Origin of the sequence: Ferrithrix thermotolerans DSM 19514 (assembly GCF_900128965.1) — a bacterium.
Lineage (GTDB): Bacteria > Actinomycetota > Acidimicrobiia > Acidimicrobiales > Acidimicrobiaceae > Ferrithrix > Ferrithrix thermotolerans.
Window position 1 is genome coordinate 25,099 of sequence record NZ_FQUL01000005.1, and the last position, 57,671, is coordinate 82,769.

The window sequence follows — 57,671 nt, forward strand, 5'->3', positions numbered from 1 at the left end:
TTTAGCTTTGGTGACGCCAACTTCTACGGATCGATGGGTGGTCAGCACCTAAACGCCCCGGTAGTTGGTATCGCGTCCACCCCAGACGGCATGGGGTATACGTTGGTTGGAGCAGATGGTGGTACCTTCAACTTTGGTGACGCCAACTTCTACGGCTCTCTGGCAGGCGAGCACCTAAACGCCCCTGTAGTTGGGATAAGCCTCACGTACTAAAAACTTCTCTCTTCCTACGCTAGTAGCGGTGGAGGTGCGCAAATTCGCACTTCTACCGCTACTTATTTTTGTCCAAAGGCTGCAGGGTACATCAAAACCCTATGTGCACTATCTGCTCTAGTTAGACCTCACTCTTATCTGCCTAAGCAGTAATGTTTGTTAAGATGTACTTTGTCGGGTATCAGTGTCGTCATCCGTATCGGTTTCCGCCAAAGGAACCGGTGATCCAATGACTTCAAAGACTCTACGTTGTAGAGAGGTTGGCACCGAGAGTTGCTCGATCCTAGCTCCTTGGGTAGAGGTAGTCGTGTTTCTGGTAAGGGTTCCGCAGTAGGCATGTGCAGTATCAAAACTGTGGATCGTTTTGCCACCGGTCCTTCTTTGGTGCTGTCTTTGCCATGGAGGGCAATTGGGTGAGAGTCGGGGGCGACGGGATCGTCACGCTTTGGAATCTGCCCGTCCTCAAAGAGAAGTCGGACAGGTGTCTCTCTCGTATCCAGACGACATAGTGGGAGATCGTGGTAAGAGAGACATTTACTCTCACTTTGTTGTCGCTCTTGATAGGGGGTGTGTAGATCGAGGTCGATGACCTCTAAGGGATGGAAGTTTTGCTCCACAACGCTCAAACCCTTGTATGCCCCAACGGCGTTGGCATCGTCAAAGTCTTCTTTCGCTATTTAGAAAAAAATGACATAGATCCCAACGAGAGTAGCATATGTCTCGATGGAGTCGGTATCTTGGGGAAAAATAAACCCTTTCTTTTGAAAATCCAAGGTGAAGTGCCTGTCCATCTTGTGTCGATCAATAACCTGTCGTATCTCGAGAGCAGCCTTGGTCTTTGCCTGATGCGCACTTCCTTCGGAGACGTTCGAGGTCTCTGGCTCGCTACTTAGAACATCTATTGCTTATGGGCTCGATGTTGTGCAAGATCTGACTCTCTAGATGAGTCGCTCATCTGGATATTCAGGATGGGTGATAAAAGAGAGGTTCGTCTCCAAGCTTTAGAGCTCCCTTGCGCATGAGGGTTTGGATCTGTGGAGCTCTGGCTGGATTGATCGACATTGTGCTTTGGCTTCCTTGCATCGCCTCGATAAAGACACGGGCTATCGTACCATGATCTCCTACCACGGTTATCTCCTTCAGTCCAAAGCGGTTCCTGGTCATGTCGCCGACACTTACGAATGCGCTAGGGTCTCTAATTGACAAGATATCAAATCGCCTTTGATCTGTCGACCTCCGACATCGGTCATTAGACCGCAGTTGATCTGGATCTTTCCCGGTTTGCGGTCTCTTAGGCAACCATAGCTAGCAAGTCGACAGAGGGTCCCCTCCATCTGAGAACAAGATAGGTCATAGATCACCCATACACCATTGTGCAGGTGGCGTCTGGCGAGTTGGGCCTCGATGGTTCCTTTGCGCTCGTAGAGCCAGTCCATTGCTCCGTAGATCCCATCGGTTGAGATATCGACAACTGAGTGGTCGACCCAAGGTGGTGTCACCCAAGCACCGAGAGATTGCAAGCTTTCAGCTTAGGCGAATGACTCTTGAAAAGATGAGGGTTATAGTGATATCACGCTCAGAACAGTAGGGACCAGCAAGGCTAAGAAGCTTTAGCTTGCTCGCCACCTTTGCTATAAAGTTTATGTGGCTATTGGGAAGACTTCGCTTGATTTTGGAAGGCGTCCTCTGCCACTACATGGTGCTTACTAGCCAAGGACTTTCGGATCAGCTCGAGATGGTCTTAGCCGGGAGATAGGAGAGATTGGCGAGGGTCTCGTTCTTTATTATGCCATCCTGGCACTAGCAGCTTCACAGGAGATGGGTCTTTTACACCTCCTTGTTGTGCCGGCGACCTCTAGTGGCAATATGGATGGCACTGCTAGAGCGTTTCAGCTCATCTGGGCGTCACACCAAATCAACACCGTCAAGTAACTCATGTCCACATTTGCAGCCAGTTCTTAGCTATCTGCCCAGTTTGTTACGGGTATTGGGATCAGAAGTCGTCGTAAGTTCAGATAAAAGTTTCGGATGATTTGAACTATGTTCTCTAAGCCGTAAAGGCGTCTTCATAGCATTTACACCAGTCGACCGGGAAGTCTTTTAGGAGGAATATGCTTCAAGTTGTCGCCGTGGTCGAAGGAGCTTTTTCAGGCCAGGTCGTCACTGATCTTCGGTCTTCAGGCAACTTTGAAGATGTCCTGGGGGGTGGAGGTTTCTCGGTTGTCAGCTCTGGTTCGGTCCGAGGAAGAGAGACTGCAAAAGCAATTGCCAAGGCGCTTGGAGGGGTGGACGTCTTTGTCTTTTCTCAACTTGCACTTTTTTCAGTCAACATGTTTAGTGCTACAAACTCCTTATTGTTCAGCCAAGGTTCCCAGACCTTAGCACTGTCTGGGGGCGGGGGTTCTTTCGGTGACTGTGCGTTATCAACTAGAAAGTGCGAAGGTGTGGAAGCAGTCTCTGAGCAAGTACAGGAGCTTTTTACTGTATTTGAAAACCTCGGTTTCAGTCGTGTGGTGCTTGTGCTTCCCGGTTCCACCTAGATGACCTCTTTAGGTATAAGTAAATCCATCGAGTTGCAAGAGTGGTGCCCAATGCTGTCAGTACCTACACTTCGACGGAGCTAGCCTTTACACTAAATTATCGACTACCCAGAGGCAGGAGGACGAGTGGTTACTCCAAAGAGCGCGTCGACCGTGGTGTTGCTAAAGCAAGGGCCTAGAGACTCTCTTTATGTGCTTATGTTAAAAAGAAATGTAGCGTTAGAGTTTGTCGGTGGTGCGTACGTCTTCCCTGGTGGCAAGGTTGATGTAGCTGACTCAAACCCTGATCTTTATGCTCGTTGCAATGGCCTAGACGACAGTAAAGCATCTGAGTTGCTGGGAGTCTGTAAAGATGGGCTCAGCTATTACGTCTGCGCGGTGAGGGAGTCGTTCGAAGAGGCGGGAGTACTTCTTGGCTCAGTCAGAGCCGAAAATTTGGGCGATAGTGACCTTTCGGTTCTAAGGTCCGAGCTAAACAGTGGCAAAGTCACCTTCGCCGACATGGCTCGCAAGCTCGACCTTGTGTTGGACTGTACACAACTCACCTACTTCTCTCACTGGATAACGCCTGAAGGGTCACCGCGCAGGTACGACACGAGGTTTTTCGTCGCCGAGATGCCCTCTGCCCAAGACCCAGGGGCTGACAGCGGAGAGACAACGTCTCACATCTGGGTTACCCCCTCACAGGCGCTAGAGAGCCATCAAGAAGGTAGGTTCGAGATGATACTTCCTACCGTCAAGACACTCGAGCTTTTCTTGGAATTTTCGTCCGTGAAAGATGCATTAGCTTGGGCTCGCTCCCAAAGAGATGTTCCAACGATACTCCCAAAGCTCGTTAGCAGTGGAGACTCCGTGGAAGCGATCTTGCCGGATAATCCAGCGTACGCCTCATCTGAGGAGGTTTATCTACAAAGTGCTAGAGACATACCGTTATAGGCTCGTTGTTTACTGGAGAGAGACCTACATGTCTAAAGTGGTTATTCAGCTATGACCACCCTTCGGCCGTCTCGGATAGTGAAGTCTTTCAAGAACGCCGGATCGGGATACTCGGTGTTGTTCGCCAATGGGGATCTGTACAGATTCAACCAGCAGGGGTTCTGGCGCGTCAAAGGCTTCCGAAGTCGATCGGTTCCAGTATCCATGACTTTACTAAGAGACGATGAGATGGGACACTCCTCTCGCCTTTGCGTATTATTTGCTGATGGTACCGTAGCGTCGCTGACTGGGGATCGATGGGTCGTTGAGGCGGAACTGATGCCGAGGGACGGGAATCCATTCGTTTCCATGACTGGAGTTCGACGAAGCGACTTAGCGGTAGTTTGCAAAGACGGCGTTATCTTAGATCTCGCTGACCGCGTCTTGGCGGAGACCTTAGAACCTCATTCCACACCGGCGGCAGTACTTATGACGCACCCAGACTCATCAGGGTTTTACGTCGTGGGTACCTCCGGATGGGTAGAAGCCATAAACGATGATCTTCCCTACTTTGGTTCCTTAGCCAGGGAACGCCTAAACGCGCCGATCGTAGATGGCGCTGTAACTGCTGGCGGTGATGGTTACTGGTTATTGGGAGCCGACGGCGGTGTCTTTACCTTTGGCGCGGCGAGGTTTCATGGCTCACTTTCTGGTAGGATCTCAGTCCACGACGCCAGATCGATCTTGCCACTCAAGGACGGGTCAGGATACTGGATTTTGGCCAGGAACGGGAAGGTTTATGCGATGGGTAACTGCGCTTATCTTGGCTCGTGCTTGCATCACCCATGCGGAGCCTTGGCCGTTTCTTTGGTCTAGAGGCTATCTTCTAAGTCTTCAAAGAGTCTCAGCATCTTTGAGGTGCAGCTAGCGGTTTCAAGTTCCTTTCTTGCAAACCAATCCAGCAGGTACTCAAAGATATCATCAAGCGCTTTGCGGAAGGACTGGTTGTCACTTGTGCCAACTGAAGTGACCGATGCCTCAGCGGAGCTGGCCAGAAGTGGAACCTTGGCAACTAGATGTGCATCAGCTCTTTCCGCCAAGAAGGCACCACCACCCTCTCCAAATAGTGAATAGGGCGAGCCGTGTTCGCATATGAAGTAAGACATATTCTCGACTACGCCGGCTATCTCGAGTCCCGTCTTTTTGCACATATCGGCCACTCTCGTTGCGACGGTTGCAACCTCAATGGAGGGCGTCGTGACGACGATGACCTTTGACTGTGGCAGTAGCCTGGAGAGACCGAGCTGAATATCTCCTGTGCCAGGCGGCATATCGATGAAAAGATAATCGATGTCACCCCACTCTACATCGTCCACGAAGTGCTGAAGTGCTCTTGAGAGCATGGGACCCCGCCACATTATCGCCTCGTCCTCGGAGTCTGCTAGTAGACCCATCGAGACTAAAGAGATCTCCGTGCCTTCAATGCTTGCCTTGAGAGGCTGTATTTTGAAGTTTGTAGAGTCCCCTTTTGCATCCAGCCGTTTCTTTTTGTCGCCTAGTAGCATCCTCACCGTGGAGTAGCCCCAAATATCAGCGTCCAGGAGTCCGACGCGATATCCTGCACGGGCAAATCTCATAGCCACTTGAACGCTAAGCGTTGACTTCCCAACGCCACCTTTCCCAGATGCCAGCGCAACTACCTTGACCTTGCGTTTGAGCGAAGAAGACCGCATTGCCTTTGCGGCGTTTGCGCGAGCTTGTTTCATAGCAGCTGCTTTTTCTGCCTTATTCATCTCGACGACCCTAAACACAACGGAAGTGATCCCGAATCCACGTGCGACGGTCTCGATGTCGTGCTGAATCTTGGCTCTAAGAGGGCAACGAATGGTTGTCAAGGCTAAATTCACAAGAATCGAGTCAGCTGAGGCTTGCTCGATTCCCTGCACCATGCCGAGCGTCACTATGTCAGTCCCTAGTTCTGGGTCTATGACGTCTCTCAATCTCTCTCTCATTGACTCTGGGTCAAAGGAAACTATGGACACAGGACAATCCTAGGCATCTCCGTCAAAGAGCCGATGATTTAGAGAGGGTGTTTTATTAGCTGATCTTTGCTATAGTGAATCAAAAGTCTTGAATTTATCGTATGTAGTTTCGATGCTTAGGCATGGAAGGGAGAGTCAAGTGGCCATTAGCCAGATCTCAATCGGCAAGAAACCTTCGGTGGTAGCTCTTACTCCTCCAGCTGTAAAGAAGGTAAGTGAGCTTCTGGCTGAGGAAGAAGATGGAGAACAGCTTGTCCTTAGAGTGGCTGTAAAAGCGGGTGGTTGTTCTGGATATAGCTATGACATGTTCTTTGACAGCGAGGTCGAGGAAGACGATATCGTGTCAGAGTTCGACTCCGTGAGAGTTGTTGTCGATCCAGACTCCGCCTCACTACTTAGGGGATCCACTTTGGACTATAAAGATGGTCTTAGCGGTGCAGGGTTTCACATAACCAATCCGAATGCAACAAAGACCTGTGGATGTGGGTCATCTTTCTCCTAAGTAGGAGGCCAAGCGTCTTAGGTTCGATCCACTTGTAAACTCCAAAGAGCTACAGCGCTTACGTGCCGTGATTCTTTGGAGTTTTGAAAGAGTCTAGTTCTACTGGCCTAGCTTCCCCTGGTGGTACTTTACGATCGCCGAGGCGGCCCTCATGCCCTGTGCCATCGCCTCCACCACAGTTGAGGGTCCAACAAGAGCATCTCCTACCACCCAAACGTTCTCCGAGTAGGGAACTTCAGCTTTTTGTAGCCCCACCTCACGTGCTAGTGCCAATTCACCGACTCGTGTTGCAGCAGTTTTAGCTAGGATTCCGCTGGCCATCCAGGTTCGATCGGGAATTCCTTCAAAGTCTTTTCTGATAGGGCGGTAATCTCTATCTCCAAGCAGGTCCCCGACCACCTGAAATCCGAGGGCTGCAACGACGATGTCGAAGTCCTGAACGGTCTCTGAGTGTTTGATGATCTTTGGTAGGCGGTCTTTGTGGGGCTGCGAGGTCTTAGCAATGACCGCTCTAACTCTTCCGACCTGCGTTGACTCCAAAGACAACACAGTGTGTTCGAAGAGAACCCTAACTCCTTCGAGCTCAGCTTCGCTCAGCTCGTCGCTCCTTACCGGTGAGTACTTGCGATTTAGCCATTCAACCACGAAAGGTCGAGCTCCGTTTCTTATAGCCATCCTGCCTACGTCCATGGCGGTATTTCCGCCACCGACTACAAGGACGTCCCTGTCGATCCATCCTGGATGGGCATATCCAGTCTCAAGCGATTCTCCTAGGGTCTCTAGTACCTCCTCGGCGTTTTGAACTGCGACGTCAGCGGATACCTTTGCTGGTGGAGCGATGGCTCGGGAAGCTCCATGTGCGACGATAACTGCATCGTAGGTTGACTTTAGTTCCTCTAGTGCGGCCCGATCGATCTCGGTATTTAGGTAGAGATTGGCGCCATCTCTAACAAGTTCTTCCCAGGGTCTTTTTGCTACCTGATCGGGTAAAGAGAAAGCGGGTATGCTGTATCTAAGGAGACCTCCCGCAATTGGTGCTCTTTCAAAGACATCCACTGAGCCCCCTTTTCGCAAGATCTCGCCTGCTGCTCCGATCGCCGCTGGTCCGGAGCCGACAATTGCTACCTTTGGTCCACCAGGGCTTTTCGCAGTTACAGCTGGGGTTTCTGTCTTTGCATGATCTGCTACGAAACGTTCAAGAGCTCCGATTCCTACTGGTTCATCACCTGCTAGTGCCAAAGAGCAGGCTCCTTCGCACTGTGCGCTCTGATTACACACTCTGGAGCATACGTCTGACAGAAATGAGGTTCGAGAAAGAATGTCCTTTGCCTCATCTATGGCACTTCTACGTATGGCGTCTATGAAGCCTGGTATATCGTTGTGAGCAGGACAACCGCGAACACAGGTTGGATCAGGGCACCCTAGGCATCTTTGTGCTTCTAATTTGGCAGCACTTAGGGATTCATATCCCCGCCTGGTCTCTAAAGTGCTCACAAAGAGAGGTGTAGGTGTTACGTGAGCAGTTGGCAGATGCGGAGGTACCAGTGGAGCGCCGTGGATCTCGATGGCTCCAAATGGGCATAGTCTTTCGCACTGATGGCATCCAACGCAGAGTCCTTCGTCGACGGTTACGACCCAATCAACGTCGTCGATGCTGATAGCTCCTACTGGGCAACGTACCAGGCAGTCCTCACAGCCGGCGCAACGGTCGAAGTAAACCGTAGCGGTGACTTTTGTCTTGGGTTGGTTATTGTCTTTTGTAAAGGTTGAGATTGTCATCTTGAACTCTCCTTTAGGAAGCTGCGTGCATAGGTATGTATAGACCGGCCATGATCACGGTAAGGAGGATCGTTACCGTGATCAGGTAAGCGCTTGCGAGCGTCTTTTTGGTGCTGTCGACCGGTTCAAAGTCTCGATTGGCGATCTTGTAAGCCGAGTAAAGCGAGCCGATTCCCCCAACTATTACAACAGCGATCTGAACCATCACGATCTCAGGGTTAGTGAGGAGATGGAGGTTGTACAGCGAGTTTGCGCGTCCACCAAAGGGATAGATAATGGAAGGTATCAGTCGAGGTGAGTGTTTGAAGAACTTTGGTAGTTGTCTCGCGAAGTAATCGGTTGCGACGACGGGAATCAAGGCATACACTCCTGGTACGAACCAGTTTCTAAACGATGAGGCTTTGGTCAAAAAGGTTCTTTTGCTAAAGGGGGATTGATGAACCTTGAGCGGAACGAGCTTGGAACCCAAGCCAAGGAGACCGGCGATCCCAAGAGCGAAGATGCCGATAAACCCAAAGTAGTCGACTGGATTTGGGTAGTGCGGAAAATATGTGTGAGCGTTTAGCCAGTTGTCGAGCGTGTTATACCAACTTAAGGCGTTGATCTGCTGGTAAAGTACCAATCCCATAAGTATTGCGACAACCCAGGAGATGTCGGCTCGTCTGCGAGAAGGAGCGACGACGCTAGTAAGGGGCTTTTGTGCAAACAGTCCTACATTGTCGCTAGGACATGCCTTGTAACACTCTGAACAGAGTCCGCAGTACAGGTTCGAGTCAGCACTGCCTGGCCAGGTATACCAAGGACAACCGTACCCCGCCTCTCCGCCTCTCATGCAGTCCTTGGTGTTGCAGGATAGGCACTTATCGCGGTCTTTAGTTCGAAAACCGGCTGCCGATCCAACGGCTCCCAAGGTTCCTATCACTGAGCTGAGCGGACAAAGGTAGCGACAGAAGGTGCGACGCTCGAATACTAAGAAGCTAAGGAGAGCCGCAGTTACGATCCCAATTACCATAAATGACGTGTCACGTGGCGTTCCAGGACCGGCTATGTTGAAGAACTCTTCGATGTAGGTGAGGAGCACGAACGTGGCTGCTGAGGATAGAAGTCCGTAGGTGGCTAGCTTTTGTGGATAGTGAAGCTGCAGCCCCATTGAACCCTGAAGCCTTTTCCATAGAGTGCGCCTTTGGATCCACTCTGCGAAACCTCCAAATGGGCACATCGCACACCAAGCTCGACCGATGACTGCGATTAGAACAAAGACTATGCAAAACCATACGTACCAGGTGATCGCAGTTGCGAAGTTCAATCCGGGTACAACCGTGCCAGCGATACCGGAGACTATTACAAGCCAAAATATGATCTGATTTGGCAGGATCAACAAGAACTGATACTTTCTGTCATGCAGTATCTTCGACGCAAGTGCGTTCTTGGAGACCTCCTTCTTTGGATCTGTGGCACTGAAATGCTCCTTGACGCCGCTTTTTTGCGGAGCTCTCAGTCTTATCGCCGCTGATACAGGGTCATCTAAGGTAAAGTTGCTTTGATCGCCTTGGGTGGTTGTCATGACCCCTCCTTTCATCTGTCACTTCGGGTACCTTCGGTACGTTAACCAAACTACTAAAGGTGTAGTATGACGCTTAACGTTTAGAACTTCAACCTATTTAGATGCTGAATTGACTTATAGTGGTAAAAAGGGTCTAAAGTCCTTATCAGGAAGGATTGGTCGGTGAACGTATCTCTATCGAAGCGTGGTGACTACGTACTAAGAGCCGCGATAGCTCTCGCCAAGGCGCACAGTAAAGGTCAAGCGAGAAAACTGCGTGAGATCGTAGATGAGATGGGCGTCCCAGCGACCTTTGCCCCACAGGTGCTATCGGATCTTGTACGTGTCAATCTGGTAACTTCAAAGGCGGGAAAAAACGGAGGTTTTCGCCTTGTACGCTCTCCCGATTCGATTAGCTTGTTACAGGTTATCGAGGCGGGCGAGGGACCCTTGCACTCAGACTACTGTGCATTGGGGGAAGGGCCGTGTCACTGGAGTTCCCTGTGTCCTTTGCACGACTACTGGTCCAAGGCGATTAGCCAGATGAAGCTTGAGCTCAACAAGGTATCTTTGGCTCAGGTCTCTTCATGTGACGTTGCTCTAGAGGAGGGCAGGGTGGTTGTGCCGAAGGACTCTCATCGGCTGCGCAATAAAGGGGATTTTGCTCACGGCATTACGTTAGATGTCGACGGTGGACGGTGATAGTTAGGGTCGGTTTGATGCTACGACTTTAGCCAGCGAGACTGACCAAAACGATAACCGACGGAGCGTACCGTCTCAATCAACTGCTCATGCCTCTCACCCATCTTTGCTCGAAGTCTCCTGACGTGAACATCTACGGTTCGGGCGCCTCCGTAGTACTCATACCCCCAAACCCTAGATAGCAGGGTCTCTCGTGAGAACACCTTGCCAGGATGGCAAGCAAGGAATTTGAGCAACTCGTACTCCATGAACGTCAGGTCCAGAGGGCGACCATCTAGTGCAGCTTGGTAGGTCTCAAGGTTGAGAGCCAGTGGCCCGTACTCGACGATCTTGGGAGAAAGTCCGCGTCCGGTTCTGAATAAAAGTCGTCGAATTCTTGCGTCGAACTCAGCTGTATCTATGGGGGATAGACAGAAATCATCAAAGACGTCCTCCCTGAGATCGAGTTTGGACAGCTCCTTTTGATCAAGAACCAAGAGAACTGGACGCACCGGTATATCCCGTTTTCTAAGAGAGCGAGCAAAGTTAAATGTGTCGTCTACGCCTTGATTCGTGCAAAGAATTGCACCGGCCCAACCGTCATCTGGCTCTAGCTTTAGGGCTGCAGAGGGATTTCCGACCGTCTTGATGCTGTATCCGAGGGAGTCGAGGAGACGTATGACCTCTTCCGGTGGAGACTCTGGGAAGAGAAGTAACGTGTTCATCTAAAGGGCTCTCAGATAGCGATCCAGTTCAAACTTAGAGACGTGGGTCTTGTATCTTCCCCACTCATCTCTTTTATTCCTAATGAACCACTCAAAGACGTGTTCACCTAATACCTGCGCTACTAGTTCAGAGCGTTCCATCTCCTGTATGGCCTCGTCTAGATTCCCTGGGAGTGACCTGATCCCAAGTTTTGCTAGTTCTCTTGGCGTAAGCTCGAACAGATTCTCGTTGGTTTCAGGTGGAAGCGAGTAACCCTCCTCAATTCCTTTCAGTCCGGCCCCGAGTACGACAGCAAAGGCTAGATAGGGGTTACAGGCCGGGTCGGGAGATCTGTACTCAAAGCGAGCGGAGTCCGGGTTGTGCCGTTTTGAGACCGGCACCCTGACGAGTGCGGATCGGTTGTTGCGTGCCCACGATACGTATACTGGGGCCTCGTACCCTACGACGAGCCGCTTGTAGGAGTTTACCCACTGGTTTGTGATTGCGGTTATTTCACATGCGTGGTGCAGTACTCCGGCGATGAATTTAGAAGCTGTATCAGATAGCTCCTCGGGAGCCTCTGGGTTGAAAAAGGCGTTTGTCTCCCCTTTGAAGAGTGAGAAGTGTGTATGCATTCCTGAACCTTGTACCCCTTCGAGAGGCTTTGGCATAAAGCTTGCAAAGACCCTGCGTTGTGCAGCGATCTGCTTGATGATAAGGCGAGCGGTGAGAATATTGTCTGCCATGGTGAGTGCGTCTGTGTAGCGAAGATCTATCTCATGTTGAGAGGGAGAGTCTTCGTGTTGCGCATACTCGACTGGAATTCCCATCTCCTCAAGAGCAAGAACCGTATCCCTGCGTATCGAGGTTGGAAAGTCAGAGAGGGTAAGTTCAAAGTAGGAGCCTTGATCGAGTGGGGTTGGCCTATCCTTTAGATCTTCTTGGGAGAAGTAGAAGTACTCAAGTTCGGGAGCTGCGAAGAAGGAGTAGCCAACGGCTTTTGCACTTTCTAGCGATCTCCGCAGTACGTTCCTAGGACAGCCTTCAAATGCGGTTCCGTCAAGGTTGGAGATGTCACAGAGCATACGTGCGACACCCTCCTCGTTTGGGATGGTGGTGAAGGTTGTAGGGTCGGGTCTTGCAATTACGTCACTCTCTTGAACCCTTGAGAAACCATCTATGGCAGAACCGTCGAAGGTCATGCCGTCGTGAAGAGCGTCTTCTAGCTCAGCGGGTGTGATCTGAAACGACTTTGGGATGCCTAACACATCGGAGAACCAAAGCTGTATGAACTTAACTCCTCGCTCCTCTACGGATCGTAGTACGTAGTCGAATTGGGAGTCACGACTCTCAGTCACCTTGGGTCACACCTCTCATCACTGCGCATCCAATTGCGGTTCTCTAAACACTACCGTCCTGTTTTGTGGTTTTAGTGACAGTTAACGGAGCGTTTACAGAAGCGTGCCCAGCGTCATTACGAGTCTTTGTAGCCTTGATCTTATGTAAATCGGAGTGATCGTGCATTAGGTTGAAATTTTCTAAGGGAGGACCATGAAGCCTAGAACTACAACTGAAGTACTTCGTTTGGCAAAGGACGAAGGTGTTGAGATAGTTGACCTGCGTTTTTGTGATATGCCAGGAATGATGCAGCACTTCTCGGTTCCGGTATCTCAACTTACCGAAAAGTCCTTTAGCGAGGGCTTCGGATTTGATGGCTCTTCGATTAGGGGGTTCAAGGCCATCAATGAGTCCGACATGTTGCTTGTGCCTGACCCTTCTACTGCAGTTATCGACCCATTTCGAAGGCATAAGACCTTGAATCTTAACTGCTTCATATACGACCCTCTGACTCTTGAACCCTATGGAAGGGATCCAAGATACATAGCCAAAAAGGCTGAGGAGTACCTTCGAACTACCGGTGTCGCCGACACCGCCTATTTCGGTCCGGAGGCGGAGTTCTTCATATTCGACGATGTGAAGTACCATCAGGACATGCATTCGGCCAGCTACTTTGTCGACTCCATCGAAGGTATATGGAACTCTAACAAAGCCTCAGAACCCAACTTAGGGTATAAGCCCAGGGTCAAAGAGGGATACTTCCCAGTGCCACCTTCAGATAAGTTCCAGGATCTGAGGTCGGAGATGATCCTTGTTATGCAGTCGTTAGGAATCGAGATAGAGGTTCAGCATCACGAGGTCGCCACGGCGGGTCAGGCCGAGATCGATATGCGTTTTGACACTCTCTTGCGCATGGCAGACAAGGTGATGTTATACAAATACGTTGTCAAGTCCGTTGCTTATGCGGCTGGACACACAGCGACTTTTATGCCCAAACCGCTATTTGAAGATAATGGTTCTGGAATGCATACCCATATGTCACTCTGGAACGGCTCGAATCCGCTGTTTTACGAGAGTGGCAAGTACGCAAACCTCTCGGACGTTGCGCGCTGGTACATAGGCGGTATCTTGAAACACGGTCCGTCTATTTTGGCCTTTGGAGCGCCAACCACAAACTCCTACAAACGACTTGTTCCCGGTTATGAGGCTCCCGTAAACTTAGTCTATTCGCAGAGAAATCGCTCAGCGGCTTGTCGGATACCCACGTACTCCTCTGCGCCTTCTGCGACCAGAGTGGAGTTCAGGTGTCCAGACGCGTCTTCTAATCCGTACTTGGCTTTTTCTGCTATGTTGATGGCTGGCATAGACGGAATCAAGAACCGTATTGAGCCTCCTGACCCCGTTGACGTGGATCTTTTCAGCCTGTCTCCAGCTGAGCTGGCAAAGATTCCTCAGGTCCCATCGTCTTTAGAGGAGGCACTAAACGCTTTGGAGGAGGATACCGACTATCTGCTTGAGGGTCAGGTGTTTACACAGGATCTAATAGAGGAGTGGATTAGCTACAAGCGGGAGCATGAAGTGGATGCTATACGACTTAGGCCACATCCATATGAGTTCCATCTTTACTACGATATCTAGTAAAGACCAGTGAATTAGAAGGTTTTCTTCTTTAGGGAGTGTCTTTGCAATGAAGGCACTCCCTAAATTATTGTTAGGTAGATACTGCTTAGCGTTTCGATTTTGCTCAGGAAGGTTAATTTTCTATGCGCGTGCTCAGGTTAGGTATGGCACAACTCAACTTCGAAGTGGGCGCAATCGATGCCAACCTGTCCAAGATCGAACGCGCTTTGGCTGAGGCGAAGAGGCTCAACTCTGAGCTAGTTATATTTCCAGAGCTTTCTCTTACGGGTTATCCTCCCGAAGACCTGGTGCTAAAGCCCAGATTCGTTCAGGCAAACTTGGACGCACTGGCTGCGGTCACCGCCATGACGAAAGATATTGCAGTAGTAGTTGGGTTTGTAGATCGCTCCGATGACCTCTACAACGCAGCGGCGTTTATCAGTGACGCAAAGATCCAGGGTGTGTTCCACAAACAGATCCTTCCTAACTACGGAGTCTTCGACGAACTTCGATACTTTAGGCCAGGTCGGAAGGAGCCTGAGGTCATTCTCTATGGGGATGTGAGAATCGGTGTAACTATCTGTGAAGATATCTGGTCTCCTTACGGTCCTATGGCTGCATACAGTTCCGGCCAGGTAGATGTTGTCGTAAACATCAACGCATCTCCCTTTGCCCAAGGAAAGCAGTTGCAACGAGAAAAGATGCTATCCACCAGGGCAGCGGACGGATCACTCTCGATAGCCTACGTCAACATGGTAGGAGGACAGGACGAACTTGTCTTTGACGGATCGTCTGTTGTGTACAACCACTTTGGAGAACTCATAGGCTCCTGCGGCAGGTTCTCTGAGGAGGTGACGAGCTTCGACCTTTTTCTTCCGGAAAGATTTAGAAAAAGGCTGGTAGATCCGCGCGGAAACTACCGATTTGAACAGTGCAGACTAAATGAGATCAGAGTGCGTCGAACGGTATCACCGGTCAGCGATCCTCATTTAGATTCATACCATCTGTACGACCAAAAACGACATGTCATTAGACCACTCATATACCATGGACAGGTAAGTCAGGACTCTGAGAGAGGGTACCTTGCGTCGTTGCCATCCAAAGTTGATCTGGGCTATTTTGATGCCTCTGAGTCCTATCCGGCGATAGTGCTTGGGACTCGTGATTATGTAGAGAAAAACGGTTTTGAATCGGTGATGGTAGGTTTATCCGGCGGTGTTGACTCTGCATTGGTGCTAACAGTGGCCGTCGATGCCCTTGGAGCAAGCCGTGTCAAGGCTATCGGTATGCCTACTAGGTACTCCAGTACAGCTTCCGTAAGTGATGCGGTGGAGATATGCAAGAACCTTGGTACGGACTTTGAACTCGTATCGATCGACGATGTTTTTCAGAGCTATCTCGATCTATTGGCAAGCCATCTCGGGGAAAGTCCGGGAGGCATTACCGAAGAGAACCTGCAGTCACGGGTTCGAGGTACCCTGCTTATGGCCCTGTCCAACTATCAAGGAGCGCTGGTGTTGACGACCGGCAACAAGTCTGAACTTGCGACGGGCTACTCCACTTTATACGGGGATACCGCAGGAGGATTCGCTGTAATCAAGGACGTTCCTAAGACGCACGTGTACGAACTTTGCAACTATCGAAATCAGCTGGCCGGGTACGACCTGATTCCTAAATCGATCTTGAATAAGCCCCCTTCTGCAGAACTTAGGCCAAACCAGCGAGACGATGATACGCTGCCGAGTTACGACATTTTGGATCCAATACTATTTAGGCTTATCGATCTCGATATGGCCAGGTCAGAGGTGATTGAGTTGGGGTATGATCCCGAGACAGTTGAGAAGGTGGCTTCTTTGATCGATCGTTCAGAGTACAAACGTCGACAGGCTCCCCCTGGCGTCCGCCTAACAAACAAGGGATTTGGAAAAGACAGACGGTTCCCAATCACGAATGGCTTTCGTTAGCTGTGTTATTTATAAGAGAGTCCTGTGAATTTATAAGCTCCGCTAACGAGGGTAAAGCTGACTATACAAAGATTTTTGATCTCCTTAGCGGTGAAGTATTTTTCTCGAAGGTACTCTGAAGGTATACCCGTAGTAAACATTCATATAACGAACAGTCGGTTAAAGAGGCACTCAATAGAGACTTGGCAACGTTGGTGGTTACTCAAGGAGAGGAAGACCCTTGGCCAAAGAGAGGCTTGATAGGGACGAAGAGGATCTTGTCCGTATCTATCTAAGTAATATAGGTGCGTATCCACTTCTTACAAAAGAGGATGAGGTACATCTAGCGCAAGACATCGAAGAAGGGCGTCGAGCAAAAAGGGAGTTACGCTCAAAGGACAAGTCGCTTGATCCAGCGACTGAGAAAGAGCTAAAGAGGCGTGTAAAGGCGGGTATTCGGGCCGAAGAGGCGTTTGTGCAGTCGAATCTGAGACTTGTGGTATCGATAGCCAAGAAATACCAGGCCTCTGGACTGCCTTTGTTGGATCTTATACAAGAAGGGAACCTAGGCCTGATACATGCGGTCGAGAAGTTTGACTGGCGAAAGGGATTTAAGTTCTCGACCTATGCAACTTGGTGGATTAGACAGGCAATCACACGTGGAATAGCGAATACTGGTCGAACGATCAGGTTGCCTGTGCACGCGGGAGACACCTTGTCTCGTGTGCAAAAGGCGCAAGCGAGGCTCGAGTTCAAACTTGGCAGACCAGCGACGTTGGCTGAGTTAGGTAAAGAGGTTGAACTTCCTTACGACAAACTCATTGAGGCACTCAGGTTTCGGGGTGACCCTCTGTCGTTGTCTGAGCCCCTCAGGGAAGACGGAGACGCAGAACTGGGTGATGTAGTTGAAGATCGTTCAGCGTCGTCCCCCTTTGACCATGCTGCAACGCAGCTTCTGCCAAATGAGATCGCTAAGCTACTAGCGCCGTTGGACGAGCGAGAGCGTGAGATCTTGAAGCTAAGGTTTGGGCTGGATCGTGGAGAGCCAAGAACCCTAGAAGAGGTCGGGGAGTACTTCAACCTTACGAGGGAGCGTATCCGTCAGATTGAAGCTCGTGCCATGTCAAAGCTGAGGCATCCTTCCTCCGACACAGGCGCACGTGACCTTCTTACGGTCTGATGCTTGTTATTTTGGTCCTCAGCATCGGTTCAATAGGTGAGCGGACCGGTTGAGTGGAGATCTCTTTAGGATTCAACCCAAAGATAAGAAATGTCAAATGACCGCTCATCAAAAGACTTTCTAACGTGATTTAGCAAGGAGATTGTGCGCAAAGGGCAAGAGTCTAAGGTAGGAAGCTAGGACATCGGGTATTATAAATCGGTCGCCCAAGTTATGTTACTTAGATAGGCACGAGGACCCAAGCTCTATGTCGGGGTGCTGTAGAGGGGAACCCTTAATGCTCTTGAGAGTGAAGAGGTCTCTCGGGGCTAACGGAGCGGTCCTCGCTCTCTCTCATAGCAAGCTCCCCCCAGAGACACTCTTCAACTGTGATACGAGAGGTACCCGCAAACAGTGGAAGGAAGCTGTTACCGGATCTTCCTAGCTCACCTAAGAGCAAGGAAAGGCCCATCTGTCCCAAGGTCTCAAAGCTTGTGAACCTGGCTCTTGCATTTGAGGTCAGTACACGGTCGAAAGAGCCGTGGCAAGTAGAAGAGATTGCCGATCAACTCCGCGGAGCGTTTCGAGCTAACGAGGTGATGAGGGTGAGTCACGAGACCATCTATAGGGCACTTTAAGTGCAGAGACGTGGTGAACTCAGTCGAGAGCTTACATGTTGTTTGAGGAATAACGAACCAACGGGAAATTGCGGGGGTCGCTAAAGTCAGGTGGACCGATCGCTGACATGGTGATGATCTCTGAGCGTCCACCAGAGGTATAAGACCGAGTTGTGCTGGGACGTCGGGAGGGTGATCTCATAACTGGCAAGGGGGGAAAGAGTGCTGTTGGCACCCTTTGGGCGCATCAGCCAGTTCTTCTTGCTGCTCTATCTTCCAAATGGTCACAGTGCCAGGGGGTTGAGGCTAAAGTGGGACAAGCCACAAGGCCCATGCCCTGAAAGCTCATGAGATCCATCACCTGGGATTAGGGATAAGGCTTTGCCCGCCACAAGCAGTTATCCTTCGCAACAAGGACCCAAGTGTACTTCTGCGACCGACGCTCCCCTTGGCAGTGGAGAATATAAAGGAGAACACCAATGGTCTCCTACACAGGTATCACCCCAAAGGAGCTGACCCGAACCTGTACTGGGCCAACGACTTGAGAGAGGTCCAAAGGAACCTGAACGAGAGGCCGAGAAAGACCCTTGACTATAAGATGTCAAGGGAGAAACCCGCTGAGTTCCTTGCCCTGTCCAGTTGGATCCGCACAGCTGCTCCATAAAGTGGCCGAAACTCTCATTAGCGACCGGTTGTAATGTATGTAACCAAGGACACTGAGGCGTTTGTAGACACATGTTGGGACTTAGTCGTGGTGACTCTCAAGGAGAGATCGGTGGGCTGTGACGTAGTGCTTGCGAGTAATTGTCGTGCGCGATGCTTGAATGCCTATCTTGGTAGAAGTGGAAGTCGATGGAGGTTAGGGAGTTCAAACTCTTCCATGCAGTCCAGGACAACGCTAGTGTGACGCAGGTGCCAGGTTCTGGGGAGATTTCGGTCTTGCTTGCGATTTACCTATGAGCGTCTTTCAAAGTTTGATGGTGACTTGGTCGATCGATCGAAGCGGTAACTATGTCGTAGGCACCTAGGAATAAACCGCCAACAAGTTATATTTGAGATAACAGCTGTGACTAAAGGCGTGGACGAGGCTGGGGCAGACATGGAGCAGCGGTCCCAAAGATTCATGCGCGGTATGTTTGTGGTTCTTTAAATTAGCGTTGGCATCCCTACGCTCTGAGCGCACGTTGTCCGACCCGTTTTCCCTGGAAGGTAGATTGAGCAGCTAAAGCTCAAAGTTGTCTGATCGCTCGATTCGGTTAGAAGGTCTAATTGGTTGTTCTAACCTAAAGACCGGACACCAAGTAATACGATCGATCCGTTTTGCGACAACTATTAGTCTGCTGCCCCAAGCCTGATCTAAGTTCTCTCACAAATGGTTATTACTTTCTGCTCGCTCAGGGTTTACTTGGTAAGGTGACGACGGGATGGGTTCTGGAGATCTATGCGGCTGCGTCAACTTTCTTTTGATCAAAAGCGCTACCGATCTAGGGTGAAAAAGGGAAGATGGGCTTGTAAGGGCCTAGAAGAAGAAGCCTTACAGACGATGTTGGCTCCCTGCGAAGGTCGCCAGCATACCTCTTCTTTGTTTGAGACAGTGAATGACGACTTTAAGAGCTAAATACCACTAAGAGTAAAAAAGCCGCATTATCGGTAGAAAAAAACGTTTTCTTTAGTAATTTCTTGAATTTTCCTTGCACCTAGAGTGAATTAGCCGTATTATTGAGTGGTCGAGTATTTGTGGTTTCTCATTACCAGTGGTTCACGTTCAGCTTTTTAGTTCATGGACCACTGGTTGAGATGGCGAGAGAGGTAAAAAAATGTGGTCAAAGCTGACCAAGTTCGGTCGTGTGAGGGTTGGCGCAGCTGCGTTGACCGCAGCGATCGGCAGCACGTTGCCATTTACGCTCCCAGCTTTCCAGCAAGGGGCTTCGGCACAAAGTAGTCCTAGCTACTCAGGTATGGGCTGCGTATCAAGCAACGCGGACTTTGGAGATGCAACTCCCTTTACAGATTACGTGGCCGGGAGTGCAACCCTTTATACGTCTAGCTCCTCCTATATTCAAGATACTGAAGGTGCGATAGCCGTTGGAGGTGCGGTGAACTTTACCGTGGCTCCCGGAAAGTACTTCTCAGTCGGCATCAGGCTTCCAGGTAGCTACAGCTCCAATCCAGGGCTAGCGGGAGACTCACTTATTGCGCCGAATGGAAGCGGAAGCCCAATTGTCACGGCAGGAAACGTATGGGTGGGATCGGGCGTCGGAAAGGTGCAAAACGGTGGACACCTCGGAAGTGTAAATAGAAGCGCAACTGAGAGCACGCCCTTGAACTTTGCTCAGACGACTCAACTGCTTCAGAACGAGAGCAACGGTATCTACGGTGACTCTCCGAGCCAAGCAAGTTACGGCTTTGATAACGCTAGCGATACGCTAACGATTATGTCAGCGGCCCCGCCAGGGGCTGGCAGTGTCGTGGACATACCAGACTCTGTATTTTCACACAAGAATATGACGGTAGACGTAAAGGCGGCATCTGGGGCATCTGTGATTATAAACGTCACGGGTGGTTCTGACATGAGCGATGTTGCAACCGTCAATGCCAGCCCTCAATATACTCTGTGGAACTTTGGGCAAGCCTCATCTGTCAAACTAGCCCCCACCGTTCAATGGAGGGGTACTATCTTGGCACCATATGCACTCCTTACTGGCGGTGCTCAAATCGAGGGAAGTGTCTATGTCCAGAGTCTAAAAAGTATTGCAGAGACGCACCTTGATCTTTATCAGGGCTGTGTTCCCACCAACCTCTTCATCTCAAAGACCTCGAATCCAAGTTCCATAACTAGTGGCCAGAGTTCTTCATACACCATAAACTCTTCAGCGTCCGGTACAGTCATAGGCGTTACGTTGACCGATCCCCTAATGTATGCGCCCGGGGTTACCTACCAACTTCTGAGTTTCGCAACGACGGCCTCGAACCAGACTGCATGGACTAACTGTAGTTTTGTGCCGCCGACGTCTTCGACCCCTGGAGAGGTTACATGTAAGTACCTTGGAGGAGAGGGTGGAGTAACTAATCCGGAGTTTGCTCCGGTGGTGATCGGCGTTACAACCGCACCCTCAACTCCAACCACGTTGCTCACTAACACTGCAACGTTGTCTAGCCCTATTCAAAGCGTCTCCTCAACGGCAAAGATAACTATTACCCCTCCTCCTCCGTCTCTGTCTATTGGTAAGACCGTTGACGGTGTAACGCAGATCACCCTACCAGCACCGTCTTTAAGCAATAACTACAGGTTGACTGTGCAAGGTTCAGGGGTTTTCCAAGGTCCCATAACCGTGAACGATCAACTCCCAAGCTACGTCGGTCTTAGTTACGGGACCCCGGCAGTCAGTGTTATAAGCGGACTTGCAACATCAGGTTGTTCGATATCTGCTTCAAACCTCCTGGCCTGCTCGTTTTCGCCTAGCCAGTCTTACCTGTACGTACCACCGACTCAGAGCCTGGCGAGTATCACGGTCCCCTTTTCACTTAGTTCGAGTGCGACCTTGGCTGGATCCTTCACGAACGAGGCGAGCGTAGGGTATGGGAACTCGACGATGACCTCGAACGTGGTGAAGGTAAATGTCAACGATCCGTCTTTGTCTATAACCAAGTCGGTGGATGGGTCTCAGTCGGTGACGGTGACATCGCCATCGGCCAATCATACCTTCACCCTTACGCCGTCGGGTTCGGGTACGTTCAATACAGCTCTGGTGGTGTCCGACTTTCTGCCTAACTATCAAGGCCTCAGTTTCGGTACACCTGGTATCAGTGGACTCTACAGCGGATTTACGGAGTCGGCAAACTCCTGCACAACGCCAACACCGGGTCAGGTGATGACCTGTACGTTCCCACTAGCTAGTGGCGTATCGTTCATTCAGGTACCAGCCACGACACCTCTTGTAACCATAACGGTTCCCTTCTCCCTTAGTAGCTCTGCTCCCCCAGGATCTTTTACTAACGGTGGAGCTGGGACGACTGGGACCTCTGTATCAAGCACGGGTTCAACCGCAAGCTCAAACGTCGTAACGGTAAATGTGAACGGTACAACTCCGGTAGCACCGTCTCAGCAGCTAACCGCAACGCTAAGCAAGGTTGCCCAAGTTGCCTCGGTGCAGCCAGGGGGGTCTGACTCTTTCTCGATAACAGGGACTTTTAGCGGAACCGTCTCGTCTCCGGTCACTCTGTCTGACCCACTGCCTAACTAAATGACACTAGATGGTACGCCCTCGGTTACAGGTTCGAGTTTTGCTAGCTCCTCATGCAGCGGTAACAACAACGTAGTGACCTGTATATTTACTCCAAATAGCGGAGGCTCAGCTAATCCCTCGATCGGAACGGTAGTAGTGCCGGTCTTGGTGTCGAGTTCTGCTCCGGCTGGACAGATAACTAACACAGCGACGTTGTCTGATAGTGGGGACGGGCTTACTCCCATATCGGCTTCAGCAACGATAACGGTTACCTCAGCATCGGTAGCGCCTCCGGTGACCGCAGCTTCAAGCAGTGGCTCGTCGACCACGACGCCTCAGGCGACAGCGACCTCATCGCTTACAGTACCAGCGGTTCATACCGGTGAACCCTGGTCGTCGAGGTACTGGTACGTGCTGGTAGTTCTATCTGCAGTACTAGGAGGTTCTCTGTTAGTACCTTGGTCGAGGATTCGTCTGCGCAAACGTTAGTTTGAAGCGATCTGAAAAGGATCTCTGAACCATCATAGAGGTGCTGGTTTGAGCAAGGTGGGAGGTGCTTGGCGCCCCCCACCTTCATTTTTTGTGGTAGTTTTTGCTGCGAAATGTAACAAGTTGATGCGATGTTGCGACTCTATCTATGCACAGGATGTGGTCCTTCGAGGCAGGGAAGGTTATTGAACTGCTCCAGGGCTGTTATAGATATAGGAGGATTTGTAAGTGATACTTAGGTTCTTGTCGACCAAGGCTTTGATTGCTACTGTGACAACGGTTGCTTTTAGCGGAACTGCAGCTGCCGCTGCAACCGGTGCGTTGCCGAGTCCGATACAAAATGCGGTGGCGAGTGCGGCATCGGTGGTTGGGGTTCAGGTTCCAAGTGACACGCAAAGTACGGATGCGCCAACAACGACGGTAGCGCCAACAACGACGGTAGCGCCTACTACGACGGTAGCGCCTACTACGACGGTAGCGCCTACTACGACGGTAGCGCCAGTAGTTACGACTCAAGGTACAAGCTCAGTGCATCAAACGCCCAGCGGGGAACACGGGGACTTCTGTGCGGGTACGCCTCAGAGCTCGACCGGCTCCGGCGTGGCTACTAATCCACTGTGTTCCAGCGTTCCAAATGAAAATGGAGTCTTGAACTCAGATGGTGAGGCGTCTCACGGTTCTGACCACTCATCCGAAGGTGATAATAACTCTTCAACTACGGTCAGCTCGTCGGCAGACAACCAGACGACCTCGACTACGCAGCAAGATCAGCAGTCGTCTGACTCTGAAGATGGGGGTTCTTCTACCTCCACTACGCAGTCTGCCTCAGGTTCAGATAACTAAGGTGAGCTAAGCTGTGTCCATCGGTGCTCTAAATGTACGGGCAATTCCTACTGATCGAACGTAGTTGTTCCGATGTAGAAAAAAGACCTAGTTGTCTGTGTCCTAAGATCGGCACTGAGTCTGCAGAGGAGAATGTGAAAAGCACTACCTGGACAGATCAGGAGTTTGAAGAGCTAGTAGAGGGTCTCCGACAGGGTGACCCTTCTGCTATGTCTTCGATATGGAGAGAGTTCAACCCCTCGCTGATTAGGTTTCTTCGTTCTTTGGGCACTTCGGAGCCTGATGACGTGGCCCAGGAGACTTGGGTTTCTTTTGCTAAAGCTGCGAAAGACTTCAAAGGTAGCCAGAATAACCTAAAGGCTCTCCTTTTCCATATCGCAAGGCGGAGATTAGCGGATCATCTGAGGTCGAGGTACCGTAGGGTGCAGACAGTGGGGATCGATGACAAGGCGCACCTCTTTAGCTCGGAGGATCACGACCGAGTAGATGAGGCTGATGACCTCGAGAAGGCTCTGAGGCTGCTGGCGCTGTTGCCGGAGGCGCAGTCTGAGGTTGTGGCTCTACGTGTCATCGGTGGGTTCGATACCAAGATAGTCGCTGAGCTGGTTGGCCGCAGCGAGGGTTCCGTCAGAGTGTTGACGCACAGAGGTCTATCTAAGTTAGCTGAGGTGCTAGTTGCCAGTAAAAAAAACTCTAGATCCATCGATTCAGCTTCAGTAGTCAAAGAGGGGAGGTGACAAACATGTCGGACGAGGACGATCGTAGTCGTAGTGGGGAAGGTGGAGAGAGTGGTTTCCCAGATATCTGTGACGGTTTAGATGGGGAAGAGATTCTGTCTCTAACCGCTGACACGTCGGGAGAGTTGCCGAAGGAGCTAGGGGAGACATCGAGTCAACTCGTGTCCTTGCTGAAATCCCTGAGAGAGACCCCTCCAACCGAGGCGGAGTTAGGACGGGAACTCGTTGTGATCGGTGCTATGAAAGAGGCGGTCGCTGCTGCTGGTGGTGTATCTAGCGTCACCCCCACGCCAGGAGTTCACTCCAATAGCTCTATTCTTGTTCATCTAAAGAAGGTTTCATCTCGTTCATTGGCCGCTGCGGTAGCGACGGTCTTTCTGATGGGAGGTGCGGCTGCTGCTGCCACGGGATCGCTTCCGAGGGGAGTTCAAAATGTAGTTGCTAAAGCAGTGAAGGCGGTCTCGGGGGTCCAGATACCAGACCCAGTGATTAACCCTGTGAAAGATAAAAAGGAACACACTCCTGCCGAGGCCTCTAACTCCATGGGAGTTCCTGCTATCCCCTCGACGGCCACAACTTATCAAACGACGACGACTAGCACAACGCTAGCAAGCACTACTAGACCCACTGTTGCTCACCCGGCAGGAACAACGAGTGAGACTGAGGTAAATAGGGGCGACTCCGGTTCTAGTGACAACGGTTCTCCGGTACCGGCTCTTCCGGAAAGTCCGGCATCGAGTGATGGTCAGGACAACTCGACTTCTCCTTCTGCTCCAACTACGGTATCGACCCAGGATTCGACTTCGACCACAGCACCTGGAGAAGGTTCAGGTGATGGAGGCTCCTCTGCGACCACGTCAACCGTTACAATTAGCGGTGACTCAGGGGGGAGCGGAAGCTCTGATCACTAGTTAGTTGATATGGTGTTTTCAAAGAAGAGCGATGGAAAATACAGCCTCTCGCACCGCTAGTGCAACTGATACGTTGAGTTGTAACGAACGAGCTGCACGACTAAGTGCATCAAGGGCTTCTTGACGGTCAAAGGTGGTTCGGAGGTTAGCTTTGCTCAGCTGTCTTGCAAGATAGTTGATCCCCATGAGAACTAAGTCTAGTTCGTCTCTTTTTTTGCGTCCTTGCGACTTGGTCTCTGACTCCGAAGATAACGGTGGTGCTTCGGTAAGTATAGAGGCGAGCTCGGAAAGCGCAGTTGGGGTGTGTGGTGTGGACTCTACAACGGCTAACCACTGATTTAGGTAATCCACCATCGCTGGGTTTTGGCTTAGGGACTTAGCGAAGTCTAGGCGGCCTATTGAGGCCTCAACGATAGTCTCTGTCTGATCATCTAGTGTCCCAAGTGTCATCAGATAGCTCTTGATGGCGGCGTCACTTAAGCGAGGAACCTCGATCTGTATGCATCGAGAGGCTATCGGCAGGATCTCACCCTCGATAGCCTCGGCCGTAAAGATAAAGATGGTCTTTGACGGTGGCTCCTCAATGGTCTTTAGAAGTGTTGGTCCAGATCGCTGCGCTAGATGGATCTCGGGTATGATCACTAAACGATTGCCTCCATAGTTTGGAGTCTGGACGGCGTCCCTTAGAACAGATCGGACATCGTCGATCTCAATAAAGTTCCCGGATCTCCGAAGTATGGTGAGATCGAGATGTTCACCTCGTGATATGGAAATGCAGGTGCCACATCTCCCGCAACCGCCGTAGGGGCAAAGAACCATGGTTGCTAGATGTAGCGCAAGCTCAAGTTTCCCAGATCCGGGGGGTCCAAAGAACATGTAGGTATTTGAGAGTGTTTCAGCAAAGCGGTGCAAGCGATCCCGTAGGTAGGATCGCCCTACGAAAAGGTAGTGATCAGGGTCTTTTCCCTGATTGCTCTCAAAGTCAGTGGACTGCGGATTCATGTGCACTTAAAGATCTGAAGTTTAGGCGGTCCGCAATTAACTTTACGAGGTTTTCGGTAACGAGGTCTTTGGGTCGATCGGCTGTAACAACCGTCCAGCCAAAGCGTGTCGCTAACTCGAGATAGGCCTGCCGAACTGTCCTCCAAATGGGCATTCCCTGGTGTTCAAAGCTGTCGCCGCTTGAGAACTCAAATCCAGTCTGTGGAGTTTGTGCATCCAAGATAAATATGACATCCGGTTCTATATTGGGAGATGAACGATGAATTATGGAAGCTACCTCATCTACTCCAATACCTCTAACGACGCCCTGATAGACAAGTGTCGAGGGTGTGAAGCGATCTAGTAGTACGATCTCGTTTCGTTGAAGGGCGGGAATGATGAGGGCGTTTATGTGGTCGATCCGAGCTCCTTGGATCAGGTGCAGTTCGCACCATGGAGGAAGGTTCTTGTTGTCTTTTACCAGTCTTCGAACGGTCTCTCCTATCGATGTTCCGCCTGGTTCCCGAGAGGCGGTTACATGGTACCCGAGTCCTTGAAGCTGCCTTTTGACATTCTCTATCTGTGTGGACTTGCCAACGCCGTCTGGTCCATCGATTACTACAAAGAGGCCGCCGAGCGTTTTTGCGCTGTGGTTGTTTGTCACTTGGAACCCTTGCTCTTCCCCTTTGCCGTTACGCGTTTTTTGGGAGCGACCTTAGGCGTAGAGTTTAGTTCTTGAGCTTCAGCTATCAGCTTTGACCGTCTCTCTGACAACAGATCGCTCGCTTCTTCGAGGGTAAGGGTCTCAGGCGAGCGAGATCTACCCAAGGATGCGTTGACCTCACCGTCGGTAACGTACGGGCCAAAGCGTCCAGACTTCAGCTGTATTACCTTATTCGTCAGAGGATCGATTCCTATCTCTTTCGAGGAGGAGCTAGATGAGGACCGAGCCCTTCTGGTCTTTGGCTGCGACAGGAGGGTCAGTGCCTCCTCGAGGGTTACCGTCAGAATGTCCTCATCGCTTTGCAAGGACCTTGAGTCCTTGCCTCTTTGTATGTAAGGACCATATGGACCCTTTTGAGCAAGTATGCTCTCTCCACTTTGCGGATCAACTCCGACAACCCTAGGGAGCGATAGACACAGTAGAGCATCTTCAAGATCCACAGTCTCAGGATTCATAAAACTTAGCAACGATGCTCTCCTTGGCTTTTCCTTACCCTCGGACTCTCCAACTTGAAAATACGGTCCAAAGCGGCCGATCTTTATACTTATATTTTCACCGCTCTGTGGGTCACGCCCAAGTACCCGGTCGGTGTTCTTAGCGTCCTTTATAAGACCCAAAGCGTAGTCGATCGTTATCTCATCTGGTGGAGTCTCCTCTGGGATCGAAGCCGTCTCTTCTCCGACTTGAATAAAGGGTCCGTATCGACCAACCCTTACTGCGACTTCAAGTCCATCCTGTGTCTTACCGATCACAAGCGTGGAGATAGAGCGAGCGTCGATCTCTTCAAGTTTCGCCTCGATCATGGGTTTAAGTCCTGGCTTGCCATTGCCGTAGTAAAACTCCTTCAGATACGGCACAGCCTCTTTTGTTCCCTCGGCGATCTCGTCCAGAGAGTCTTCCATCTCTGCGGTGAAAGAAAAGTCCACTAGTGGACCAAAGTGCTGTTCCAGGAGGTTTACAACTGCAAAGGCCAGGAACGTCGGAACCAGAGCCTGCCCCTTTTTCCATGCGTATCTGCGTTCCAGGATCGTTGAGATTATTGATGCGTAGGTAGATGGTCTCCCAACTCCTAACTCTTCGAGAGTCTTTACCAGGGAAGCCTCGGTATATCTGGGCGGGGGTTGTGTGTTATGGCCGACCTTTTGGATCTCAGATACTAAGTAGCGCTCTCCTACTGCCATCTTGGGAAGCGGACTGTCTTCAGTGTCTAAGGTGTCGTCTGCACTCTCCTCATAGACCATCTGGTAACCTGGCGATGTAACGACACGCCCAGAGATGGAGAACTCAGCTACGGTCCTAGGTGGATATCTATCTGATCCTACGTGGATCTCATCAAGTGTCTCGGTGGCTAAACGCACGGTAGCAGTTGTTCCAACTGCGTCGTTCATCTGCGAGGCTACCGTGCGCTTCCAGATGAGTTCGTATAACCTAGCGTCGTCGGGTCCCAGCTCTTGCGCAACCTGCTCTGGAGACTTCCAGATGTCTCCAGCTGGTCGAATGGCCTCGTGCGCTTCCTGGGCGTTTTTTACCTTGTTCTTATAACGCCTTGGTGAACTTGGAACGCTGCTTGTTCCGTATTTTGTACGAGCGATATCTCTTGCAGCTTCGATGGCTGAATCAGACAGCTGCGTCGAGTCGGTCCTCATATAGGTGATGTAACCGTTCTCGTACAGGCGCTGTGCGACGGACATGGTCCGCTGCGAGGAGAATCTGAGCTTTCGCCCCGCCTCTTGCTGCAAGGTGGAGGTCATAAACGGTGCCGCAGGTGATTTTCGATAAGGTTTCTCTTCGATCTCCGTCACCTGTAACTCTGAGCCTGTAAGAGCCTCAACTAATGACTGTGCTGATGGGTCATCTAGTAGCGCTACGTTTTGCTGTTGAGCCTTGGAGCTGAGTTGACCCGTCTCATCGAACTCCTTTGACCCAGCGATACGACGTCCTGCTATTGAGACAAGCCGAGCTCTAAAGGAAGAGGTACCTCTGTCAATGCCCGCTTCGATGTCAAAGTACTCCGCAGATCTAAATCGTATGCGTGCCCGTTCGCGTTCTACAATAACCCTGCATGCGACGCTTTGAACCCTTCCGGCAGAGAGTCTTGGGAGGATCTTTCTCCAAAGAACCGGCGAGACTTCGTATCCATAGAGACGATCAAGGATTCTCCGGGTCTCCTGCGCGTCGACGAGGCGCCTATCTAGGTCGCGTGTGTGCTCGATAGCTTCTGTGATGGCTCTCTCGGTTATCTCATGAAAGACCATGCGTTTGACAGGTACTTTAGGTTGTAGGACCTCAAGAAGGTGCCAAGCTATCGACTCCCCTTCGCGATCTTCGTCGGTGGCCAGATACAGTTCAGAGGAATCTTTCAGGAGTGCCTTTAGTGCCTTCACTCTATCGGCTTTCTCCTTAGAGACTATATAAAGAGGCTTAAAGCCGTGTTCGATGTCGACACCGAGTCTTGACCAGGGTTCCTTCTTCACCTTTGCAGGGATCTCTGCGGCATTTTTTGGGAGATCTCGTATGTGTCCAATGGAGGACTCCACGCTGTAGTTTCCACCGAGGAATCTTGCTATGGTACGCGCCTTGGCCGGCGACTCGACGATAACTAATGGTTTTGCCACTTACACCCGATCCTAAAGTTAGGAGATCTCACCTCTGAGAAAAAGTTGTTCACTTCGATACTCTAGCCTTTGGACGGATTGTTTTTACTAATCGTCCGCAGCGTCGTCCAGAAACTCGTAGGTTGGATTTATAATGCCCAGGTGCCCGCCGATCTCGCCCACCGTTCCTTCAGCGACCAGCCTCCTGCCCGTCGTAAGCCCAGGGATCTCGGATCTGCCCAAAAAGACTAGTTGTATTCCGCCGGTGGAGTCTTCCAGTCTGACGGTGACCGAGGGAGAGTCCGACACCGAACTTATTATCGTTCTCACTACCCTTCCGGCAACCTTTGCCCTTTTGCGATAAGCCGCCTCTTGGATGGGGGTGACTCCCGGAACCTCTTTGGTCAGCTCCTTGATACTTTCGCCCAAGATGGTCTCCTCTGCTGCGTTGAGCCGTTGAGTCTCCTGCCTTTGTAGTACCGTGACCTTCCGTCTAGATAGCTTTGGCAGGATGTAAGGGACCGTAGTCGCCGTGGCGTGGGGTATCTGGCCTATAGCGTCAGCGATGGTCTCTGCCGTGTGATCGTGCAGAATGCGGGATAAAGCCGAACGATAGATTCTCCTCGGAAGAACGACCGAGACCTCTGACTCATCGTTGTCTTGGGCTTCAAGGACGAGTTCGATCGACTTCTTAGCAAGTCGGCGATCCTCGCACTCGACGATCTCAAGTTCTATCTGAGCCAGTCCGCGCTCTTGCCACTCGTTAGCGAGTTGCTTAGCTTGCTGGCTGTCGATGAGCATATGCACCGCTTTTAATTGATCCGGAAGCAGGTTTCGGGCGTAGTTGAGAGCCTTGACGGTAGCTAGGTCGACCTTGTCTACAAATACCAACACCTTGTGTCTCTTGAGTACAGGCTCTTTTATAGCTGCTGAGAGATCCTTTTCAAGAAGCCTCGACTCTGTCTCGTACTCCTTGTGTAGGTGTAAGAAGGTGAATATGAGTATGGGCATTATCACTGCGATAGTCCAAGCACCCTCTTTGAACTTGGTTACGATAAAGATAATATCGACGAGGAATGACAGTACGGCTGAGCTTCCATTTACAGCTGCTCTCCAGCGCCAACCTTGCTCTTTTGCACCGAGGTGATGCTTTACCATGCCCGCACCGGCGAGGGTAAAGCCTGTGAAGACGCCGATAGCGTACAGTGCGATCAGTGCTGTAACCTGGGCTCTCGTTACGATCAGAAGAACGATAGAGATACCAGCTAGAACCAATATCCCATATGAGAACACGAGCCGGTGCCCACGTTTTGAGAACTGCCGAGGCAGGAATGAGTCCTTTGCCGCGAAAGATGCCAGGAACGGAAATCCTGTAAAGGAGGTATTTGCTGCTAGCACCAAGATGGCAGCTGTGGATGCCTGAAGGAAAAAGTAAAGAAATCTGCCAAGCGGTGAGGTGCCATAGACGTAGGTTGCTATCTGAGCAACTACCGTAGGGGACCCCTGTATCCTTGGAATCGCATGAGTTATTCCCGCTAGCAGAGACACACCGGTAAACATCGTGCCGAGAATCAGACTCATAGCCACCAAGGTGATACGAGCGTTACGGGGCTGCGGATCCCGAAACACCGAGACGCCGTTGGATATGGCTTCGGTTCCTGTCAGTGCCGTTCCACCGTTTGAAAAAGCGTTTAGAACCAAGAACAACGAAGCGCCCAGTAGCAGTCCGTGTCCGGGATGACCGACTGCTATGGCTCCTGGCTTGCTCAAGTTATGTGCGTAGAGGGCGCCCGTTAGGAACCGATAAAGACCGTAGACGATTAACACGCCCATGTTGAAGATGAAAAGAAATGTCGGGATAGCAAAGGATCTGCCGGCCTCTCGAATTCCCCTTAGGTTGCCATATGCAATAAGCACAACGAAAAAAACGGCAAGCTCAACTGTGTAGGGCAAGAGGGTTGGTACGGCTGAGGTCAAGGCATCGACTCCAGCTGCTATGGAGACGGCGACGGTAAGGGTGTAGTCGATGAGCAGAGCTGCGACCGCAACCTGGGCAAATCTTGGACCAAAGTTCTCTCGAGTTACGATGTAGGCCCCACCTGCTTTTGGGTAAGCCTTTATCACCTGTAGGTAAGAAGCAGTAACGGCCAGAAGAACCACTAACACCCCGAGACTTATCGGCAGTACCAGTGCAAAGGCGGCTACGCCAACGGCCGGTATTAGAACAGTCAGCATGGCTTCGGTGGCATACGCCGAGGATGACATGACATCGGAAGACAGCACGGCAAGCGCAATAGACTTGGGAAGTCGCTCCGACTTTAGCTGGTCGTTGACGAGCGGGGGTCCAAGCAGTTTATTTTTCAGACGATATCCAAAGCGTTCCGGGACGTAGTATGAACTTCCAGACCGGAAGGCGGTTGGCGAGGTGGGGGCGAAGTTGCCTGCACCTTTGAACCTAGGAGCGTCTTTAGCTGTATCGGACTGATTGTCTTGTTGATCGGATGTAGAGATGGGTTCTGTCATGTCCCTCGAGTACTTGGATCTGGTCTTAGATCATTCTAAGTTAGAGTACCTGGCAAACACAATTAGTGATGACAGCTTTGGCAAGTGAATATGTGTTAGTGCTATTACTATGTGGTTTGGTCCCGAGGCGCCAGTGAGGTTACGCTAGAAAGGTCAAGTCTAGCTTTATATTTATTGTTTAGCGAGAACGTCGCCTTGAAGAGGGAGTAGAAGATGGAGCCGGTGCACGCAATTGTCGTCGGTTGTGGGCGTGTAGGGTCGGAGCTGGCGGCACGTCTAAGTTTACAAGGACACGACACAACGATAATCGACAAGGACCGTAGTGCGTTTCGTCGTCTTCCGCCCAACTGGAGGGGTCGATCTGTCTTGGGATTTGGGTTTGACAGAGACACCCTGGAAGAAGCTGGAGTCAAGGAAGCCAAGGCTTTGGCTGCGGTAACCTCTGGTGACAACACTAACATCTTGACGGCCCGAATCGCCAAAGAAACCTATGCAATCAAAGATGTCGTGGCACGAATCTATGACCCGAAGCGAGCGACGATATATCAAAAACTGGGAATCCCAACGGTGGCTACCGTGACATGGACCACGGATCAAGCCATTAGGCGGCTCTTTCCTAACAAAGCTTACGCCGAGTGGAGCGATCCATCTGGTGAAATATCCCTGCTCGAAGTCTCGATACCCAAGTCACTCTGTGGCAAGAAGATAGCCCTACTTGAACAGCCGGGCAAAGTAAAGCCTATCGGTGTTAGGAGGTCCACCAGGACTATGTTGATGGGACCTGATTCCCTTGGACAGGAAGGAGACATACTTTTTCTTGCGGTCGCAAACGACTACGTAGGAGAGCTGGAACGTCTTTTGACTGAGGGAAAGGTTGCAAAGTGAAGGTTGTGATCGCCGGTGCGGGAAGTGTTGGTTCTTTCATAGCTGAAGACCTTACGCTTGCCGGCCATGATGTGCTTGTTGTTGAGCAGGATCCAGCCGTGGTTGAAAAAAGATCAAAGTTGATAGGCTGCAGATGGGTTGTAGCCGATGCCTGCGAGTTTGCTTCTCTCGAGGCAGCACGACTCGACGAGGCCGACGTGGTAGTTGCTGCAACCGGTGACGACGAGGACAATCTTGTAGTCTCGCTCTTGGCTAAACAGGAGTTTATGGTCCCAAGGGTAATAGCTAGGGTAAATCATCCTAAAAATCACTGGATGTTTACCAAACTCTGGGGGGTGGACGTAGCTGTGTCTACTCCGCATCTTCTCTCTTCCTTGGTAGAAGAGGCGGTGTCAGTGGGCTCATTGGTCCGACTGTTGCAGTTCGAGTCCTCTGGGGTGCGTCTCGTTGAGGTAACGTTGGCCGAGGACTCGCCAGCTTTGGGTAGGTCTATCTCTGAGATGAATATTCCCCGAGGAGCATCGATCGTGGCGGTGATTAGGGACTCCACAATCGTCGTTCCAAGGGGAGATACTGTCCTAAGTCTCAGTGACGAGGTCATTGCACTTGTGACGTCCGAAGTCGAGGACGACCTTCGGTCGAGGCTCGTGAGTGCTAAGAAGTAAATGTTGGGGGTTGTTTGGCCTACGAGATAGATGTTGGTCGTTTCTGTAATGCACTAGCTTGTCTATATGGGCTTCTATGGCTTTTCTCAAGAAACTAACGCTTGGTTTGACAAGGCTTTCGAAGAACCAACCGATCTACAGCTTAGGACCTGGCAAAAACTACACGAAGGCCGCAGTGTTCTTGTGTCCGCACCTACGGGGTCTGGAAAAACCCTTTCCGGATTTCTCTACTTCATCGATAAGATCTACTCCGATATAGCTCGTGAGGACTCTTATAGAGGTCGGATAAGAGTCCTGTACGTATCGCCGCTAAAGGCGCTTGCCTACGATATCGAGAAGAATCTTCGCTCTCCAATCGTTGGCATCTACCGTGAGTACCAAAGTCGAAACCGAGACGTGAGAATGTGCCGGGTCGGCGTAAGAAGCGGCGACACTGACACAAGAGCCCGAAGAGACATGCTAAGGAACCCGCCCGATATCCTAGTCACGACTCCAGAGTCGTTGTATCTGATGTTGTCTTTTGGAGCTCGAAGCACTCTGGGGGAGATCGAGGCAGTCATAGTCGATGAAGTACACGCTCTAGCCCCTAATAAACGAGGTGTTCATACCGCTCTTTCCTTGGAAAGACTTCAACAGATATCGTCCCACAAAGTGGAGCTACAGCGTGTCGGACTCTCTGCAACACAGTCACCTCTTTCGGAGGTTGCAAAGTACCTTGGTGGAGTTGGCAAAGGCGGCTACAGAGACGTTTGTATCATTTCTGAGGATAGGAGGTCTGAGGTCGATGTAGAAGTGGTGGCCACTAAGGCTTTGGATACTTTGGGAGTCAGAGGTCGGAGCGAGGTTAGAAGCGCCTACGGCTCGTCCGGTTCTACCAACGGATGGACCGAGATTACCGAAGAGCTCCTAAAGATAGTGGAGCATGCTCAAACCACGCTAATCTTCGTCAACTCAAGACGTCAGAGTGAAAAGCTTGCGCAACTTATGAACGAGGCTTACGGTGAACCTGTCGTTAGGGCACACCACGGTTCGCTCTCCAAGGAGACGCGTCAGGAGATTGAGAACCAACTGAAGGCAGGGGTCTTAAGAGCAGTTGTGGCGACTTCTTCGCTGGAGCTAGGTATCGATGTAGGTTCGATAGAGATCGTGGTACAGATCGAAGCACCAGGGTCAGTAAATAGCGCGCTTCAAAGGCTAGGCAGGGCAAACCATCGGGTAGGAGGAGTCCCCAAAGGCATAGTCATCCCCAAACATCCATACGACCTGTTGGTCTCTGCACTTACAGCCTCTGCGATGCAGGAGGGTGCTTTAGAGGAGATAAGGGTGCCGACGCTTGCTCTAGACGTGCTGGCTCAGCATATCTGCTCGATCGTGTTGGCGGAAGGAGAGCGAGGCGTAGATCTTGCATCTCTAAGAGATGTGGCGAGGGGTTGTTACTCTTACGAAAAAGTAGACGACGAGGTTATGGTAGCCACGTTGGAGATGTTATGTGGAGATGGGGCCTTTGCTGCGATTCCTCAGGTTAGACCCAAGCTATACAGGGATTCAACCTCTGGGCGGTTTTACCCTCTTAAGTCAGCACGTTCTGCAGTGGTGCTTCAGCCTGGAGTCATTGCCGACAGAGGGCTATTCAGTGTCGTTTCAACCGATGGTGCGGTAGTCGGCTCTTTGGACGAGGAGATGGCTTTTGAAACGAAAGCAGGCGACAACTTCGTGCTTGGAGCTTCCACCTGGAAGGTCGTCAAGGTGCAAAGGGACAAAGTTATAGTTGAGCCGGCACCTGGTCAGATAGGTAGAACCCCATATTGGAAGGGTGATGGACCAGGAAGAAGCTATGAACTGGGGGTTCGCCTAGCCCAGTTCTTGCGAAGCTATGAGATCTCTCGTGATCCTCTGGGCGAGATTTCGCGTCTTCCTTGCGACTCGCAAGCGGCGAGAGTCCTTGAAGAGTACTTGAACCTGCAGCTTGAAAGCGACATGGGACGGTTCTCGACCGATCGCGAGATAGTTGCGGAGCTAAGCGCGAATGAACTTGGTGACGATCTATGCTACCTTCTTTCACCCTTTGGTACGAGAGTCAACTCTGCCTGGGCGCTGGCTATTGAGGAGCGGGTTGCAAGGCTTGGGGGAAGGACGCGTGTGGTTGCAAGCGATGACGGGCTAACCTTTCGCGTGCCCGACACTTTAGAGATAGACGTAGAGGATCTTCTCCAGTTGGGGGGCGATGATGTTGAGGATCTTGTTACGGTGGGGGTCGCTAACTCGCCGCTTTTGTTGAACGTATTTAGAGAGTGCTCTGCTCGTTCCTTATTGATCGGTGCTAGGAGTTATCGAGGTAGAACCCCACTTTTTCAACAGCGTCAACGTGCTGAAGAGCTGTTGCTTGCCGCTAAGTCGATCGACAACTTTCCGATTTTAGTCGAAGCTTACAGAGAGATACTTGCAGATCACTTTGACCTACCGCACCTTACCGATCTGATCGAGAGGCTTAGGACCAAAGATTTGGTGCTTACGGTGAAAAGAACCAAGTCGCCGTCTCCATTTTCAGCGTCGATGAGCTTTTGGTACGTAGCTAACTTCATATACGATGACTCCACGCCAGCTAAAGAGGCGAGGTCGGCTGCCCTTGGGGTGGATCCAAATATCCTCAAGGCTCTCTTTGGCAGCATAGACATGAGAGCGATGCTCTCTGCCGAAGCGACTGAGCAAGTGGAACGTGAACTACAACGTCTTGATGAGGTGTACCTTTGCAGGGACGAAGACGATCTTGACTCCCTCTTGCGCTTAGCAGGAGACCTATCTTTAGACGAAATAGGTGATCGGTGCTACGAGGCGAATGTTGCAAAGTCTCTAGTTGACTCACTTCTTCGGAGTGGTCGTGCTTCTTTGATACATATCAACTCCGAAGATAGGATCATTTCAAGCTCGGATGCGGCGGTCTTTAGGGACGCGTTTGGTGTGTCGTTGCCCAAGGATCTGAATTGCTCTGAGATGTACGATCCCGATGCTGCCTTAGAGCGGGTAGTGAGGCGATATGCCCTCTGTCACGGTCCATTTACCGCCCACCAACTTGAAAGACGTTACGGTGTTGGTGAGATGTCGCTTCTTGGAGTCCTAAGTAGGCTCACCGATGAAGGGTTTCTACTTGAGGGGGAGTTTCTCCCCGGGGGACTTGAAACTGAATATGTCTCGGCCTCCACGCTGAAGCGAATTCGTGCCGTTTCATTAGCACGCAATCGTCGAGACACGGTTGCTGTTAGTCGTGAGGTCTTGCCTGCGTACCTTGCCTACCTTCACGGTATCGTCGATAGAACTGAATCTAAGAGCAAGCTCTCAGTCGCACTTGGTCAATTGAGCGGCCATTTGCTGATACCAGAGAGGCTCGAAAGCGCTGTTCTTCCTGACCGTATACCAAACTATCGCCCCCATCTACTTGATGAGCTGTTCAGTGAGGGGGAATATGTCTGGTTAGGGGTCAAGGCTTCTGAGGGCGATCCACGAGTTGTGTTTGTTCCTCGGGAACTTGAAGGAGTCGCGGCTCAAGTCTTGGCTAAAGATCTGTCGTCTGTGAACTCAGAACGTGGTAGGTCCGATGAGATTCATCTTCAAGAAGAACTTTTAGAGGTGTTGACTGAAGATGGCCCGATGTACTTCTCTGATATCGTCCGCGCACTTGGTCTCAAGGGTGACCAGTTCCAAGCCCTGGCGAAAGAACTCTGGAACCTAGTCTTTGAGACCAAGGTGACCTCAGATACACTACAGGCTCTGAGAGGGTATGTATCGTCTAAACCAGCGAAGGTGACGGCTTCACCAAGTTCAAAGAGATCCGGACTTGGGAGGGTGTCTCTTGCATCCCTAAGTGTGCAAAACCACCTTTTCCCACAGAAAACACGGGGACTTTGGAGGAGGGTCAGCGCAGAAGTCGTCTCCTCGGAGAGACGTTCTCTCTTTGAGATAGAAAATCTTCTTTCGCGCGTCGGATTCATATCCAAGACCGTTTGTGAGAGTGGCGGAATACAAGGTGGACTCCAACGGATCTACAAGGACCTCGAAGTACTTGAGTATCGATCTCTACTTGTTCGAGGCTACTTTGTGGAAGGTCTGGGTGGTACCCAGTTTTTCCTAAAGGACTCGCTTGAACTTCTTCGGAGAGTGGATGAGAGCATTCGGTTGGGGAAGGCACCTAACTTTGCGATGGCCACCGATGATCCCGTTTTCCCCTTTGGGATCTTTGTACCTTGGAGTGAAGCTTTGCCCAGTGATAGTGTCTTTTTAAGGAGACTGCGTCGTCGTAGTACCGCCTTTGTTGGATTTTGCAACGGCTTGGCCAAGGTGTATTTCGATTCGGCGAATGGAGCACTAGTCGCCCTTGATTCTAATAATGACAGTAAACAAGGTGTGATTGAGCGTGATTTCCGAGATGATCTTCTCGGAGGCCTGAGTGAGATTCTTCGTAAGATGAAAGAGAGGGGTTTATCTGTAGTCTACGTTCGTGACTATTCAGACGACTTTGAAAAGTTGCTGGAGCGGCTTGGAGCTATTCCTACCCCTAAAGGAAAGATGCTTAGGATTGATGACTGGCTTGGTGGACTAGGTGGAGTAAGAAAGGGCGACCTTTTAGGTGCCTGAAGGTGACAGCATCTATCGCGTGGCTCGAGAGGTAGGTGAAGTTGCTCTCAAGAGAAACGTTGTCTCCTTCACGGCCCCTCGGCTTGACCCAAGGAGCTGCTCCATGGTGGTGGGACAGGAAGTATCGGAGGTATCTTCATACGGTAAACATTTAGTTATCGGGTTCTCAAACGCCCTTGCGATCCACGCTCATATGAAGATGACGGGATTCTGGAGAATCTATGAGAAGGAGTCCCCGAGTGAGTACCGCAATTGGCGAATGAACGCAGAGATGGTTTTTGACTCTGGTGTAATGGTCCGTTGTTATCGGGCACCGATTTTTGAACTACGCAACCGGTCAGAGCTTCGTCTCGATCTGTATCTTGGCCCTGACCTCCTAGCGCCAGAGTTTGATATGGAAAGACTGATTCAGAGGGTAAGAGAGGTCGATCAGCGTAGCGAGTTCTCTGTGGTTCTGTTGGACCAGACTGTAGCAGCTGGGATCGGTAATATCTACCGGTGCGAGACCTTGTTTATGCGTTCGATCTCTCCTTTTACACCGGTTGGTGAGCTCACAAACGAAGAAGTGAAGAACGCCTACCTGTCTGCTCGCTCTGCGCTGCTCTCTGCCTCCCACTCTCGAGCCTCATTGAAGATAGCTAGAGGCCAGCCCTATGTCTACCGTAGGACTGGCGAGAGCTGCGTAGTCTGTGGATCTTTGATTAGATCGAAGTACCTTCAATCTCCCTACGCTACCTTAGACCGTTGGGTATATTACTGCCCTACCTGTCAGCCAGTTCGTCGATAACACAACAAGGTAAGAGCTTTGCCGATGACTCTTAGTATAGGCATCAAAGTATTTTTCGACCTTTAGGATCTATTCCGTGGAGGCCGCGTTCTTCGATCTGGATAAGACGGTAATTGCAAAGGCCTCGTTATTGGCCTTTGGACGAACATTTTACAAAGAAGGTCTCGTTACCAGGCGGGACGTGATTAGGTCTATCTATGCACAGCTTGTGTATCGGTACTTTGGTGCGAATGAGAAGAGGCTTTCGAAGCTTCAAAGGGCGGTATCGGGGTTGACGCTGGGCTGGGATCAAAAGATGGTGATTCGCGTTGTGACAGACGCCTTGGTGTCGATAGTCGAACCCCTGTTGTACAAGGAGGCTGTCGACCTCATCGAACAGCACAAGAGAGATGGGAGGCTGGTCTATCTGGTCTCTGCCTCCCCTCTTGAGATAGTGACTCCTATGGCACAGTTTCTAAAGGTGGATGGTTCTATCTCTTCAAAACCCTGTACAGATGAACAAGGACACTACACCGGAGAGATGGAGTTCTATGCTTATGGGCCTTACAAGGCAGAGGCCATGGTCGCTCTCGCCCATGAAAAAGGTATAGATCTGCAACGTTCATTTGCCTACTCTGACTCCTATACAGACATACCCATGCTCGAGAGAGTGGGATATCCAGTAGCAGTTAACCCCGATCGCGTCCTAGCGCGAAAAGCTAAAGAGAGCGGATGGCAGATCATGAAATTTGAGGAGAGGATGCCTCTAAGCGAAGGGCGGTCATCCTACGGGAAAGTCGTAGCGATATCATCGCTTTCGGTGGGAACCTTGACACTTGTGGTCCTTGGCGGACTCATTCGGCGCAAAAAATCGAAGCCTGTTGGCGACTGCTAACCGTGTGATGCATTAGAACTATCGGCTCTTAATTACTTAATTACTTTGTGGGTGGAAAATTACCCCTTCCTCTTGCTAGATTGAACATATGAAGAAGTTTTTGATCCTTTCAATCCTCGGTGCTTTAGTCTTTGTTGCTGCCAAGAAGCTCAAGGAGACTATGGGCTAAATCCTTCAGTCTTTACTTGGAAGTTAGAGATTCACACTCATTAGTGATACGTCTTAGTTGAAACGTGTAACAGGCTTCCAGGGGGCAACTGATGTTGTTAGGTAAGTACTAACTTTAGTTTTGTAATAAAGGATCGTTCGAACTGTAGCTAGTTCTATTCAAGCGCTATTGCTATATGGTTCTTTGTCGCCGGGAACGGTTGTCGTTGAGGGTGAGAAGCCCGGCGCGCGCATCTTTGCTTGCCGGCTCGTAGGGGCCTTTTAGGCGTCTTAAGAGTTATCGAACCAGGGTATGGCTCGATGCTTACGCCTCGAGCCTCTCGAGAATGCTTCCTGCGAAGTTATCCTGACTGCTGTGTAAGGAGATCGGAGAGGTTTTCATAGTATTTCTCCCCTGATGGAATAGAGTCCAAAGGGTCTTTACAAAAACTACTACCCAGAGCGTTACTAACAGTAATGTAAGACCTCTCGCAAATGCCAAGCCTCCAGGTATCTTTGTCTCTTGGGCGATCGCAAACGCTGCGGTCGTAAAGACGCCGAGCGGGAAGGTGAAGGCACACCAACCGAAGTTGAACGGGTAGTCTCCGCTCAAGAGGTATTTGAGCGAGACTCCCATCGATGTAATCCACCACCAAATTCCGTAACCGAAGAGAGTGAACGCTCCTATGACACCGAGTGCGAGAAGCGGAGTACCTAAGCCGTGGAGTGATCCGGTCAGTAGGTGACCCGAGTCAGCCCCCAAAGTGAGAATACCTGCGGCTCCGGTTCCAAGGGGTCCGAGTGTAAGCCATGAGTTGGTGGCTAGGTTTGATGGTGGTAGTTTGTGAAGTGCCAGACGCAGAAAGAGAATTACAAGTACGCTGAGCGCAAGTGGAACAGATACTCCCCACATCAGGTAGCCGATCCAAAGTAGTTGGGTGCCCTGGTGAATGGGGAGATGCGGAATCAAAAAAGATGCTGAGGCAGCCGCAACCTCTGCTGGAACTATAGATAGAAGCCAGCTAGCTGTGACGTTGGGAAGACCCACGTCGTGATGGACAAAGAGGTGGAAGGTTACAGACACCGCACTAAAGAGAGAGAGGGTGCAGTCCACAAGGACGACGTAGAAAAGCACATTTGCGGTGGTTGACCCAAACAGATGAGGGTAAAACAAAAAGACTCCGTTTGTGACCGATGCAAGGGCCATCGGAACGGCCCCAAAGAAGTGTGAACGAGTCTCGTCTCGCATCTCTGCGAGAAATCTTTTGGGTCGAAGGAGATACTTACATAGCGCAGTTGCTGTGAGAACCACAAGGGTCAACGCAGTAACCACCCACAACACCTTTGCCGGAGACCGAAGTGCTGACGAGAGTCTTGGTGCAAGCACTGCCACTATTCCGCTTCCCATGACGAAGGTGAAGTAATCAAAGCCAAAACGGATCGGTTGGTGTTTTGGTAAGTCCTTCGATGGTTTAGACCGAGACAGCCCAAGGGTTTCAATGTTTTTTCTTGTCATGTTCCTAGAGTAGTTACTGAGAAATAATAAAAAACACAATAATTGTGTGTCAATAAATCAAATAACTTATAAAACCAGTTGCAGGTATTATTACAGGGCTTGGGCCATCACTAAAAGTCTCCTAGTCTGCGTCCCGGAGGATGATTAGGTGGCGACCCAGTACCATCGTTGCAGCCGATACCACCGCTGAAGAGGCTGCTAGATACCAGGCAAGGTTGAAGGAGTAGTGTTGAGCGACGAATCCAAAGAGGATAGGGCCAAGTACGCTCCCAATGTACGCCCCGGACTGTGTTGTACCTGTGGCTCGACCTGCGGAGTGTGGGTGTGTTTTTACTACGGCGTAGTTGAATAGGCCGTTCCACCCCCAGCCCAGGCCGTAGCTGATGACGGTCGCTGGAAGAATCAAGAAGCTGATGTGTAAAGCGAACATTACGTATCCGAGAGAACCTAGAAGGACCATCTGGGCTGTAACGATGAAGTGACGCCCCGAACGCTTATCAGCAAGGTGTCCATTTACGACTCGTGAGATCATTCCTGCTAAGGACCCCAAAACAACGAGGAATCCAGCGTCCGCTGGTCTCCAGCCAACCCTTACGGCGTCTTCAACTAAGAACGCGCCCAATGCGTTCGCAGCTCCAGCTCCAAGTGCCATAGCGGTAGCTAAGACGACTAGAGGTCCAACGCTGTAGCGCCGCCCCACAACCTCGTCCGTTTTGGGGATAATTTTGGCGTCCTTACTCTTTGGAAGTGCGATTATTAGTGCTAGAGCAAGTACGGAGGTGCCGAGGTACGCGTACTGCCATCCGAGTGTAAGTGCCACAAAGGGAACGGCGAGGCCGGAGAGGAGGGTGGAGACCGGTATGGCAGCCTGCTTAATGCCAAAAGCAAAGCCCTGACGAGACCTTGGAACGGCGTTTGCGACAAAGACGTTGACGGCGGGTTGAATAGCCCCGTTGGTGATACCAGCAAAGACAAGTTCAATTAGCATCTGAATGAATGAATGACCGAAGAGGAAAATCGTTAGGTTCGCAAGCCCTGCAAAGGACATACCAAGGCGCATTATAAAGGTACCTCCTCGACTCTCCGAGACCTTGCCAGACGTAATTGAGGAGATTGTGGCAGAGGCAAAGAAGGCGCCAATCAGAACGCCAAGCCTGGAAGGGGCGAGTGCAAGAGCTCTCGATATCTCTACACCAAGGGCACCGGTGAGGAAGACAGGAAGCGTGGCTACAGTGGTTGTAGAGATAGCATAGATCAACGTAGGTGCAGAGACCTTTTCGGCACGCTGCGGGTTCATAGCGCTAGTGCTTTCTAATTTGGAGTTGTGCTGTTGGTTCAGAGGTCGTCGGTTTATCACGCCCTAAGTGCAGTTTACCGTTTATTCACTTGAACTCCCAAGCGGTTCATTGGTATGCGATGTAAAGATTTGAGTGGACTGACGACCGCCAGGCGGTTTATGACTTAGAATGGAGTGGTCGCCCGGGTAGCTCAGTCGGCAGAGCAGCTCACTCGTAATGAGCAGGTCAGGGGTTCGAATCCCCTCTCGGGCTCTAGGGTTTACTATTTGTGATGCCGTCTTGAAACTGCTGTCGAGTCCACTGTATGCGTCTAGTAGCGCTTAGCTTGGATGTAAAGGTCTCTCTTCGGTATGTTTCTGAGAGTTTTTGCCTAGCACCTTTTATGTCCAAGTTCATAGCGTCGCCAAAGAAGTTGTAAGTAGATAGGACTTGAATGGGGTGAGCTAGTGATCGATAGTGCTGTTTCGTTGTATGGAGGGCTATCGGGTGGCTCGCAATAGACGTTTGGGCAACTTGTTCCTGCGAAGGAAAGAGAAAGGTAATTAGCGTGTGCCCGTGATGTCTAACCGATCGAAGGTTGTATAGACCTTCGCTAGTGAAAGACGTCTATGGGGTTTCCACTAACGTTTCGCACCAGCTCTGAACAAAGGATATGCCGATCTAGTCTTTGGGGAGGAACTTGTTCCTAGCGATATTTTGGCCTTGAACCGCTCTGATTTTTGTATGTGCCAATGAACTCGTGTACTCTCTTTGGTGGCCTCCTTTGGGTGGAGCAAGGATATCGATTCCAATCGAGTTGGCTTTATCGGTCTGCGCTACAGGTGGAGACCTAAGACCTTTGGTAGTGAAGGTCGGGAACCCTTAGCCCAAAGGCATAGGTCATCCGATCGTTAGATCTGATGATTAGTCATAGGGTTATCCCTCGGGTGAAGCGCAGAAGTTGACGAGTTGATAATGGTACGAGAGGTTCCTCGAATCCTTGCCATGTGAGTGCAGTTCAGGTGCCTGATCCTTGTTGGGTTTGACAAGGTGCCTATGATGGGGCGCCTATCCTGTAAAGGCTTTATCTAATTGTTTCGACTAACAGGCGTGAATGTCGAGCTAAAGTCAGCGGTTCGAACCAGAGCAACCTTACTTCGATGCTATGTAGGAGCAACCGGATCTTTTAGTTCTTATAAAGCCTCTGATAAGGAGAGTTTTGCGAGCTGGGTTTACGGTCAGGAGGTTGTAGGTGCCCACAAGGTATCAGAGTGTTGGGGCCTTCTTGTAAATTGCAACCATTCTCCCTACCTCCTCCCCCAACGCGACTAGATTAGCTAGTAAAAGTTGGATTAGCGGATCTGCAGGTGCCCTCATCGATCATCGAGCTGTATTCTCGCGATGTGGCACCGTTATGATAAAAGTGTTGAAGTGGAGTAAAATTGGCCGATCAAGCAACCTTTACGGAGCAAGCGTTGCAGTACGCTGACGCTCTGTACGCTGCGGCGTTGAGGATGACTAGAAACGCAGCTGATGCAGAAGATCTGCTGCAAGAGACCTACCTGAAGGCCTATCGAGCCTTTGGTTCTTTCACTGAAGGAACAAACTTGAAGGCATGGCTGTACCGAATTCTGACAAACACGTACATAAACATATACCGAGCCAAAAAGCGTAGGCCTGAAGAGAGCGATATCGAAGACGTTGAAGATCTTTACATGTACCACCGTCTAAGTGGTCTAGAGGCTGCAAGTGCCGGCAGGTCGGCGGAGGAGGAAGTACTCGATCAATTTAGTGACCTAGAGGTTAAGTCTGCTATCGAGGAGTTGCCTGAACAGTTCAGATTAGCTGTCCTACTCTCCGACGTGGAAGGGTTTTCTTACAAAGAGATCGCTGATATTTTAGGAATTCCATTAGGAACCGTCATGAGTAGATTGCATCGCGGAAGAAGGGCGCTTCAAAAATCGTTAGTAGAACTAGGTATGCGTAAAGCTTTGGTGAGTGACCAAGGCTGAGAGATGGCGATGGAAAAAATAACAGACTGTAATGAAGTTGTTTCGAAACTGTATGAATTTTTGGACGGGGAACTCACAGAGGAGAGGAAAATTGTTATCAGATCTCATCTCGATGAGTGCTCTCCATGCCTTGAAGCTTTTGAGTTCGAAGCGGAGTTGAGAGCCATGGTTTCCTCAAAAAGTCGTGAGGTTTGTCCGGACTACCTGAAAGATAAGATCGCCAGCCTCATTAGCAACGATGAAAGGAAGTTGCAAAACCCCTCGGAATAATTCAGGTTTAGTCTGAGTTAGTCTGAATATGTCAAGAGTATCTGAAGTTGTTTCTGGAACTGCGGTGACCGGAGTAGGTAGACCTTCCAAGAGGTACGCAGAGGGAAGAGTTTGCAAAGAGCCAGGTTGTGCAACCAAGTTATCGATCTACAATAAAGGAAAGTTCTGTTACATACACGAACCTATAAAGGTTCCAAGAACTCGAGGGCGTAAGGTAGCCTAACCTTACCTCTTGAAGTAAGAGAGAGGTATATGGCCAAATCCATATCTTGGTCGGCCGTTATGGCTTCGGCGAAAGTTGTTCTTGCTCGATCGTCCAAGCCAACCGACGAAGAGATCGATGAGTTGATCCGTGACTTCGATGAGATAGTTCCTATAGCGAAGCAACAAGTAGAAGAGTTCACAGGTCTCTTAGTACCCCCGGGTGAGGTAAGCTTCAAGGTTCTATCTCGCGAAGAGTGGCTTGAGGCCAATTTAGACTCTTACAAGTACCTAATATCAAAGGCAACTTCCAAGGGAAACTTAGATCTCACTGTTCCTGGAAGTGATGTTGTCTCTGGCGCTGGACTGGGAGTGGTTATGGGATGGATGGCTACCCGTGTTCTAGGTCAGTACGACCTCTTACTTCAAAATGGGAGGGAGAACGGCAGCGGTTCACTTTACTTTGTCGCTCCCAATCTGATCGAGCTTGAACGGCGCTTTGGCTTCCAAAAGAGACAGTTTAGGCACTGGGTAGCGCTTCACGAACTCACGCATCGGGCTCAATTCGAAGGGGTACCTTGGTTTCGATGCTACTTTAGCTCTCTCGTAGATGAGATGCTTGAAATTGCCCAGCCTTCACCGACGGAGATGGTCGAGGCCTTCTCCAAAGCGGCTAGGCGTTTAGTTGCTGGCGAACCGCTCTTGGATGAGACGGGTCTTGCAGGTATCTTCATGTCCGATAGGCAGCGTATCGTGATGGAGAAGACCACTGCCCTTATGAGTATTGCAGAAGGACATGGAGACTGGGTAATGGATAGGGCCGGGCGGGATGTGGTGCCTGAGGCTTGGCAGTTTTCCAGAACGCTAAGTCACCGGCGGTCCTCATCTCAAGGGGCTGCGAAGATCATGCAATCCCTGCTCGGGCTTGAGGCGAAGATGAATCAGTACGCGCGTGGTGAGCGCTTTATTGAGGAAGTAGAGCGTAAGGCCCCAGGTTCGTCCAGACTCGTCTGGACTTCACCGGAGAGCATTCCAACTAAAGAGGAGTTTTCCGACGTAAGTCTTTGGCTGAACCGCATGGGAGCTTTGGCTTCGAGTGTGATGTGAGGAGTGGTTGGCTCCATGATGCTAGCGAATGTATCGAGCGCAGTTTTTCGCTAAGACGGTAACCTTTTTTCTGTGAGATCCACTAAAGGTCCAGGCGGCGTGGAGAGACATCTCTACCTCGTGGAAGACTCCGCAGATAGCGAGCACCCTCGGGACTCGGTAACTGGCGCTAGTGCAGTGGCCTTGGATCTGAGGGAGAGGATCGATGACTTTGGTCTTGACCTGAAAGATATTTTGTCGAGGTGTTACTTCAGGCGTCTCGATCAAAGTATTGCGATAGAGGCGGCGGTATCTGGTGGAGCAGACTCCCTTGCCCTAGTTATCCTGGCAAAGGTCTCCGGCTTTGACGTCATTGCGCACCATGTGGATCATCAGATTCGACCCGATTCCTCCCTTGAGGCGGATATGGTGCAAGAACAGCTAGATCCTCTGGGAGTGCATCTTATCAGGCACAAGGTTTCGGTGTCGCCTGGACCCAATCTCGAAGAAAGAGCAAGAGAGGCACGATATGGCGTTCTTCCTGAAGATGTATCTACGGGACACACCGCTGATGATCAGGTGGAGACTGTTATTTATAACCTCATGAGAGGTGCTGCACTTAAAGGTCTTTCAGGAATGGAGCTAAGTAAAAGACACCCGATACTGGGAGTTAGAAAGTACGAGACGGACGCCATCTGCTCCGCCGTTGGACTAATCCCGCTCTCTGATCCGTCAAACAGGGACCCCAAGTTTGTGCGCAACAGGGTTCGTAACGAAGTCATTCCTCTCCTGTGCGACGTGGCAAAACGTGACGTTGTCCCGATAATATATCGAACGGCGCTGCTCCTTCGCCAAGATCACGAGGCTGTCTCCAGTCTTTACGATGACTTTTGTCCAATGACTCTTGAAGAGCTCAGGAAAGGGTCCAGCTATCTAATCTCCATGTGGCTAAGGGACAGAATATACAGAGAGACAGCGCTACAGTTGTCGTGGTTTCACACCCAAAGGTGTCTAGAGGTGGTAAGGGGGGGACCACGTTCCACTTCGTTGCCCAATGATTACATCTTGATACGCAAATCTGGGGTGTTGAAACTCATTCTACCTACCAAAGATACAGTCGACTTGGTCTAGGCTTGAGATGCTCGCAGATTCGAGCTGATAGTTTAGGTGCAGGTGGAGGTTAGATGGAGGACACCCAGCCGGACTCTCGCATCGGTGCGGCCGTTGTCGATGCTGTATCGCTGCAAAACAGAGTCAGAGAGCTAGGCGAGGAGATTTCCAAAGATTTTGCAGGGAAGACACCTCTGCTAATTGGTGTTCTCAAGGGCGCGTTCATGTTCATGTCTGATCTAGCAAAGTCGATCACGGTGCCGGTTGAGTTTGACTTCATGGCGATCTCGTCCTATGGTAGTGCAACTAAGAGCTCTGGGGTTGTAAGGATCCTAAAGGATCTGGACACCGACATTGTAGGTCGTGATGTAATAGTTGTCGAAGACATAATCGAAAGTGGCCTCACCCTGCAGTATCTACTTAGGAACCTAAGAGCTCGGGGTCCGAAATCGTTGACGATCTGCACTTTGCTGCTAAAGAGGGGTCTACAAAGTGCTGAACTCAAGGTTGACTATGTCGGATTTGACATACCAGCTGACTTTGTGGTCGGTTACGGATTGGATGTTGCTGAGAGGTACAGAAATTTACCTTACATAGCCAGATACTTAGAAGATCAGGAGTAGTAGCGAGTCGTGGAGATCGATAGGGAGCATGCTCTTATCGTGCTTACTCAGTATCTCGAAGCAATCGGTCTTGATCTTAGCGACGAGACTCTACGGGATACCCCAAGGCGAGTACTCGAAAGTCATCTTGAGATGCTTGAGGGACGAAACGAGGATCCACAGGCTATTTTAGCTGAGACCTTTCCTGCTGGACACGAAGAAATGGTGATAGTCAAAGGAGTACAGTTCTCATCACTTTGTGAGCATCATCTACTCCCTTTTACTGGAGTTGCGCACATAGCTTACCTGCCCAACTCTCAAGGGAGGATAGTGGGATTGTCAAAGCTAGCCAGACTAGTTGAAGTGCTTTCTCAACGGCTACAGGTGCAGGAGAGGCTGACCTCTGAGATAGCTAACAACGTTGAATGGGCCTTGGCGCCAAAAGGGGTGTTGGTGGTGATTGAGGCCGAGCACCTATGCATGACGGTACGAGGCGTAAAGAAGCCAGGCACCTCTGCCGTTACCTCGGCTGTTAGGGGGGTTTTCAAAAAAAATGCGGCGACCAGGTCGGAAGCCATGGACTTATTACTTTCTGCTAGGGCATAGATAGGTGAGTTAGTTGAAGATAATGGGTGTGGTGAACGTCACTCCTGACTCTTTTTCAGATGGAGGCGATTTCTTCGATCGTGAAGCAGCCATAGCGCATGGATTAGAGCTTTTTGAGGCAGGAGCCCAAATTGTTGATGTAGGTGGTGAATCTACACGCCCCTTTGCGGAACCAGTAGAGGAAAGGGAAGAGCTTCGAAGAGTGTTGGACGTCGTAGCTGCTTTATCGAAGCACGGCATCGTTTCGGTGGATACCAGGCATGAGCGCGTAGCGGAGAAGGCGGTGGAGAATGGTGCTTCGATCATCAATGATGTTGGTGGCGCATTGGCTCCACTTGCGGCAAAGTTGGGTGTTGCCTGGGTAGCAATGCACATGAAGGGCGACCCTAAGACCATGCAGCTAGCTCCTGCTTACTTAGATGTTGTCTCAGAGGTTATAGATAGCCTCGAGGCTATGGTTGGACGTGCGCAAGATCTAGGTGTCCCTGAAGTGATAGTTGATCCTGGAATCGGGTTTGGCAAGACAGCTCAACACAATCTGGAGTTGCTGAAGAGTGTAAGTCGCCTGAAGACGTTTGGATGTGAAGTTCTACTTGGGACCTCCCGAAAGCGCTTTTTGGCTAAGGTCACAACGAAAGAAAGGTTCGAGCCGCCGCCCAAAGACAGGGAGGAGCAGCAGTTGGCTGTTGAGGCGTGGTGTCTGTTGAACGGGGTCGACATAGTTCGAGTGCATGAAGTGGTAAAGACTCGACAGCTAATCGACCTCATGAAGAAAGGTCAAGACGCACATAATGGACTTTTGCTCCAAGGTGTGACTACCGCTGAGTTGCCCACGGAGACCAGGTGATGGGCAACTTTGAGGGTGCAGAAAGCTTTACGATCTCTCTAAGAGAACTCAAGGTTCTTGCAAACATCGGAGTGGGAGAAGGGGAGCGCCTCGAAAAGCAACCTGTCACGATCGATATTGAACTTGAGTTAGCTGATGTTCCAAATAGCGATGAGATCCACGAGAGCTGCGACTATGGAGCCGTTGCTGCTTTCGTAGTCTCAGAGGTCTCAGCTAGGAGTTATAAATTGCTTGAGACCATGGCGATGGATCTGGGGCGGAAGATCCTGAGAGACGAAAAGGTGGCAAGTATTCGGGTGAGCGTCACTAAGGTTCGTCCTCCCGTGCCTGTGCTCCTTAGATCTGCAGGTGCAACCTATGTGGCACGGAGAGAGATTTGAGATACTATCTCTCACTCGGCTCGAACATCTCGCCAAAAGAATTGTATCTAAAAAGTGCTATCCAAGATCTTGGAGCAAGTGTCCTGAGAGTTTCACATGTCTATGAAACCCAGCCGGTTGGGGGCCCCAAGGACCAAGCATCTTTTTTGAACATGGCTGTGGAGATCGAGTCTGAGCTTGGACCCTATCAGCTGCTAGAAGAGGTGCATAAGATCGAGGCGCGGCATGGGAGAGAGAGGTTGGTGTACAAGGGTCCAAGAACTCTAGACATCGATATCGTCTATCTGCGAGAGTACAGGGTTTCTTCTTTCGAACTAACAATACCTCATCTTCTAGCGAATCAACGAGGGTTTGTGATAGCTCCACTGTCAGAGCTAGCTCCTGACCTGGCGAATATTTTGTCCCCAGATATGTATATGGAGCTGACTCGATTCGAGCTGCAGCCTATGAAAGAGGTGTTGCCTGGGGTGGTTTTTGTTGGAACTTTAGAAGATATCCTATAGGAGGCTTGCGACGCTTTGGGGCAGAGTGGCCCTGGATCGTTGAACGACAGAGCAGTTTGCAGTATTTGAAGAGCTTTCGAATAGGGCTGTGACGGCAAGGATCAAAGTATTCGCGTGGGTAGGAGGACGCTAAGTGCTGTTATGCGTTGACGTGGGTAACACGCAGATCGTAGTAGGTGTATATGATCAGTCGGTGAAGGCCGGAAAGGATTCAGGGGGAGCGTCCGGCGGTCTAATGGGGCACTTCCGTATCGCCACTCGTAACGACTATAGCTCCGACGAGATGGCCTTGTTGCTGTCCCAGATGCTTGAGATGCGTAGCCTAAGCGCTTCGAATGGACTTGATGGGGCAGTTGTGTCTTCGACAAATCCAGCTGTTGGAGCGACGGTTGTCGAGGCGATCCGTAGATGGTTTGACTTGGACCCTCTCGTCGTCTCGGGAGATTTAGATCTCGGAGTTGAGGTGCGTTACGAACGTCCCGGTGACGTAGGGCCAGACAGGCTTGCTGACACAGTTGCATTCTTAGATCTCTATGAACCCCCAGGAATAGTCGTTGACTTCGGGACGGCTACTACTTTTGACGCTATTGGTTCAGACGGAGCTTATCTTGGAGGAGCTATTGCCCCAGGTGTACTAGTTAGTGTGGACGCACTGTTTTCTCGCGCTGCCGCACTTAGCCGAATCGATATGACTGCACCGACCCATGCGATAGGCAACTCTACAGTCGAGGCGATCCGCTCGGGTGTACTGCTGGGATTTGCGGCGATGGTGGATGGCATGTGTGCAAGATTTGAAGCGGAGATCGGCCCTTCTAAGGTAGTAGGTACAGGTGGTCTATGTTCCTTGATAACTCCGTCATCTGTGAGAGTAAAGACTCACGAGCCTTGGCTGACCCTATATGGACTGAGGCTTGTGTATGAGTACACTAGATAGGTTCAAGGGGTCAGCTATAGGTAAGGTGGCGTAGACGGATGTCTGATGACGTTGTAGCGGTGCAAAATCTCTCGGAGGAAACGAGACCGTATAGTTTTAGAGAAGCAAAGCCCATCTCTGAGATACTGCCAATGGCGGATGGGCTCGAACCTGGAGAAAAAGGAGCTGCAAACGTCTGCATTGCTGGCCGGGTGATGCTTATACGGAGGCAGGGAAGGCTGATCTTTGCAACCCTTGTCGACCAGAGTGCTCGAGTGCAACTATTTGCGTCCGCGTCGGAGACACCCAACTTTCAGCAATTCGATCAGCTATCGATAGGAGACTGGATAGGCGTTTGGGGTCCGGTGATGAGAACCAGGAGAGGAGAGTTCTCTGTTCAGGTTCACAAGTGGAGTCTGCTTGCGGAGAATCTGCGGAGTTTTGGCGATAAGTGGAAGGGCATATCAGATCCAGACCTAAGGTACAGGCAACGCTACGTCGATCTCTGGGTCAATCCTTCGGTACGCTCTACTTTTACGATTCGCTCGAAGGTGGTATCTCTTATTCGAAGATATCTCGAAGACCGTGGATTTATGGAAGTTGAGACCCCTATGCTTCAAAGCATCCCAACCGGTGCCATGGCTGAACCTTTCGTCACTCATCACAATGCCCTGGATCTGGATCTGTATCTAAGGATTGCGCCCGAACTCTATCTAAAGCGTCTCGTCGTTGGCGGTTTCGAACGAGTCTTCGAGATAGGACGAGTCTTTCGGAACGAGGGGATATCCCCTAGGCATAACCCCGAGTTCACGATGCTCGAGCTTTACCAAGCCTACGCCGATTACCAAGACATTATGGTCCTAACGGAAGAACTTGTCTCTCACGTAGTGAAAGAGTTGTTTGGCACTCGAAAACTTACTTACGGCTCCAATCTGCTTGACTTTACACCACCTTGGCGGAGAGAGAGTCTTGAGCAGCTCGTCTCTGAAAGACTTGGGGAAGAGATATCTTTGGAGATGAACCCTGAGAGACTTGATGCTCTTCTTACTGAGCACGAGATTGAGGCGAAAGAGGGTTGGGGAGTGGGCAAGAAAGTTGTCGAACTCTATGAAAAGACCACTGAGGCGACACTTGTGCAGCCAACCTTTGTTTTGGACTTTCCTGTCGAGGTGTCTCCCTTAGCACGCGCCCACAGGAAAAAGATAGGTCGGGTCGAGAGATTTGAGGCGTTCGTGGCTGGTCGGGAGTTAGCCAACGCTTTCTCTGAGCTTAATGATCCAACGGTACAAAGAAAACGCTTTGAGGCTCAACTGCGTGAACGTGAAGCGGGTGATGCCGAGGCGATGATGCTGGACGAAGACTACATTAGAGCTTTGGAGTATGGACTTCCACCTACTGGAGGTCTGGGGATTGGGATCGACAGGCTGGTGATGCTACTAACTAATAACCAGCAGATAAGAGAGGTTGTTCTTTTCCCAACCATGCGCCCCGAGGTGTAGTTTTTTCGTAGCGCCGACTGCGCTACGGGAAGATGTATCAGCACGCTAACTGGACGATCTTTAGTAAACAGATTCGTCACCGTGCCTGTAGCTGATGGTTTATCTTCGAGGTAGTGTCACAAGCTGCGATGAGTCTGAGTCTTACTCCTTGGGCGAGCAGATAACCAAAGTTCCCCCCAAACCACTCCTCCTCTACCCCCAAAGTGAACCTTTATCAGAAGATTGTTGTTTGAGTGGGTCAGAAGAGTAGGCATGTATTCTCAGGAATGAGTGAGTTTATTTGCCTATGGCCTCGGCGTAGGTGTGATTGTGGTCAAATAGGACAAGGATGTACGTGGTCAAGGTTCCCAACCGTAACTCCCCACCGGCCATGCTGTTACGCCGGAGTTAAAGCAGATGTGGAAAGGTAAAGAACCGAACGCCTACTAACTCGAGCCACTGGCCACCATGGAAGATCTAAGCACTTCGATTGGTGTTGGCGAACCAACCCCCGAAGGCAGAGCTCACTACAATCTTTGAGATCACTTGGAGTCTTGGCCATGGCCATGTGGCTGCGGTCCTTAGAACCATCTGCGGCATCGGCCCTTACACCCTCATAGACCCTGTTCTCTTGTGACAACGTGATCTCGTCCTTGCGATGATCGTCTTCCAGGTGATTCGTCCCTCCTCAGAGCTCGCCTTTGCGAAGGAACTACGAGTGGGGACTGCGACGAGCTTACTCGGGAGGTGTTCTCACTGTCCACTGTGGATGAAGATGATCTCTACCATGCGATGGACTGGCTAGGTCCCAAACAAGCACACATTGCGGACCAACTCGCCAAAGAGCATTTCAAAGATGGGATGTTGGTCCCTATGATGTGTCATCGGCTGCCTTTGAGGGAAAGACCCGCCCTCTTCGTAAACGTAATCACCCAAAAGATGAGGCAAGGGGTGGAAGATTCCAAGTCGTCTATGGTCCTTAGCGACCAAGGAAGGAGCTCCTGTAGCGATTGAGGTCTTTCCCAGCAACACCGGGGAACCAAGACGACGGTCAAACAGAGCGATAAGCTAAAGACTCGTTTCTCGCTCTCAAAGGTAGCCCTTGTCGGTGACCGGGTACTCCCGACCTAAGCACGCCTAAAAGAGGACCTTGTACCCCAATAGGTCGACTTCATCATCGCACTGCGTACTTCCCAGATTCGTGCCCTAGTCAAGGACGAGGTGACACGACTCTCCATCTTTGACAAGCGTGATCTCTTTGAGGTCATCCACCCTGACTACCCTGGCGAGCGTCTTGTCGCCTGTCGAAACCCAAGACGGGCGAAAAAGCAGTCACAAAAGCGCCAATCCCTCCTAGCCTCCACCGATGTAGAGCTTGATCGGCTTGTTATCTCCATCGATGGAGAGAGCCAACCGCTACGTGGCAAGGACAGGATCGTCCTAGGGGTAAATAGGGTCAATGACCGGTTCAAGATGGCCAAGCACTTTGAGCCTGCGATCAAAGACGATAGCTTGACCTATCGCCGACGCAAGGATGCAATCACCGCTGAGACTCTCCTCGATAGAATCTACGTCCTTCGTAGATACCTAGACGATCAGACCCTGGCAAGTGAGGAGGTGTCGCCTCCTATGAGTCCCTTGCAAACGTCGAGTGGGTCCTTCGTGACTTTATTACCGATCTTTACCTCCGGCCTATTTATTAGCGTAGCGAGAAGTGCGTTCGCAGCTATGTCTTCTTACGGATGCTCAGCTACTGGGTGACTTCTTATACAGCACGCACCCTTGCTCCAATGCGGTTCAAATACGATGATCCAGAGCTTGCAAGCTAGATAGGGGACTCACCGGTTGCATCTGCGAAACGCTCAACGAATGCCAACACAAAGGCCAGAACAAAGACACCCCCAACCAGACGCCAGTACATAGCTTTTGAACCCTCATGAGGGATCTCTCTGCTGTAGTCGCTAACCGCATTACCCTGAAAGATCAGGACCGTGACTCCTTTGTCATGATTACAACATCTACCTCCATTTAGAGCCGGTCCTTTGAGCTCTTTTGGGTGTCTAGAAAACTTGGCCATACATAGGCATGACTATACACACAAACATCGTGGTAAAGGGTAGTATTGGTCGGGGTGCTGGAGGCTTCGGCCTAAAGCTTCTCGGGAAGATCCTCAAGTATCTGGGTGACTGAATCCACCAAGGATCCTGCGACCTCCACGACATCCCAAATGGGCGCTGAATTCAAGTCGTTTGCTGCCTCTTTACATTGCTGCAAGTAATGATCTAGTTTCTCTACTGAACGCAAGAAAGCTCCATGCTCGTACAAGACTTTGTTAACTGAGTCTATGTCGATCTGTGCAGTGCTCAGATGCTTAGCGAGGGTATCTCTGGATCCCTCGTCGCTCAGTCCGTATATCACTGGCAAGGTGTAGACCCCCTCGATGAGGTCCTGTCCGGGCGTCTTGCCGAGGGTAGTTCTGTCCGCAACTAAGTCTAAAATGTCGTCTCTTATTTGAAAGATCATGCCGAAGCTGTGACCGAGGCTGTTGAGGAGGCTTTTCTCCCTCTCGCTAGCCGAGACGACGGTTGCTCCAATTTTGCAGGAGGTGGCGTAAAGGGAAGCTGTCTTGCCCGATATCGCCTCTAGGTAATCTTTTTCGTTGCGTGTTATGTCAAAGCCCGACTTGACCTCTAGAACCTGACCAGCACACATATCAGCTAGGGTATCAGCGAGTAGTTCTGCGACCTCTGAACCTAGCCGAGCTGCGATCCCTGCAGCTCGAGCTAGTAAGAAGTCTCCAGTAACTACCGCGAGGAGGTTGCCCCAACGGCTGTTCACGGATTCGACGTTACGTCGTGATGACGCCTCATCCATGACGTCGTCATGGTGTAACGAGGCCAGGTGTACAAGCTCCACAGCGACAGCGCCTTGGTAGCTTCTATCACTGATCTCCGAAGCAATTGCTAGTGAAGAAGCCAAAGCTAAGGTAGGGCGTAGTCGTTTCCCTCCTGCACCGATTAGATGGGTGGAGATCTCCGTTAAAAATGGATCGTCACTTTTCACCGACTCGATCAGATGTTCTTCGAGTTCTCGCATTGCAAGTGAGATTTGAGGTATTTCAAAGTCTTTAGTGTGCACTAGTTAAACAAAATAGGTCAGATGAGATGCTTATTGACATTTGATTAGTGATAGGTCACATATTTTTTTAGTTCAACGGTCTCTATCTGCGCTTATGGATCACTTAGGCCTAGTGACTCATCTGTCAGAGCAGTCTGAGCGACCGATACCTCGAGTCAAAGAGATCTATGCCCTACTGCTGGAGTCGGTGTTGCCTGTGGGCCGAGATGTCGCTACCAAAGCCGCTGTTGAGTTTTGCACCCTGGCCTCCGGTGCTAAACGTCGGTGCTTTAGCTGCCGAAGAGATACCTCGTGACTTCCTTTGGAAGCGATGTCTATGGGCGTAAGGATGTTGGGTAGGCGAGAGATTGACCTTCAAGTACTTAGGTAGATCGATCTTTGGATGTTAGGAAGGGGTTGGGTATGGTAAAGTTAGTACCTTGTATACCAATTTCCTAATCGAAGTATGTTTTGGTCCCTTCTCAGAGAGTGCTCAGCCATTCATGGAAACATACATGGGCTTTTTGTGTTGACATTAGTGTAGAAGTGAAAGATCAGGTAGGGCAGTAAAACGTTTAAGGCGAAATTGATAGTAGAATTAGGTATATCGTATTCATCTCCTTCGAGGAGGCAAAAACTTGTTTGAAAGATTTACAGATAGAGCTCGAAGAGTCCTAGTGCTTGCTCAGGAAGAGGCCAAGCTCCTCAATCACAACTACATCGGCACTGAGCACATCCTGCTGGGACTTATCCATGAAGGCGATGGAGTTGCTGCGCAGGCGTTGGAGTCGTTGGGGATCTCTTTAGCAGCGGTGAGGGAAAAGGTCGAGGAAAAGATCGGTCCTGCCCAAGGATCAGCTCCAGGTTCGCCCCCATTTACTCCCAGAGCTAAAAAGGTCTTGGAGCTATCATTGCGTGAAGCCCTCCAGCTCGGTCACAACTACATTGGCACAGAGCACATGTTGCTTGGTCTCGTGCGAGAAGGAGAGGGCGAAGCAGCCCAAGTATTGATTAGTCTTGGCGCAGATCTTGGCAAGGTGCGTCAGCAGGTTATTCATATTCTCTCCACCTCAACGGGCAAGGAGACGGCGAACGCTGGTGTGGGCTCCTCTTCTGGCCAAGATAACCCCGCCGGATCACCCGTGTTAGATCAGTTTGGGCGTAACTTGACCCAGATGGCAAGGGACAAAAAACTTGATCCTGTCGTAGGTCGTGAGCGTGAGATCGAGAGAATGATGCAAGTTCTTTCACGCAGAACCAAGAATAATCCTGTTTTGATCGGAGAGCCCGGCGTTGGGAAGACGGCAGTAGTCGAAGGGCTGGCTCAGCGGATCGTCTCTAACGACGTTCCCGAGACGCTCCGAGGTAAGCAGATCTACACCTTGGACCTTGGTGCCTTAGTAGCTGGAAGCCGTTACCGTGGCGACTTCGAGGAGAGGTTGAAGAAGGTTCTCAAAGAGGTAAGAACCAAGGACAACATCGTACTGTTTATCGATGAGCTCCACACCTTGGTTGGGGCTGGAGCTGCGGAGGGAGCCATTGACGCGGCTTCTATTCTCAAGCCAATGCTTGCGAGAGGAGAGCTGCAGACAATCGGCGCTACGACCATTGACGAGTACCGCAAACACCTCGAAAAAGATGCAGCTTTAGAGCGACGGTTCCAGCCGATCAAGGTCGACGAACCGACCCTTGAGCAGACGCTGGAGATTCTGAAAGGTCTCAGGGATCGCTACGAGGCGCACCACAGCGTGACCATTACTGATCAGGCTCTCGTTGCGGCGGCTAATCTAGCAGATCGCTACATATCAGATAGGTTCTTGCCTGACAAGGCTATCGATCTCATCGATGAAGCCGGATCGCGACTTCGCATCAAGCGAGTGACTTCTCCTCCTGAACTTAGAGAGGTGGATGCGGAGTTGGCTAAGGTGAGGAAGCGCAAAGACGCAGCAGTTGATATGCAGAACTTCGAAGAGGCTAAGAAGCTTGCCCTGACGGAAAAGGAGTTGACGGAGAGGCGAAACGCTCTGGAGGCCGATTGGAAGAGTCACGGTAAGGAACTCTACGACGTAGTAGACGAAGAGGTAATTGCTGAGGTTCTGGCGACCTGGACAGGAATTCCTGTGTACAAGTTGACCGAAGAG

The 57,671-nt window shown here is 50.8% G+C and carries 47 protein-coding genes and 1 tRNA gene (1 of these 48 running past the window's edge); 32 read left to right on the top strand and 16 right to left on the bottom strand.

The genetic code is table 11. The annotated features are described in order from the left end of the window. On the top strand, positions 1-213 hold a 213-nt coding region (locus BUA24_RS02890), incomplete at its 5' end, for a hypothetical protein (RefSeq protein WP_178138680.1). Positions 214-1,176: 963 nt separating this feature from the next. On the opposite strand, the gene BUA24_RS02905 is transcribed toward BUA24_RS02890, so the two are convergent. Beyond that, positions 1,177-1,419, bottom strand: coding sequence for a hypothetical protein (locus tag BUA24_RS02905; RefSeq protein ID WP_143146359.1), 243 nt, complete (start codon positions 1,417-1,419; stop codon positions 1,177-1,179). Between the two features lie 905 nt (positions 1,420-2,324). Here BUA24_RS02905 and BUA24_RS02915 point away from each other — a divergent pair. The 3 genes from BUA24_RS02915 (at position 2,325) to BUA24_RS02925 (ending at position 4,544) form a co-directional block, all read left to right on the top strand. Continuing rightward, entirely contained in the window at positions 2,325-2,753 is a 429-nt protein-coding gene (locus tag BUA24_RS02915; RefSeq protein ID WP_072788581.1) for a hypothetical protein, read from the top strand. Positions 2,754-2,951: 198 nt separating this feature from the next. Further along, positions 2,952-3,689 carry an NUDIX hydrolase gene (locus BUA24_RS02920; RefSeq protein WP_143146361.1) on the top strand — a complete coding sequence of 246 codons (738 nt, stop codon included), beginning with the start codon at positions 2,952-2,954 and terminating at the stop codon, positions 3,687-3,689. A gap of 51 nt (positions 3,690-3,740) precedes the next feature. Then, on the top strand, positions 3,741-4,544 hold the full coding sequence (locus BUA24_RS02925; protein WP_072788585.1) for a DUF294 nucleotidyltransferase-like/CBS domain-containing protein: 804 nt from the start codon (positions 3,741-3,743) through the stop codon (positions 4,542-4,544). Here BUA24_RS02925 and BUA24_RS02930 read toward each other — a convergent pair. Next, positions 4,541-5,710 (bottom strand): P-loop NTPase, encoded by a 1,170-nt coding sequence (locus BUA24_RS02930; protein WP_072788587.1) that lies wholly within the window; start codon positions 5,708-5,710, stop codon positions 4,541-4,543. The genes BUA24_RS02925 and BUA24_RS02930 overlap by 4 nt on opposite strands. 139 nt (positions 5,711-5,849) lie before the next feature. On the opposite strand from BUA24_RS02930, the gene erpA reads away from it, so the two are divergent. Beyond that, positions 5,850-6,212: an iron-sulfur cluster insertion protein ErpA gene (gene erpA, locus BUA24_RS02935; RefSeq protein WP_245790275.1), complete on the top strand. Its 363-nt coding sequence runs from the start codon at positions 5,850-5,852 to the stop codon at positions 6,210-6,212. A 99-nt stretch (positions 6,213-6,311) separates the two neighbouring features. Here the strand turns inward: erpA and BUA24_RS02940 are convergent, their stop codons facing one another. Further along, positions 6,312-7,991: an FAD-dependent oxidoreductase gene (locus BUA24_RS02940; protein ID WP_072788589.1), complete on the bottom strand. Its 1,680-nt coding sequence runs from the start codon at positions 7,989-7,991 to the stop codon at positions 6,312-6,314. Between the two features lie 13 nt (positions 7,992-8,004). Further along, on the bottom strand, positions 8,005-9,555 hold the full coding sequence (locus BUA24_RS02945; RefSeq protein WP_072788591.1) for a 4Fe-4S binding protein: 1,551 nt from the start codon (positions 9,553-9,555) through the stop codon (positions 8,005-8,007). Positions 9,556-9,717: 162 nt separating this feature from the next. On the opposite strand from BUA24_RS02945, the gene BUA24_RS02950 reads away from it, so the two are divergent. After that, positions 9,718-10,236: an RrF2 family transcriptional regulator gene (locus BUA24_RS02950; RefSeq protein WP_072788593.1), complete on the top strand. Its 519-nt coding sequence runs from the start codon at positions 9,718-9,720 to the stop codon at positions 10,234-10,236. 20 nt (positions 10,237-10,256) lie between these two features. On the opposite strand, the gene BUA24_RS13105 is transcribed toward BUA24_RS02950, so the two are convergent. Beyond that, complete coding sequence (locus BUA24_RS13105; RefSeq protein WP_072788595.1) at positions 10,257-10,940, bottom strand: winged helix-turn-helix domain-containing protein; 684 nt, start codon at positions 10,938-10,940, stop codon at positions 10,257-10,259. Beyond that, positions 10,941-12,278: a glutamine synthetase family protein gene (locus BUA24_RS02960; RefSeq protein ID WP_072788597.1), complete on the bottom strand. Its 1,338-nt coding sequence runs from the start codon at positions 12,276-12,278 to the stop codon at positions 10,941-10,943. A gap of 193 nt (positions 12,279-12,471) precedes the next feature. On the opposite strand from BUA24_RS02960, the gene glnA reads away from it, so the two are divergent. The 4 genes from glnA (at position 12,472) to BUA24_RS02990 (ending at position 21,841) form a co-directional block, all read left to right on the top strand. Continuing rightward, on the top strand, positions 12,472-13,896 hold the full coding sequence (gene glnA / locus BUA24_RS02965; RefSeq protein ID WP_072788599.1) for a type I glutamate--ammonia ligase: 1,425 nt from the start codon (positions 12,472-12,474) through the stop codon (positions 13,894-13,896). Between the two features lie 125 nt (positions 13,897-14,021). Continuing rightward, positions 14,022-15,842: an NAD+ synthase gene (locus BUA24_RS02970; RefSeq protein ID WP_072788601.1), complete on the top strand. Its 1,821-nt coding sequence runs from the start codon at positions 14,022-14,024 to the stop codon at positions 15,840-15,842. 220 nt (positions 15,843-16,062) lie between these two features. Beyond that, on the top strand, positions 16,063-17,001 hold the full coding sequence (locus BUA24_RS02975; protein WP_072788602.1) for a sigma-70 family RNA polymerase sigma factor: 939 nt from the start codon (positions 16,063-16,065) through the stop codon (positions 16,999-17,001). Between the two features lie 2,413 nt (positions 17,002-19,414). After that, positions 19,415-21,841: a collagen-binding domain-containing protein gene (locus tag BUA24_RS02990; RefSeq protein WP_072788611.1), complete on the top strand. Its 2,427-nt coding sequence runs from the start codon at positions 19,415-19,417 to the stop codon at positions 21,839-21,841. Here BUA24_RS02990 and BUA24_RS02995 read toward each other — a convergent pair. Next, on the bottom strand, positions 21,838-22,152 hold the full coding sequence (locus tag BUA24_RS02995) for a hypothetical protein (protein ID WP_072788613.1): 315 nt from the start codon (positions 22,150-22,152) through the stop codon (positions 21,838-21,840). The genes BUA24_RS02990 and BUA24_RS02995 overlap by 4 nt on opposite strands. A gap of 430 nt (positions 22,153-22,582) precedes the next feature. Here BUA24_RS02995 and BUA24_RS03000 point away from each other — a divergent pair, with 430 nt between their 5' ends. The 3 genes from BUA24_RS03000 to BUA24_RS03010 all read left to right on the top strand — a co-directional run bounded on the left by BUA24_RS03000 (position 22,583) and on the right by BUA24_RS03010 (position 24,803). Further along, positions 22,583-23,155: a hypothetical protein gene (locus BUA24_RS03000; RefSeq protein WP_143146362.1), complete on the top strand. Its 573-nt coding sequence runs from the start codon at positions 22,583-22,585 to the stop codon at positions 23,153-23,155. A gap of 134 nt (positions 23,156-23,289) precedes the next feature. After that, a complete protein-coding gene (locus BUA24_RS03005) occupies positions 23,290-23,892 on the top strand; it encodes an RNA polymerase sigma factor (protein ID WP_072788617.1) in 603 nt (200 codons plus the stop codon). Between the two features lie 5 nt (positions 23,893-23,897). Next, positions 23,898-24,803, top strand: coding sequence for a hypothetical protein (locus BUA24_RS03010; RefSeq protein ID WP_143146363.1), 906 nt, complete (start codon positions 23,898-23,900; stop codon positions 24,801-24,803). 18 nt (positions 24,804-24,821) lie between these two features. On the opposite strand, the gene BUA24_RS03015 is transcribed toward BUA24_RS03010, so the two are convergent. From BUA24_RS03015 to BUA24_RS03030, 4 genes are all read right to left on the bottom strand, one after another. Beyond that, on the bottom strand, positions 24,822-25,805 hold the full coding sequence (locus BUA24_RS03015) for a DNA polymerase III subunit delta' (protein WP_072788621.1): 984 nt from the start codon (positions 25,803-25,805) through the stop codon (positions 24,822-24,824). Next, a complete protein-coding gene (gene tmk, locus BUA24_RS03020; protein ID WP_072788622.1) occupies positions 25,786-26,448 on the bottom strand; it encodes a dTMP kinase in 663 nt (220 codons plus the stop codon). The genes BUA24_RS03015 and tmk overlap by 20 nt, the downstream gene beginning before the upstream one ends. Further along, positions 26,445-29,123: a type I DNA topoisomerase gene (gene topA / locus BUA24_RS03025; protein ID WP_072788624.1), complete on the bottom strand. Its 2,679-nt coding sequence runs from the start codon at positions 29,121-29,123 to the stop codon at positions 26,445-26,447. Before topA ends, tmk begins: the two co-directional genes overlap by 4 nt. An 87-nt stretch (positions 29,124-29,210) precedes the next feature. After that, positions 29,211-31,625 (bottom strand): amino acid permease, encoded by a 2,415-nt coding sequence (locus BUA24_RS03030; RefSeq protein ID WP_084660133.1) that lies wholly within the window; start codon positions 31,623-31,625, stop codon positions 29,211-29,213. A gap of 213 nt (positions 31,626-31,838) precedes the next feature. On the opposite strand from BUA24_RS03030, the gene BUA24_RS03035 reads away from it, so the two are divergent. The 5 genes from BUA24_RS03035 (at position 31,839) to BUA24_RS03055 (ending at position 39,465) form a co-directional block, all read left to right on the top strand. Further along, positions 31,839-32,510 carry a potassium channel family protein gene (locus BUA24_RS03035; RefSeq protein ID WP_218587392.1) on the top strand — a complete coding sequence of 224 codons (672 nt, stop codon included), beginning with the start codon at positions 31,839-31,841 and terminating at the stop codon, positions 32,508-32,510. Then, entirely contained in the window at positions 32,507-33,175 is a 669-nt protein-coding gene (locus tag BUA24_RS03040) for a potassium channel family protein (protein WP_072788625.1), read from the top strand. Before BUA24_RS03035 ends, BUA24_RS03040 begins: the two co-directional genes overlap by 4 nt. A 66-nt stretch (positions 33,176-33,241) precedes the next feature. After that, complete coding sequence (locus BUA24_RS03045) at positions 33,242-37,804, top strand: DEAD/DEAH box helicase (protein ID WP_072788627.1); 4,563 nt, start codon at positions 33,242-33,244, stop codon at positions 37,802-37,804. Next, the gene (locus BUA24_RS03050) at positions 37,797-38,591 is read left to right on the top strand and encodes a DNA-formamidopyrimidine glycosylase family protein (RefSeq protein ID WP_072788629.1); all 795 of its coding nucleotides are present in this window, start codon (positions 37,797-37,799) and stop codon (positions 38,589-38,591) included. The genes BUA24_RS03045 and BUA24_RS03050 overlap by 8 nt, the downstream gene beginning before the upstream one ends. A gap of 76 nt (positions 38,592-38,667) precedes the next feature. Next, entirely contained in the window at positions 38,668-39,465 is a 798-nt protein-coding gene (locus BUA24_RS03055) for an HAD family hydrolase (RefSeq protein ID WP_084660134.1), read from the top strand. Between the two features lie 472 nt (positions 39,466-39,937). Here BUA24_RS03055 and BUA24_RS03060 read toward each other — a convergent pair whose 3' ends face one another. Continuing rightward, the gene (locus BUA24_RS03060) at positions 39,938-41,128 is read right to left on the bottom strand and encodes an SLAC1 family transporter (protein ID WP_072788632.1); all 1,191 of its coding nucleotides are present in this window, start codon (positions 41,126-41,128) and stop codon (positions 39,938-39,940) included. Between the two features lie 121 nt (positions 41,129-41,249). Further along, positions 41,250-42,425, bottom strand: a complete 1,176-nt coding sequence (locus BUA24_RS03065) for an MFS transporter (RefSeq protein WP_072788634.1) — start codon at positions 42,423-42,425, stop codon at positions 41,250-41,252. Between the two features lie 180 nt (positions 42,426-42,605). On the opposite strand from BUA24_RS03065, the gene BUA24_RS03070 reads away from it, so the two are divergent. The 12 genes from BUA24_RS03070 to lysS all read left to right on the top strand — a co-directional run bounded on the left by BUA24_RS03070 (position 42,606) and on the right by lysS (position 52,434). Then, positions 42,606-42,678 (top strand) — tRNA-Thr (locus tag BUA24_RS03070). Positions 42,679-43,847: 1,169 nt separating this feature from the next. Continuing rightward, entirely contained in the window at positions 43,848-44,417 is a 570-nt protein-coding gene (locus tag BUA24_RS03080) for a sigma-70 family RNA polymerase sigma factor (protein WP_084660135.1), read from the top strand. 3 nt (positions 44,418-44,420) lie between these two features. Next, entirely contained in the window at positions 44,421-44,687 is a 267-nt protein-coding gene (gene rsrA / locus BUA24_RS03085; protein ID WP_072788638.1) for a mycothiol system anti-sigma-R factor, read from the top strand. Positions 44,688-44,939: 252 nt separating this feature from the next. Then, the gene (locus BUA24_RS03095; protein ID WP_072788642.1) at positions 44,940-45,995 is read left to right on the top strand and encodes a zinc-dependent metalloprotease; all 1,056 of its coding nucleotides are present in this window, start codon (positions 44,940-44,942) and stop codon (positions 45,993-45,995) included. Between the two features lie 72 nt (positions 45,996-46,067). Further along, positions 46,068-47,105, top strand: a complete 1,038-nt coding sequence (tilS, locus tag BUA24_RS03100; protein WP_084660136.1) for a tRNA lysidine(34) synthetase TilS — start codon at positions 46,068-46,070, stop codon at positions 47,103-47,105. Positions 47,106-47,158: 53 nt separating this feature from the next. Continuing rightward, a complete protein-coding gene (hpt, locus tag BUA24_RS03105) occupies positions 47,159-47,707 on the top strand; it encodes a hypoxanthine phosphoribosyltransferase (RefSeq protein WP_072788645.1) in 549 nt (182 codons plus the stop codon). A gap of 9 nt (positions 47,708-47,716) precedes the next feature. Beyond that, positions 47,717-48,292 carry a GTP cyclohydrolase I FolE gene (folE, locus tag BUA24_RS03110; RefSeq protein ID WP_072788647.1) on the top strand — a complete coding sequence of 192 codons (576 nt, stop codon included), beginning with the start codon at positions 47,717-47,719 and terminating at the stop codon, positions 48,290-48,292. Positions 48,293-48,314: 22 nt separating this feature from the next. Further along, a complete protein-coding gene (gene folP / locus BUA24_RS03115; RefSeq protein WP_072788700.1) occupies positions 48,315-49,139 on the top strand; it encodes a dihydropteroate synthase in 825 nt (274 codons plus the stop codon). Next, positions 49,139-49,519, top strand: coding sequence for a dihydroneopterin aldolase (locus tag BUA24_RS03120; protein ID WP_072788649.1), 381 nt, complete (start codon positions 49,139-49,141; stop codon positions 49,517-49,519). Before folP ends, BUA24_RS03120 begins: the two co-directional genes overlap by 1 nt. Next, positions 49,516-50,022, top strand: coding sequence for a 2-amino-4-hydroxy-6-hydroxymethyldihydropteridine diphosphokinase (gene folK / locus BUA24_RS03125; RefSeq protein WP_072788650.1), 507 nt, complete (start codon positions 49,516-49,518; stop codon positions 50,020-50,022). Before BUA24_RS03120 ends, folK begins: the two co-directional genes overlap by 4 nt. Positions 50,023-50,155: 133 nt before the next feature. Beyond that, positions 50,156-50,956: a type III pantothenate kinase gene (locus tag BUA24_RS03130; protein WP_072788652.1), complete on the top strand. Its 801-nt coding sequence runs from the start codon at positions 50,156-50,158 to the stop codon at positions 50,954-50,956. Positions 50,957-50,994: 38 nt separating this feature from the next. Next, complete coding sequence (gene lysS / locus BUA24_RS03135) at positions 50,995-52,434, top strand: lysine--tRNA ligase (RefSeq protein WP_072788654.1); 1,440 nt, start codon at positions 50,995-50,997, stop codon at positions 52,432-52,434. Between the two features lie 76 nt (positions 52,435-52,510). On the opposite strand, the gene BUA24_RS13110 is transcribed toward lysS, so the two are convergent. After that, a complete protein-coding gene (locus tag BUA24_RS13110) occupies positions 52,511-52,636 on the bottom strand; it encodes a hypothetical protein (protein ID WP_272867275.1) in 126 nt (41 codons plus the stop codon). A gap of 998 nt (positions 52,637-53,634) precedes the next feature. Here BUA24_RS13110 and BUA24_RS03145 point away from each other — a divergent pair. After that, a complete protein-coding gene (locus tag BUA24_RS03145) occupies positions 53,635-54,174 on the top strand; it encodes a hypothetical protein (RefSeq protein WP_072788658.1) in 540 nt (179 codons plus the stop codon). Between the two features lie 64 nt (positions 54,175-54,238). On the opposite strand, the gene BUA24_RS03150 is transcribed toward BUA24_RS03145, so the two are convergent. Beyond that, positions 54,239-54,490, bottom strand: a complete 252-nt coding sequence (locus BUA24_RS03150; protein WP_072788660.1) for a hypothetical protein — start codon at positions 54,488-54,490, stop codon at positions 54,239-54,241. Positions 54,491-54,561: 71 nt separating this feature from the next. Then, positions 54,562-55,551: a polyprenyl synthetase family protein gene (locus BUA24_RS03155; RefSeq protein WP_143146364.1), complete on the bottom strand. Its 990-nt coding sequence runs from the start codon at positions 55,549-55,551 to the stop codon at positions 54,562-54,564. Positions 55,552-56,168: 617 nt separating this feature from the next. Here BUA24_RS03155 and BUA24_RS03160 point away from each other — a divergent pair. Beyond that, a protein-coding gene (locus BUA24_RS03160) for an ATP-dependent Clp protease ATP-binding subunit (RefSeq protein WP_072788663.1) crosses the window boundary here: on the top strand, positions 56,169-57,671 show its 5' portion. 984 nt of this gene lie beyond the right edge of the window; the window shows 1,503 of its 2,487 coding nt (coding positions 1-1,503); its start codon is at positions 56,169-56,171; its stop codon lies beyond the right edge, outside the window.

Coding starts and splice junctions, on each gene's coding strand:
- BUA24_RS02915 (WP_072788581.1), top strand. CDS start 2,325: ATGCTTCAAGTTGTCGCCGTGGTCGAAGGAGCTTTTTCAGGCCAGGTC.
- BUA24_RS02920 (WP_143146361.1), top strand. CDS start 2,952: ATGTTAAAAAGAAATGTAGCGTTAGAGTTTGTCGGTGGTGCGTACGTC.
- BUA24_RS02925 (WP_072788585.1), top strand. CDS start 3,741: ATGACCACCCTTCGGCCGTCTCGGATAGTGAAGTCTTTCAAGAACGCC.
- BUA24_RS02940 (WP_072788589.1), bottom strand. CDS start 7,991: ATGACAATCTCAACCTTTACAAAAGACAATAACCAACCCAAGACAAAA.
- BUA24_RS02945 (WP_072788591.1), bottom strand. CDS start 9,555: ATGACAACCACCCAAGGCGATCAAAGCAACTTTACCTTAGATGACCCT.
- BUA24_RS13105 (WP_072788595.1), bottom strand. CDS start 10,940: ATGAACACGTTACTTCTCTTCCCAGAGTCTCCACCGGAAGAGGTCATA.
- glnA (WP_072788599.1), top strand. CDS start 12,472: ATGAAGCCTAGAACTACAACTGAAGTACTTCGTTTGGCAAAGGACGAA.
- BUA24_RS02970 (WP_072788601.1), top strand. CDS start 14,022: ATGCGCGTGCTCAGGTTAGGTATGGCACAACTCAACTTCGAAGTGGGC.
- BUA24_RS02990 (WP_072788611.1), top strand. CDS start 19,415: ATGTGGTCAAAGCTGACCAAGTTCGGTCGTGTGAGGGTTGGCGCAGCT.
- BUA24_RS03010 (WP_143146363.1), top strand. CDS start 23,898: ATGTCGGACGAGGACGATCGTAGTCGTAGTGGGGAAGGTGGAGAGAGT.
- BUA24_RS03015 (WP_072788621.1), bottom strand. CDS start 25,805: ATGAATCCGCAGTCCACTGACTTTGAGAGCAATCAGGGAAAAGACCCT.
- BUA24_RS03030 (WP_084660133.1), bottom strand. CDS start 31,625: ATGACAGAACCCATCTCTACATCCGATCAACAAGACAATCAGTCCGAT.
- BUA24_RS03035 (WP_218587392.1), top strand. CDS start 31,839: ATGGAGCCGGTGCACGCAATTGTCGTCGGTTGTGGGCGTGTAGGGTCG.
- BUA24_RS03045 (WP_072788627.1), top strand. CDS start 33,242: ATGGGCTTCTATGGCTTTTCTCAAGAAACTAACGCTTGGTTTGACAAG.
- BUA24_RS03060 (WP_072788632.1), bottom strand. CDS start 41,128: ATGACAAGAAAAAACATTGAAACCCTTGGGCTGTCTCGGTCTAAACCA.
- BUA24_RS03065 (WP_072788634.1), bottom strand. CDS start 42,425: ATGAACCCGCAGCGTGCCGAAAAGGTCTCTGCACCTACGTTGATCTAT.
- rsrA (WP_072788638.1), top strand. CDS start 44,421: ATGGCGATGGAAAAAATAACAGACTGTAATGAAGTTGTTTCGAAACTG.
- BUA24_RS03095 (WP_072788642.1), top strand. CDS start 44,940: ATGGCCAAATCCATATCTTGGTCGGCCGTTATGGCTTCGGCGAAAGTT.
- hpt (WP_072788645.1), top strand. CDS start 47,159: ATGGAGGACACCCAGCCGGACTCTCGCATCGGTGCGGCCGTTGTCGAT.
- folP (WP_072788700.1), top strand. CDS start 48,315: ATGGGTGTGGTGAACGTCACTCCTGACTCTTTTTCAGATGGAGGCGAT.
- BUA24_RS03120 (WP_072788649.1), top strand. CDS start 49,139: ATGGGCAACTTTGAGGGTGCAGAAAGCTTTACGATCTCTCTAAGAGAA.
- lysS (WP_072788654.1), top strand. CDS start 50,995: ATGTCTGATGACGTTGTAGCGGTGCAAAATCTCTCGGAGGAAACGAGA.
- BUA24_RS03150 (WP_072788660.1), bottom strand. CDS start 54,490: ATGGCCAAGTTTTCTAGACACCCAAAAGAGCTCAAAGGACCGGCTCTA.